The organism is Streptomyces sp. NPDC056231 (assembly GCF_048270745.1).
Taxonomy (GTDB): Bacteria; Actinomycetota; Actinomycetes; order Streptomycetales; family Streptomycetaceae; genus Streptomyces.
Genome location: NZ_JBLVKW010000013.1, coordinates 95,310 through 151,707, shown reverse-complemented (window position 1 = coordinate 151,707; position 56,398 = coordinate 95,310). Strand labels below are relative to the sequence as shown.

51 protein-coding genes (1 of these 51 running past the window's edge) are annotated in these 56,398 nt (G+C 70.6%); 24 read left to right on the top strand and 27 right to left on the bottom strand.

The genetic code is table 11. The features are described from left to right. The 3 genes from tdh to ACNPQM_RS14020 all read left to right on the top strand — a co-directional run. Window positions 1-222: the 3' end of an L-threonine 3-dehydrogenase gene (tdh, locus tag ACNPQM_RS14030; RefSeq protein ID WP_358856442.1), read on the top strand. It extends 807 nt beyond the left edge of the window; the window shows 222 of its 1,029 coding nt (coding positions 808-1,029); its start codon lies off the left edge, out of view; the stop codon is at window positions 220-222. 41 nt (window positions 223-263) lie between these two features. Continuing rightward, window positions 264-1,457 (top strand): glycine C-acetyltransferase, encoded by a 1,194-nt coding sequence (locus ACNPQM_RS14025; protein WP_358856443.1) that lies wholly within the window; start codon window positions 264-266, stop codon window positions 1,455-1,457. A 61-nt stretch (window positions 1,458-1,518) separates the two neighbouring features. Continuing rightward, a complete protein-coding gene (locus tag ACNPQM_RS14020; protein WP_418084238.1) occupies window positions 1,519-2,427 on the top strand; it encodes a LysR family transcriptional regulator in 909 nt (302 codons plus the stop codon). 81 nt (window positions 2,428-2,508) lie between these two features. Here the strand turns inward: ACNPQM_RS14020 and ACNPQM_RS14015 are convergent, their stop codons facing one another. Both ACNPQM_RS14015 and ACNPQM_RS14010 read right to left on the bottom strand, forming a co-directional pair. Beyond that, window positions 2,509-5,097 (bottom strand): FtsX-like permease family protein, encoded by a 2,589-nt coding sequence (locus ACNPQM_RS14015; RefSeq protein ID WP_418084237.1) that lies wholly within the window; start codon window positions 5,095-5,097, stop codon window positions 2,509-2,511. Continuing rightward, the gene (locus tag ACNPQM_RS14010) at window positions 5,094-5,804 is read right to left on the bottom strand and encodes an ABC transporter ATP-binding protein (RefSeq protein WP_418084236.1); all 711 of its coding nucleotides are present in this window, start codon (window positions 5,802-5,804) and stop codon (window positions 5,094-5,096) included. The genes ACNPQM_RS14015 and ACNPQM_RS14010 overlap by 4 nt, the downstream gene beginning before the upstream one ends. A gap of 173 nt (window positions 5,805-5,977) precedes the next feature. Here ACNPQM_RS14010 and ACNPQM_RS14005 point away from each other — a divergent pair, with 173 nt between their 5' ends. After that, entirely contained in the window at window positions 5,978-7,207 is a 1,230-nt protein-coding gene (locus ACNPQM_RS14005) for a sensor histidine kinase (RefSeq protein WP_418084235.1), read from the top strand. Continuing rightward, window positions 7,195-7,854 (top strand): LuxR C-terminal-related transcriptional regulator, encoded by a 660-nt coding sequence (locus ACNPQM_RS14000; RefSeq protein ID WP_418084234.1) that lies wholly within the window; start codon window positions 7,195-7,197, stop codon window positions 7,852-7,854. Before ACNPQM_RS14005 ends, ACNPQM_RS14000 begins: the two co-directional genes overlap by 13 nt. Window positions 7,855-7,894: 40 nt before the next feature. Here ACNPQM_RS14000 and ACNPQM_RS13995 read toward each other — a convergent pair whose 3' ends face one another. The 3 genes from ACNPQM_RS13995 to ACNPQM_RS13985 form a co-directional block, all read right to left on the bottom strand. Continuing rightward, window positions 7,895-8,035: a hypothetical protein gene (locus tag ACNPQM_RS13995; RefSeq protein ID WP_418084233.1), complete on the bottom strand. Its 141-nt coding sequence runs from the start codon at window positions 8,033-8,035 to the stop codon at window positions 7,895-7,897. A gap of 130 nt (window positions 8,036-8,165) precedes the next feature. Next, entirely contained in the window at window positions 8,166-9,275 is a 1,110-nt protein-coding gene (locus ACNPQM_RS13990) for a PP2C family protein-serine/threonine phosphatase (RefSeq protein WP_418084232.1), read from the bottom strand. 481 nt (window positions 9,276-9,756) lie between these two features. Further along, entirely contained in the window at window positions 9,757-10,152 is a 396-nt protein-coding gene (locus tag ACNPQM_RS13985; RefSeq protein ID WP_418084231.1) for a cupin domain-containing protein, read from the bottom strand. Window positions 10,153-10,204: 52 nt separating this feature from the next. On the opposite strand from ACNPQM_RS13985, the gene ACNPQM_RS13980 reads away from it, so the two are divergent. Together ACNPQM_RS13980 and ACNPQM_RS13975 are read left to right on the top strand one after the other, a co-directional pair. Then, window positions 10,205-11,197, top strand: coding sequence for a GlxA family transcriptional regulator (locus ACNPQM_RS13980; protein ID WP_418084230.1), 993 nt, complete (start codon window positions 10,205-10,207; stop codon window positions 11,195-11,197). A gap of 44 nt (window positions 11,198-11,241) precedes the next feature. Then, complete coding sequence (locus ACNPQM_RS13975) at window positions 11,242-11,457, top strand: transposase (RefSeq protein ID WP_418084229.1); 216 nt, start codon at window positions 11,242-11,244, stop codon at window positions 11,455-11,457. On the opposite strand, the gene ACNPQM_RS13970 is transcribed toward ACNPQM_RS13975, so the two are convergent. After that, the gene (locus ACNPQM_RS13970; protein ID WP_418084228.1) at window positions 11,449-12,105 is read right to left on the bottom strand and encodes a TetR/AcrR family transcriptional regulator; all 657 of its coding nucleotides are present in this window, start codon (window positions 12,103-12,105) and stop codon (window positions 11,449-11,451) included. The genes ACNPQM_RS13975 and ACNPQM_RS13970 overlap by 9 nt on opposite strands. Window positions 12,106-12,177: 72 nt before the next feature. Between ACNPQM_RS13970 and ACNPQM_RS13965 the strand changes: the two genes are divergently transcribed. Both ACNPQM_RS13965 and ACNPQM_RS13960 read left to right on the top strand, forming a co-directional pair. Next, the gene (locus ACNPQM_RS13965; protein WP_418084227.1) at window positions 12,178-13,656 is read left to right on the top strand and encodes an MFS transporter; all 1,479 of its coding nucleotides are present in this window, start codon (window positions 12,178-12,180) and stop codon (window positions 13,654-13,656) included. 115 nt (window positions 13,657-13,771) lie between these two features. Then, entirely contained in the window at window positions 13,772-14,353 is a 582-nt protein-coding gene (locus ACNPQM_RS13960) for an NAD(P)H-dependent oxidoreductase (protein ID WP_418084226.1), read from the top strand. A gap of 456 nt (window positions 14,354-14,809) precedes the next feature. Here ACNPQM_RS13960 and ACNPQM_RS13955 read toward each other — a convergent pair whose 3' ends face one another. Beyond that, window positions 14,810-15,199: a VOC family protein gene (locus tag ACNPQM_RS13955; protein WP_358856457.1), complete on the bottom strand. Its 390-nt coding sequence runs from the start codon at window positions 15,197-15,199 to the stop codon at window positions 14,810-14,812. A gap of 91 nt (window positions 15,200-15,290) precedes the next feature. On the opposite strand from ACNPQM_RS13955, the gene ACNPQM_RS13950 reads away from it, so the two are divergent. Next, entirely contained in the window at window positions 15,291-15,926 is a 636-nt protein-coding gene (locus tag ACNPQM_RS13950) for a nucleoside/nucleotide kinase family protein (RefSeq protein WP_418084225.1), read from the top strand. A gap of 72 nt (window positions 15,927-15,998) precedes the next feature. Next, the gene (locus ACNPQM_RS13945; RefSeq protein WP_358856459.1) at window positions 15,999-17,126 is read left to right on the top strand and encodes an aminopeptidase P family protein; all 1,128 of its coding nucleotides are present in this window, start codon (window positions 15,999-16,001) and stop codon (window positions 17,124-17,126) included. A gap of 345 nt (window positions 17,127-17,471) precedes the next feature. Here ACNPQM_RS13945 and ACNPQM_RS13940 read toward each other — a convergent pair whose 3' ends face one another. After that, a complete protein-coding gene (locus tag ACNPQM_RS13940; RefSeq protein ID WP_418084224.1) occupies window positions 17,472-18,068 on the bottom strand; it encodes a TlpA family protein disulfide reductase in 597 nt (198 codons plus the stop codon). Window positions 18,069-18,212: 144 nt separating this feature from the next. Beyond that, entirely contained in the window at window positions 18,213-19,973 is a 1,761-nt protein-coding gene (gene treZ / locus ACNPQM_RS13935; RefSeq protein ID WP_358856461.1) for a malto-oligosyltrehalose trehalohydrolase, read from the bottom strand. Window positions 19,974-20,130: 157 nt separating this feature from the next. On the opposite strand from treZ, the gene ACNPQM_RS13930 reads away from it, so the two are divergent. After that, window positions 20,131-21,501, top strand: a complete 1,371-nt coding sequence (locus tag ACNPQM_RS13930) for a GH1 family beta-glucosidase (RefSeq protein ID WP_358856462.1) — start codon at window positions 20,131-20,133, stop codon at window positions 21,499-21,501. Between the two features lie 5 nt (window positions 21,502-21,506). Here the strand turns inward: ACNPQM_RS13930 and ACNPQM_RS13925 are convergent, their stop codons facing one another. After that, window positions 21,507-22,733, bottom strand: coding sequence for an MFS transporter (locus ACNPQM_RS13925; RefSeq protein WP_418084223.1), 1,227 nt, complete (start codon window positions 22,731-22,733; stop codon window positions 21,507-21,509). A gap of 110 nt (window positions 22,734-22,843) precedes the next feature. Between ACNPQM_RS13925 and ACNPQM_RS13920 the strand changes: the two genes are divergently transcribed. Further along, window positions 22,844-23,974: an alpha-L-fucosidase gene (locus ACNPQM_RS13920; RefSeq protein ID WP_418084222.1), complete on the top strand. Its 1,131-nt coding sequence runs from the start codon at window positions 22,844-22,846 to the stop codon at window positions 23,972-23,974. Here the strand turns inward: ACNPQM_RS13920 and ACNPQM_RS13915 are convergent. Together ACNPQM_RS13915 and ACNPQM_RS13910 are read right to left on the bottom strand one after the other, a co-directional pair. Further along, window positions 23,946-24,857: a GNAT family N-acetyltransferase gene (locus ACNPQM_RS13915; RefSeq protein ID WP_418084244.1), complete on the bottom strand. Its 912-nt coding sequence runs from the start codon at window positions 24,855-24,857 to the stop codon at window positions 23,946-23,948. The genes ACNPQM_RS13920 and ACNPQM_RS13915 overlap by 29 nt on opposite strands. A 214-nt stretch (window positions 24,858-25,071) precedes the next feature. Beyond that, window positions 25,072-26,025, bottom strand: a complete 954-nt coding sequence (locus ACNPQM_RS13910) for a GNAT family N-acetyltransferase (protein ID WP_418084221.1) — start codon at window positions 26,023-26,025, stop codon at window positions 25,072-25,074. A gap of 182 nt (window positions 26,026-26,207) precedes the next feature. On the opposite strand from ACNPQM_RS13910, the gene ACNPQM_RS13905 reads away from it, so the two are divergent. After that, a complete protein-coding gene (locus ACNPQM_RS13905) occupies window positions 26,208-26,801 on the top strand; it encodes a DUF1707 and FHA domain-containing protein (protein ID WP_358856465.1) in 594 nt (197 codons plus the stop codon). Window positions 26,802-27,118: 317 nt separating this feature from the next. Continuing rightward, the gene (locus ACNPQM_RS13900; RefSeq protein ID WP_418084243.1) at window positions 27,119-28,123 is read left to right on the top strand and encodes a cytochrome P450; all 1,005 of its coding nucleotides are present in this window, start codon (window positions 27,119-27,121) and stop codon (window positions 28,121-28,123) included. Between the two features lie 202 nt (window positions 28,124-28,325). Here the strand turns inward: ACNPQM_RS13900 and treY are convergent, their stop codons facing one another. Then, complete coding sequence (gene treY, locus ACNPQM_RS13895; RefSeq protein ID WP_418084220.1) at window positions 28,326-30,701, bottom strand: malto-oligosyltrehalose synthase; 2,376 nt, start codon at window positions 30,699-30,701, stop codon at window positions 28,326-28,328. Between the two features lie 97 nt (window positions 30,702-30,798). Continuing rightward, a complete protein-coding gene (gene glgX / locus ACNPQM_RS13890) occupies window positions 30,799-32,952 on the bottom strand; it encodes a glycogen debranching protein GlgX (protein ID WP_358856468.1) in 2,154 nt (717 codons plus the stop codon). Window positions 32,953-33,458: 506 nt separating this feature from the next. Here glgX and ACNPQM_RS13885 point away from each other — a divergent pair. Further along, the gene (locus tag ACNPQM_RS13885; RefSeq protein WP_366690455.1) at window positions 33,459-34,691 is read left to right on the top strand and encodes an SAV2148 family HEPN domain-containing protein; all 1,233 of its coding nucleotides are present in this window, start codon (window positions 33,459-33,461) and stop codon (window positions 34,689-34,691) included. A gap of 103 nt (window positions 34,692-34,794) precedes the next feature. Then, window positions 34,795-35,523: a 3'-5' exonuclease gene (locus tag ACNPQM_RS13880; protein WP_358856470.1), complete on the top strand. Its 729-nt coding sequence runs from the start codon at window positions 34,795-34,797 to the stop codon at window positions 35,521-35,523. A 352-nt stretch (window positions 35,524-35,875) separates the two neighbouring features. On the opposite strand, the gene ACNPQM_RS13875 is transcribed toward ACNPQM_RS13880, so the two are convergent. Further along, window positions 35,876-36,742, bottom strand: a complete 867-nt coding sequence (locus tag ACNPQM_RS13875) for a phosphotransferase enzyme family protein (RefSeq protein WP_366694333.1) — start codon at window positions 36,740-36,742, stop codon at window positions 35,876-35,878. Between the two features lie 126 nt (window positions 36,743-36,868). Between ACNPQM_RS13875 and ACNPQM_RS13870 the strand changes: the two genes are divergently transcribed. Genes ACNPQM_RS13870 through mgt form a run of 4 tightly spaced genes read left to right on the top strand, consistent with a single transcriptional unit; the run spans window position 36,869 to window position 41,213 of the window. Continuing rightward, window positions 36,869-37,828 carry a carbohydrate ABC transporter permease gene (locus ACNPQM_RS13870; RefSeq protein ID WP_418084219.1) on the top strand — a complete coding sequence of 320 codons (960 nt, stop codon included), beginning with the start codon at window positions 36,869-36,871 and terminating at the stop codon, window positions 37,826-37,828. After that, complete coding sequence (locus ACNPQM_RS13865; RefSeq protein ID WP_418084218.1) at window positions 37,825-38,664, top strand: carbohydrate ABC transporter permease; 840 nt, start codon at window positions 37,825-37,827, stop codon at window positions 38,662-38,664. Before ACNPQM_RS13870 ends, ACNPQM_RS13865 begins: the two co-directional genes overlap by 4 nt. Next, window positions 38,664-39,968, top strand: a complete 1,305-nt coding sequence (locus ACNPQM_RS13860) for an extracellular solute-binding protein (protein ID WP_418084217.1) — start codon at window positions 38,664-38,666, stop codon at window positions 39,966-39,968. Before ACNPQM_RS13865 ends, ACNPQM_RS13860 begins: the two co-directional genes overlap by 1 nt. A gap of 54 nt (window positions 39,969-40,022) precedes the next feature. After that, complete coding sequence (gene mgt, locus ACNPQM_RS13855) at window positions 40,023-41,213, top strand: macrolide-inactivating glycosyltransferase (protein ID WP_418084216.1); 1,191 nt, start codon at window positions 40,023-40,025, stop codon at window positions 41,211-41,213. Between the two features lie 7 nt (window positions 41,214-41,220). Here the strand turns inward: mgt and ACNPQM_RS13850 are convergent, their stop codons facing one another. After that, the gene (locus tag ACNPQM_RS13850) at window positions 41,221-43,599 is read right to left on the bottom strand and encodes an MMPL family transporter (RefSeq protein ID WP_418084215.1); all 2,379 of its coding nucleotides are present in this window, start codon (window positions 43,597-43,599) and stop codon (window positions 41,221-41,223) included. Window positions 43,600-44,067: 468 nt separating this feature from the next. On the opposite strand from ACNPQM_RS13850, the gene ACNPQM_RS13845 reads away from it, so the two are divergent. From ACNPQM_RS13845 to ACNPQM_RS13835, 3 genes are all read left to right on the top strand, one after another. Next, window positions 44,068-45,069: a ketopantoate reductase family protein gene (locus tag ACNPQM_RS13845; protein WP_418084214.1), complete on the top strand. Its 1,002-nt coding sequence runs from the start codon at window positions 44,068-44,070 to the stop codon at window positions 45,067-45,069. Window positions 45,070-45,146: 77 nt separating this feature from the next. Then, entirely contained in the window at window positions 45,147-45,731 is a 585-nt protein-coding gene (locus tag ACNPQM_RS13840) for a TIGR03086 family metal-binding protein (RefSeq protein ID WP_358856481.1), read from the top strand. A gap of 68 nt (window positions 45,732-45,799) precedes the next feature. Then, window positions 45,800-46,432, top strand: coding sequence for a DsbA family protein (locus ACNPQM_RS13835; protein ID WP_418084213.1), 633 nt, complete (start codon window positions 45,800-45,802; stop codon window positions 46,430-46,432). 53 nt (window positions 46,433-46,485) lie between these two features. Here the strand turns inward: ACNPQM_RS13835 and ACNPQM_RS13830 are convergent, their stop codons facing one another. The 11 genes from ACNPQM_RS13830 to ACNPQM_RS13780 all read right to left on the bottom strand — a co-directional run bounded on the left by ACNPQM_RS13830 (window position 46,486) and on the right by ACNPQM_RS13780 (window position 56,005). Further along, window positions 46,486-47,250 (bottom strand): sirohydrochlorin chelatase, encoded by a 765-nt coding sequence (locus ACNPQM_RS13830; protein ID WP_358856483.1) that lies wholly within the window; start codon window positions 47,248-47,250, stop codon window positions 46,486-46,488. A gap of 32 nt (window positions 47,251-47,282) precedes the next feature. Then, on the bottom strand, window positions 47,283-48,203 hold the full coding sequence (locus ACNPQM_RS13825) for an ABC transporter permease (RefSeq protein WP_418084212.1): 921 nt from the start codon (window positions 48,201-48,203) through the stop codon (window positions 47,283-47,285). Continuing rightward, window positions 48,190-48,981 carry an ABC transporter ATP-binding protein gene (locus ACNPQM_RS13820; RefSeq protein WP_418084211.1) on the bottom strand — a complete coding sequence of 264 codons (792 nt, stop codon included), beginning with the start codon at window positions 48,979-48,981 and terminating at the stop codon, window positions 48,190-48,192. The genes ACNPQM_RS13825 and ACNPQM_RS13820 overlap by 14 nt, the downstream gene beginning before the upstream one ends. A gap of 38 nt (window positions 48,982-49,019) precedes the next feature. Continuing rightward, on the bottom strand, window positions 49,020-50,135 hold the full coding sequence (locus tag ACNPQM_RS13815; protein WP_418084210.1) for an aliphatic sulfonate ABC transporter substrate-binding protein: 1,116 nt from the start codon (window positions 50,133-50,135) through the stop codon (window positions 49,020-49,022). A gap of 244 nt (window positions 50,136-50,379) precedes the next feature. Then, entirely contained in the window at window positions 50,380-51,711 is a 1,332-nt protein-coding gene (locus tag ACNPQM_RS13810; protein WP_418084209.1) for a sulfate adenylyltransferase subunit 1, read from the bottom strand. Beyond that, window positions 51,712-52,647, bottom strand: coding sequence for a sulfate adenylyltransferase subunit CysD (gene cysD, locus ACNPQM_RS13805; protein ID WP_418084208.1), 936 nt, complete (start codon window positions 52,645-52,647; stop codon window positions 51,712-51,714). It abuts the gene before it with no gap. After that, complete coding sequence (gene cysC / locus ACNPQM_RS13800) at window positions 52,644-53,213, bottom strand: adenylyl-sulfate kinase (RefSeq protein WP_418084207.1); 570 nt, start codon at window positions 53,211-53,213, stop codon at window positions 52,644-52,646. Before cysC ends, cysD begins: the two co-directional genes overlap by 4 nt. Continuing rightward, the gene (locus ACNPQM_RS13795; RefSeq protein WP_358856490.1) at window positions 53,213-53,929 is read right to left on the bottom strand and encodes a phosphoadenylyl-sulfate reductase; all 717 of its coding nucleotides are present in this window, start codon (window positions 53,927-53,929) and stop codon (window positions 53,213-53,215) included. Before ACNPQM_RS13795 ends, cysC begins: the two co-directional genes overlap by 1 nt. Beyond that, a complete protein-coding gene (locus ACNPQM_RS13790; protein ID WP_418084206.1) occupies window positions 53,926-54,105 on the bottom strand; it encodes a hypothetical protein in 180 nt (59 codons plus the stop codon). Before ACNPQM_RS13790 ends, ACNPQM_RS13795 begins: the two co-directional genes overlap by 4 nt. Beyond that, window positions 54,102-55,799, bottom strand: coding sequence for a nitrite/sulfite reductase (locus ACNPQM_RS13785; protein ID WP_418084205.1), 1,698 nt, complete (start codon window positions 55,797-55,799; stop codon window positions 54,102-54,104). Before ACNPQM_RS13785 ends, ACNPQM_RS13790 begins: the two co-directional genes overlap by 4 nt. Before the next feature lie 122 nt (window positions 55,800-55,921). After that, window positions 55,922-56,005, bottom strand: coding sequence for a putative leader peptide (locus ACNPQM_RS13780; protein ID WP_310739661.1), 84 nt, complete (start codon window positions 56,003-56,005; stop codon window positions 55,922-55,924). Between the last annotated feature and the right edge of the window lie 393 nt (window positions 56,006-56,398).

The following is a 56,398-nucleotide window of genomic DNA, read 5'->3' as shown; positions in this document are numbered from 1 at the left end:
GCCGTCGACTGGTCCCGCGTCGTCACCTCGATGATCACGATCAAGGGCATCTACGGCCGCGAGATGTACGAGACCTGGTACGCCATGTCCGTGCTGCTCGAGGGCGGCCTCGACCTCGCCCCCGTGGTCACCGGACGGTACGGCTACCGCGACTTCGAGGCGGCCTTCGACGACGCGGCGAGCGGGCGCGGCGGCAAGGTCATCCTCGACTGGACCGTCTGACCGACCTCGTACCGGCCCGTACACACCAGGAGACACCCCTCATGTTCGACTCCGTACGCGACGACATGCGCACGACCCTCGACGAGATCAAGGCCGCCGGGCTCCACAAGCCCGAGCGTGTGATCGGCACCCCGCAGTCCGCGTCCGTCGCCGTCACCGCCGGTGGCCGCCCCGGTGAGGTGCTCAACTTCTGCGCCAACAACTACCTGGGGCTCGCCGACCACCCCGAGGTGATCAGCGCCGCCCACGAGGCGCTGGACCGCTGGGGCTACGGGATGGCCTCGGTCCGCTTCATCTGCGGAACGCAGGAGGTCCACAAGGAGCTGGAGCAGCGGCTCTCGTCGTTCCTCGGCCAGGAGGACACGATCCTCTACTCCTCCTGCTTCGACGCCAACGGCGGCGTGTTCGAGACCGTCCTCGGCCCGGAGGACGCGGTCATCTCCGACGCCCTCAACCACGCCTCCATCATCGACGGCATCCGCCTCTCCAAGGCCAAGCGGTTCCGCTACGCCAACCGCGACATGGACGACCTGGAGCAGCAGCTCAAGGAGGCGTCCGGGGCGCGGCGCCGGCTCATCGTCACCGACGGCGTGTTCTCCATGGACGGGTACGTCGCCCCGCTCCGCGAGATCTGCGACCTGGCCGACCGGTACGACGCCATGGTCATGGTCGACGACTCGCACGCCGTCGGCTTCGTGGGCCCCGGCGGCCGCGGCACGCCTGAACTGCACGACGTCATGGACCGCGTCGACATCATCACCGGCACGCTCGGCAAGGCGCTCGGCGGTGCCTCCGGCGGCTACGTAGCGGCCCGCGCCGAGATCGTCGCACTGCTGCGCCAGCGGTCCCGTCCGTACCTCTTCTCCAACTCCCTCGCCCCGGTCATCGCGGCGGCCTCACTCAAGGTCATCGACCTCCTGGAGTCCGCCGGTGACCTGCGCGAGCGGCTGGCTGCCAACACCGCGCTCTTCCGTAACCGGATGACCGAGGAGGGCTTCGACATCCTGCCCGGCGACCACGCCATCGCCCCCGTGATGATCGGGGACGCGGCGAAGGCAGGCCGGATGGCGGAGCTGCTCCTGGAGCGCGGTGTGTATGTGATCGGGTTCTCCTACCCGGTCGTCCCGCAGGGCGCGGCGCGCATCCGCGTCCAGCTGTCGGCCGCGCACTCGACGGACGACGTGAACCGTGCGGTGGACGCGTTCGTCGAGGCGCGGGCCGCGCTCGGCGAGTAGCTCCACGAGCGGGGCGGTCCCAGGTCCCGTACACCCCCCGGGACCTGGGACAATGGATCACATGATCGATGCACGGCGGCTGCGTATTCTCCGTGCGGTGGCCGACCACCGCACCGTGACTGCGGCAGCCGCCGCGCTCTATCTGACGCCGTCCGCCGTCTCCCAGCAGCTCGCCGCCCTGGAACAGGAGACCGGCCACCGGCTGGTCGACCGCAGCGCCCGCGGCGCACGGCTCACGTCGGCCGGCGAGATCCTGCTGACCCACACCAATGTGGTGCTGGCCCAGCTGGAACGGGCCGAGGCGGAGCTCGCCGCGTACGGGGCGGGAGACGCCGGTACGGTCACGGTCGCCGCGTTCGCCACCGGCATCGGGCTCGTGCTCGCCCCCGCCATCGCCGAACTGACGCTGACCGCGCCCGGCATCCGGGTCCGGGTACAGGACGCGGAAGGTGACGCGAGCGTGCCGATGGTGCTCGACCGGCAGGTCGATGTGGCGGTCGCCGTCGAATACCGGGGAGCGCCCGGCGAGGACGACCGGCGGCTGACCCGGGTGCCGCTGTACTCGGAGCCGTTCGACGCCGTGCTGCCGGTGGGGCACCGGCTGGCCGGCCAGGACCAGGTGGCGATCGCGGACCTGGAGAAGGACCCGTGGATCGGCCCGTACCCCGGCAACCCGTGCCACGACGTGGTGGTGCTCTCCTGCGAATTCGCCGGCTTCCAGCCGAGACTGGAGCACTCATCGGACGACTTCCGCGCGGTGGTGGCACTCGCCGGAGCGGGGGCCGGAGTGGCACTGGTGCCGAGGTCGGCGCTGCGGGGGATGGAACTCGCGGGGGTGGTGGTACGCCCGGTGGAGGGCAGCGCACCGACCCGGCGGGTGTTCGCCGCGGTACGGCAGGGGGCGGAGGGGCATCCGCTGATCCGTCCGGTGCTCGACGCGTTGCGGGGGGCGGCGGGGCGGGTGCTGTAGGCATCCTTCGGCCGGTCCGCCGCGAGCCGGGCGCCCATTCTGTCAGCTCCTCTAAGCGGCCCCGGGCCGCCCACCGCACCCTCACCGCCTCCTGACGCGGCCAGCGGACGCCCTCGGGATCACCACGCCCGCCACCGCGGCCATCAGCACCGTTCCCGCCAGCACCCCGTACCGCACCGGCTCCAGATACGGCACCGTCCCCGCCGCCGACACCGCGAACGCCGTCAGAGGGACCGCCGCCACCGCCGTGCCGATCGTCAGGCCCGCCACGGCCACCAGCCCCGTCTCCAGGAACAGCATCCGCGTCACCTGCCTGCGCCCCGCCCCGACCAGCCGCAGCAGGCGGAATTCCCGCCGGCGGCCCACCGTGATCAGGGTCAGCGTGCTCACCACCGCCAGCAGCGCGAACCCGCCGATCACCCCGACCCCGATGACGATCAGCGCGTCGTCCTCCTCCGACGACGACGGCGCGATCCGTACGTCGTCCGCCGTCGCGGCCCGGACCTGCGCACCGGCGTACGGGGCGACCGCGCGGCGTACCGACGCCGCAGCCGGCCCTTCCTCCGAGCGGACCAGGATCCTGGCATCGCGCGCCGCCGACACATGGCCGGTCAGCGCTTCGCGCGGCAGCATGAACTCGCCGAGCCCCAGGGCCCGTTCGTACACCGCAACCACCCGCAGCCGCGTCTGCGTACCGTCACCGAGCCGCAGCCGCACCCGGTCGCCGACGCCGACGCCGAGCTCGTCCGCCCGGTCCCTGCCGACCGCGACCGCGGAGCGTCCCGTCAGGGCGGCCAGGTCACCCGATACGACGCCCGGATCGACCGTGTCGGACAGCTCGGCCGCCGTCACACCCAGCACCGGGTAGCGGTCCAGCTTCGGATCGCCCATCTCGTGGTGCGCGAGCATGACCGACGACCGCAGCACACCTGTCGCAGCCGCCACACCCGGCGCCTTGCGCACCGCGGCCGCCGCGTCCCCGGGCAGCCCCGCCGGAGCCGTCACCACCAGGTCCGCCCGCAGCGCGGACGCCGACTGCCGGTCGGCGGCCCGTTCCAGCGTCGCCGCCGCCGTCAGCTGGACGCAGACGAACGCGACCACCAGCACGATCGGCGTGATCGCCGCGCCCAGCCGCCGGTTGTGCGCGGCCGCCGACTTCGCCGCCAGGAACCCGGAGACACCGCCTGCACGCCGCAGCGGTGCACCCAGCACCCGTGTCGACGCCCGCGCGATCCACGGCCCGAGCAGCGCCACCGCGACGACCAGCGACGTCGCCGCGCCCGACGCGGCCACTGCGGCCGCCTGACCGCCCTGCGTCATGGCCGCGCCCGCCGAACCGACCCCGGCCACGGCCAGCAGCATGCCCGCACCGGTCCGCAGCCGGCCCGGCTCAGCCGGCTCGGGGGCGCGCGCCGCACTCAGCGCGGCGGCCGGCCGCATCCCGGTGATCGACCGGGCGGCGAGCAGCGAGACCGGACGTGCGGCCCCGGCGACGACCACTGCGGCGGCCACGGCAGCCGCGAGCGGCAGCCACAGCGGTGCGGGCAGCGGCAGCGGATCCGTCGTCAGCAGCGACCGCATGAGCAGCCCCAGCGGTACGGCCCCGACCCCGCCCAGCACCACCGCCGCACCGGCCACCCGGCTCACCTCTCGGCCGACCGCCGACCTGAGCTGCCGCGGCGTCGCGCCGACAGCCCGCAGCAGCGCCAGCTCACCGGAGCGCTGGTGGACCGCCTGGGAGACGGTCGTGGAAAGAACGAGAAGCGCCACCATGAGGACCGTGCCCGCGATCGAGCCGAGCAGCGCCAGGAGATCACCGCGCCCGCCCAGCGCGTCCAGGTGCTCGGCCTCTCCGCGTGCGGGGCCGGTGAGGACCCGGATGCCGCGCCCGGTGTCCGTACGGTCGGGCAACGCGTCGCCCAACGAGTCCCGCAACACGTCCGAGGAGACGCCGTCCCGCGCCACGATCCCGACCGCGTCGACCGTGCCGGGGTGCCCGGCCAGCGCGGTCAGCCGCGCTTCGGTGAAGAAGACGGCGGGGGTGCCCTCGCCCCGGCCGCCCGCGTCCGCGACACCGCTGACGGTGTACGCGCGCGCGGCGCCGTCCACCTGGAGTTTCACAGCCGAGCCGACCTCGGCCCCGGCCGTTGCCAGCGCCCGGTCGACAACCACCTCGTCCGCGCTCCGCGGCGCCCGGCCGGAGGTCAGCTCGTACGGAGTGAGCACCGCCGACGGCCAGGAACGGCCGACCGCACCGGCGCCACCACTCAGCGTCAGCGGCACCGAGTCGTCCGCGACCGCCTTCGCCACCCCGTCGGCCGCCGCGGCTTTCGCCACCACGGCCCGGTCCAGCCGGGCCCGTTCCGACAGATATGCCGTCACCGTCATCGGCTCACTGCCCCACGGCTTCGCCGTGTACGACACCTTCTGGTCGGCCGCCACCACCGCGTCCGCGCCCGTGTACCGCGCCACCGGGGGCCGCGCCAGCAGCAGCGAGCCGAGCACCAGCGCGAACGCGCCGATCAGCGCTGCCGTGGCTGCCGTCGTCGCGAACACGGCAGCCCAGGCCCGCCGGTGTGTCGTCAGCGAGCGCCTGGCCAGGAACGCCGACGCGCGCTGCGACCCGGACCGCGCCCGCACGGTCTCCACCTTCCGGATCCTCGTGCTCATCGCAGCCGCCCGCCGTCCATCGTCAGTACGGTGTCCGCCCAGCTCGCCGCCACCGGATCATGGGTGACCATGACGACCGTACGGCCGTCGATCCGGACCGCGTCCCGCAGCAGACCGAGGACCAGCACCGCCGACTCCGGGTCCAGGGACGCCGTCGGCTCGTCCGCGAAGATCACCGCGGGTTCGGTCACCAGTGCGCGGGCCACCGCGACCCGCTGCTGCTGGCCGCCCGAGAGCGTGGTCGGACTCTCCGCCCCGCGCCCCGTAAGACCCACGCGGGCCAGCAGATCCTGCCCCCGGGCCAGCACCCCGGCGTCGCCCGGATCCGCTCCGGCGAGCACCAGCGGCAGAACGACGTTCTCCTCGATGGACAGCGACGGCACCAGGTTCAGTGCGTGCGACTGGAAGACGAAACCCACCCGGTCCCGGCGGAGCCGGGTCAGTGCCGCCTCGCTCAGCGACCCCAGGTCGGTGCCACCGATCCGTACCGTTCCCGAGGTGGGACGGTCCAGCCCCGCCGCGCACTGCAGGAATGTGCTCTTGCCGGACCCGGAAGGGCCGACCACCGCGGTGAAGCTCCCGGCCGGGACCGCGCAGCTCACCGCGTCGAGCGCCACCACCTCCCGAGCGCGACCGCGCCGCCCGTAGCGCCGGCTCACCGACTCCAGGCTCAGCGCGGTCGCCCGCACTGCCGTGACCGTGTCCACCGTTGGTTACCTCCGCTGTTGCTGATATGGCTCCTGACCTGCATAAACGTTAGGGGCGAGCGGTGATGCGGGGGAGAGTGCGCGCTCCCGGAACGGGGGTACAGCCAGCTCCACCATGAGCCGGGGACGGGCCCCACTCCGCAGTCGGGAGGGCCCCCGTAACGTGATCTGACATGAGCACCGATCCCGCCCCGCTGACAGTCGCCATCCGGCGTTCGTGGGATGCCTCGCGCTATCTGTTCATCGGCGTCCCGGTGGCACTGCTCGCCTACATGGGCGCGTTCCTGGTGGTCGCCGTCCTGATGTTCGCCGCCGTGATCATCGGGCTGCCCGCCCTGCCGGAGGCCGCCAAACTGCTGCGGCGCTTCGCGGACTTCGAGCGCCGCCGGTCCGCCGCGCGGCTCGGGGTGCCGTTCCGCCCGGCGCAGTATCTTCCGCTGGACGGCGGGGAACTGTCCGAGCGGGTCCGCCGGGTCCTCACCGACCCCGCGACCTGGCGCGACGCGCTCTGGCTGCCGGCCCAGGCGCTCATCGGCAACGTACTCGCCTATCTCACCATGGTCCTGTGGCCGGTCGGTCTCTTCGTGGACGGAGCCGCACTGACCGTCGTGCACGCCCTGGACCGGCGCACCGCCGACGAGTACGGCACACCGCTTCCCGAGCGGCAGGGCTGGGTACTGCGCTGGCACCCCGTGCTCGCGGACCTCGCGGCGAGCTGGTCCCGTTCGCTGCTGACCTCGTCGCACTCCGCCGAACTCGGCGACCGGATCGCGCAGCTGACGGAGAGTCGGGCCGGCGCCGTCGAGGCGCACGGCGCCGAACTGCGCCGCATCGAAAGGGATCTGCACGACGGAGCCCAGGCCAGGATCGTCGCCCTGTCGATGCGCATCGGGCTCGCCAAACAGCTCCTCGACCGCGACCCCGCCGCCGCCCGGCTCCGCCTCGACGAGGCCCAGGACGGCGCGGAGGCGGCCCTCGCGGAGCTGCGGCACGTGGTCCGCGGCATCCATCCGCCCGTGCTGACGGACCGTGGACTGGCGGGTGCGGTACGGGCACTGGCCGCCGATGTCGCCGTACCCGTCACGGCGGACCTCGACGGTGTCGAGGACGGGCGGCGGCTCCCGGCCGCCATAGAGGCGGCCGCGTACTTCGTGGTCGCCGAGGCGCTCACCAACATCAGCAAGCACAGCGGCGCGACGGCCGCCACGGTCCGGATCGGCCGGGGCCCCGACACCTTGCGTGTGGTCATCGGGGACGATGGACACGGCGGCGCGGACGAACGCGCCGGCAGCGGCCTGGTGGGGATCAGGCGGCGGGTCGCCGCACTGGACGGCACCACCCGCATCAGCAGCCCCACCGGAGGGCCGACGGACATCGAAGTGGAGCTGCCGTGCGGATCGTGATCGCCGAGGACAACGCCCTGCTGCGGGAGGGCCTGATCCTGCTGCTCACCAGTTCGGGCCACGAGGTGGTGGCCGACGCGGCCACCGGGCCGGAGATCCTTCCCGCCCTGCTGAAGCACCGGCCGGACGCCGCCGTCCTCGACGTACGGCTGCCGCCGACCTTCCGGGACGAGGGCCTGCGCGCCGCCGTCGCAGCCCGCGCGGAACTGCCCGAGCTGCCGATCCTCGTCCTGTCCCAGTACGTCGAGGAGACCTATGCCGCCGAGCTGCTTGCCCAGGGCGCCCAGGGCATCGGCTACCTCCTCAAGGACCGGGTGGGCCGGGTCGACCAGTTCCTGGAGGCCCTCGACCGGGTGGCGGCAGGCGGCACAGCCCTCGACCCGGAGGTCGTGACCCAGTTGCTGACCCGCAAGTCGTCCGCCGAACCGCTGCAGAGCCTCACCCCGCGCGAACGCGAGGTGCTGGAACTGATGGCCCAGGGCAAGGCGAACGGCACCATCGCCGCCGAACTCGTCGTCACGGAGCGGGCGGTGAGCAAGCACATCGGCTCGATCTTCGCCAAGCTCGGCCTGGAACCGGACGACGGCACGGTGCACCGGCGGGTGCTCGCCGTACTCGCGTACCTGGAGGGCCGGGCGAAGCGCTGAACACCCTGCCCGGCCGTCCGGTCCTTTCGCACCCGGCCGCTCAATGCGACGCGCCGCGCAGCCGGGCGACCGCCCACTTCGCCTCCTGGACCAGCTCGCCGATCCCGGTGCCGGACTGCCACGTCGCGCGCCTCAGCAAGGCCTTCGCCTCGGCCAGGGAGGTCCGGGCACGGTCAGTCATGTCGCTGAACGTAGCAGCGGCCAGTGACCGTCCTGAGCGAGACATGAACGAAGCCGGCCCTGCTCCGCGCCACCCCCAGACGGCCGCAGATCTGCGCCCGACGTCTCATGCCGGGATCAGACACAGCCGCTCAGGTCGCCGAGTCGGGTGCCTGGCCGCCTCTGCCGACGGGTCGGGGTAGGGGCGCGGTTTCGGTCGCCTCGGTAGGTGTCGGCCGACGGCTGCGTTGGACGGCGATCACGGCGGCGTCGTCGGCCAGGTGTCCGCCGACGTGGGCGAGCAGGTCGGTGCGCAGGTGGTTGACCAGCGCGGAGGGGCTGTGAGGGGCCCAGGAGGGGGCGCGTTCGGACAGCGGGTAGAAGACACCCCGAGTGTCCCGGGCCTCTATCACCCCGTCGGTGTGCAGGAGCAGCATGTCTCCGGGCTCGAACGTGAAGGTGTCGACGTGGTAGTGGTGGTCGGCCATTTCGCCCAGGCCCAGCGGCGGGGCGGGGCAGGTGGCGTGCAGTGTGGAGACCTTCTGGCCGTGCAGCCGCAAGGCGGGCGGATGCCCGCAGGTGACCATGTCCACCTGTGGCAGCGTGTCGGGGATGTCGAGGATGGCGGCGGTGATGAAGCACTCGCCGGCCTTCTCCGCCTCGGTGGGGTCGGCCAGGTTCCAGCACACGCTGTGGTCCAGGTAGGCCGCAAGGTCGGACAGGCCGGCCTGGCGGTGCGCGCCTTCCCGGAAGGCGCCCAGCAGCAGGGCTGCGTCGCTGATCGCGGTCAGGCCCTTGCCCATCACATCCCCGATGATCAGCCGGGTTCCCGTGGGCGTGCGGACGGCCGCGTACAGGTCGCCGCCGATCAGGGACTGCTCCTGTGCCGCCATATACACCGAGCCCACCCGCAGCGGGCCGATCCGGCGCGGCAGCGGCCGTAGGACCACCCGCTGCGTAGCCTCTGCCACCGTCCGTATCAGCTCCAGCTCACGGGCGTGCCGCTCTTGCAGATAGCGGAAGACCGTCACGATCACCGAGACCACCACCAGGGCGATGAGCTGCGAGCCGAAGTCCATCGTGCCGCCGAGCAGGTGGCCGTTCTGGAGGCCGATGACGAGCATGCCCGCTGCTGCCAGGGCAGCGATCGCCCCGGTGATGAGGGTGGAGGCGAAGGACGCGGTGAGCGCGGGCGCCACGATCAGCAGCGACGGGCCCATCGGCAAACCGGGGCTCAGCACGTCGGTCAGCACGATCGCCACGATCAAACCCAGCGGGAGCGCCAGCAGAGCGTCACCGGCCTGCCGTGGGCGAGGGCGAGGTGCAAACCGCTGCTGCAGGCGCATATTTCCTGCTTACACCCTCCCGTGCAGTACCGCAGACGCGGGAACGAGACGGGAGGCGAGCCAGCGAGGCCAGACCCATGTCACCGCGGGCAAGCAGCACCCCGGCGGCACTCACGGACCGGGGTGACCGTTCCTGAGGACACTGTCACGTCGACTGACCGGGTGGGATGATCTTTTGGTTGGTGCTGGGAGGGGTCGTCCGTGGACAGCGCGCCGCCGTCGTACAGGGGGAACCGGTACCCGGTGGAGTGTTTGCCCGGCGGAATGCGCCACCTGCGCGACGCGGATACCGCCGAGGATTGAGTTCCGCGCCGCTCTCGCCGGGCAGTCGGTGAATGTAACCGACCCGGTGACAGGCTGACGCCATGGGCAGTGGCGGGTCCGAAGCCTGTCGGGGTCAGGTGTTGAGGGCGTGTCCGGTTGTTGAGTCGACGTGCTCTGGGATCTCGTCGTGGCGATCGCCCACGGTCGGTGTCCCGGTGGGCTCGAACATGAGGATTGCGGCGCCGGACGGAGCGTACGGCTTGTGCTCTGTGCCTCGGGGGACGGTGAAGACCGCCCCCTGTGGGAGCAGGACCGTGCGCTCCCCGTCGGGCTCGCGCAGGGAGATGTGCAGTTCGCCGTCGAGTACCAGGAAGAACTCATCCGTGTCGTCGTGGACGTGCCAGATGTGTTCGCCCTCGACCTTGGCGATGCGGACGTCATAGTTGTTGACGCGAGTGACGATGCGGGGGCTCCACAGGGCATCGAAGGAGGCCAGAGCCTTGCTGAGGGGGATGGGTTCGCTGCTCATGGGCTCATCCTGAGCCGTTTCGCATGGCCGCCGTGAGTGCTAGAAATTGCACATGGCGAAAGAATCCTCGCACGCAGCTCGCGCGGCGGGCGTACACAGGGTCGTCGTGATCGTGGACGAGAACTCGAACCCCTTCGAGCTGGGCTGCGCGACCGAGGTCTTCGGTCTGCGCAGACCGGAGATCGGCCGTGATCTCTACGACTTCAGGCTCTGTTCCCCCGAGCCCCGCACCCTGATGCGAGACGGATTCTTCACGCTCACGGGAGTCGCCGACCTGGAAGCGGCCGACGCGGCGGACACCCTGATCGTCCCCAACCGGCCGGACATAGAAGTGCCCCGCCGTCCCGCCGTGCTCGATGCCGTCCGCCGGGCACACTCCCGCGGTGCGCGCCTGGTCGGCTTCTGCAGCGGCGCCTTCACACTGGCCGAGGCCGGAGTCCTCGACGGGCGCCGGGCCACCGCGCACTGGCAGTGGGCGGATTCCTTCCGGGCGCGCTTCCCCTCTGTCCGCCTCGAAGCAGACGTGCTGTTCGTGGATGACGGTGACATCCTCACCGCTGCAGGGAGTGCAGCTGCTCTCGATCTTGGGCTGCATGTGGTCCGCCGCGACTACGGCGCGGAGGTCGCCAACTCTGTGAGCCGGCGGCTGGTCTTCGCGGCGCACCGGGACGGTGGGCAGCGGCAGTTCGTGGAGCGTCCCATGCCCGACCTGCCGGACGAGTCTCTGGCGCCTGTCCTGGCCTGGGCTCAGGAACGGTTGGACTCACCGCTTACTGTGTCGGACCTTGCGGCGCGTGCGGCGGTCAGTCCGGCGACTGTGCATCGCCGCTTCCAGGCGCAACTGGGCACGACGCCGTTGACGTGGCTGACGGGGGAACGGCTTGCTCTGGCGTGCCGGTTGATCGAGCGAGGTGAGTCCCGGTTCGAGGTGGTCGCGCGACGCAGCGGGCTTGGCACTGCTGCCAATCTGCGCACGCTGATGCGCCGCGAGACCGGCATCACACCGTCGGCATACAAGCGCCGGTTCGGGCCGGAAGCGAACTGACGGCGGGCGTCCCTGAGCTGATCAACCAGCGCGAGTAGCTGACGGTGTTCCTGCTGCCCGCCTACTCGCCCGACCTCAACGCCGTGGAATGGGTCTGGGCACACGTCAAGCTCAGCCTGGCCAACCTCGCCATGGTCGCCCTCGACAGACTCGAAGCTCTCGTACGCAACCGACTCAAACGCCTTCAGTACCGGCCCGACACCCTCGACGGCTTCATAGCCGACACCGGCCTGACCCTCGACACCCCAACGTCACCCTGACACGCCGCGTGAGGGATCGTGCTCGTCACGCCACCGCCTGGTGGCAATGCCCGCCATGACCACCGATACGACGTCTTCGGCAAGTTCTGGCGTGATGGGCAGGTGCCCGAAGAGCACACGGTAGTACGTGGTCGACGCCAGCATGTCCAGCAGAAGATCGATGTCCGCATCGGGTCGGATGTCACCCCGGTCGATGCCGCGACGCAGCGCTTCGGCAGTGGTGGCGCGGCGCGGATGGAAGAAGGTGTCCTTGAACTCCTTTTCCAGTCGCGGGTCGTTGGCGAGGTCCGCAACGAGCCCCGGCAGCGCTCTTCGGCCCACGGTGCTGGTGAACGCCTCGCTGAGGGTGCCGATACCGGCAATGAGGTCGCAGTGCGTGCAGCCGGTGTCGGGGGTCGGCGTAGTGCCGATGGTCCGGGCCAGAGCCGACACGACCAGGTGCTGGCGGGAGCGCCAGCGGCGACGCAGCGCGGGTTTGCTCGTACCGGCGCGGGCGGCCACCGCCTCCAGGGTGAGGCTGCCGTAACCGACCTCGTTGAGGATCTCCATCACCGCTTCGGGCACGGCCTCGTCGATTCGGGTATCCCGCGGCCTGCCGGAGGCTTTGCGGGCCCCGGCTCTTCCTCCGTCGCTCTTGGTGTTGACCATGCGGCAAGTATAGGTAGCATTCAATTACGTTCCGATATGGAACGGAACGGAATCTTTCGAGGAGTCCACTCCATGTCCCACACCTCCGCCGACGCGACGGACAGCGACCCCGCGCACGCCCCCGAAGAAGCCCCAGCCTCTCCCCCCGCAGAGAACAGAGCCGGTAAGGAGGGCGTCTTCTCGGGCGCATACCGCGCGCTCACCCTCGGCGTCCTGCTGGCGGTCGGCATGGTCGCGTTCGAGTCCCTCGGGGTGGCGACCGTGCTGCCCGGCATCGCGGAGGACCTCGACGGCCTGGGCGCTTACGGGTGGGGCCTGTCGGCACTGATGCTCGCCAACATCATCGGCACCGTGCTCGCCGGGCGCGCCGCCGACCGCCGGGGCCCCTGGCGCCCGATGGCCCTGGGCATGCTCGTCTTCGCGGCGGGCTGCGCGGTGGCCGGTGCCGCACCCTCCTGGCTGCTGTTCCTAGTGGGCCGCTTCGGACAGGGCCTGGGCGTAGGAGCGGTCATGTCCATGGCCTACACCATGATCGGACTTGCCTACCCCGAGCGCCTGCGGGCCCGGATGTACGCCCTGCTCTCCTCGGCCTGGACGATCCCTTCTCTCGTCGGCCCCGCTATCACTGGCATCCTCGCCGACCACATCACGTGGCGCTCGGTCTTCCTGCTCATGCTGCCGATCGCCGCGGTGGCCGCGCTGCTCACCCTGCCCGGCCTGCGCCGCCTGCATCGCGCAGAAGCAGCCGCCACCGCCCCGGCCCTGGCCGCTCCGTGGTGGAAGCGTCCGCTGGCCAGCGCGATCCTGCTCACCGTGGGCACCGGCGTACTGCTCCAGGCGCTGCTGCTGAAGAACCTCGTCCTGCTGATCGTGCTGGCCGTGGCCGGAGTCGCCGTTGCTGTGCCCGCGCTGCGCTGGGTCACCCCGGAAGGTACTCTCAGCGCCCGGGCCGGCCTCGGTGCGGGTGTCGTCGTCCGTGGCCTGCTGTGCGGTGTCTATTTCGGCAGCGAAGCCTTCCTGCCCCTCGGGCTGCAGCAGCTGCGGGGCATGGGCACCACACTGGCCGGTCTGGGCCTGTCCGCCGGAGCCATCACCTGGGTTATCGGCTCAGGCCTGCAGGCCAAGCGGGACAACGGGAAGAACGGCACGCGCACGGCTTCCACCGTGCTGGGCTTCGCCGTCCTGCTGGCGGGCGTCGCGCTGATCGCGCTGACGATCCTGACCAGCGCACTCCCCTCCTGGACCGCCCTGGTCGGATGGGCCATCGGCGGTCTCGGCATGGGTATCGGCTTCAACGCCGCCACCACCGACACCCTGGAGCAGGCCCCGCCGGAGCAGCAGGGTGAAGCCAGCGGCGCGCTGCAGCTCGCCCAGACCCTGGCGACCGGCGTGATCGCCGGGCTCGGCGGCGCGGCCATCGCGTTCGCCCAGAACTACGGCGGCTCCACCCGCACCGCACTGCTGGGCGTCTTCGTCCTCACCGGCCTGCTCGCCATCGCGGGCATGCTGATCGCCCGCAGGCTGCGCCCCAAGGCAGCACAGCAGGGCTAACCCCCGTAGCGCCCCGTCGGACCGCGTCACCGCGCGCCTGACGGGGCGCTGCCGTACATGCGCCAGAGCCCCAGCTAGGCCCTGTCGTCAAACTCCCGCTGAAAGAGAGACGACCGTGGACGAAGTACGTATGCTCGGCCTGTTCGCCGGCGCAACCACCGACCCCTTCGGGGAGCTTCTGCTACGCGCACTCGCTGGGCCCGGGCCCAGCGGTGTACGCGTCGACCTGTGCCAGGTGCCCGATGATCTGCCCGCGCACGCCGACCCCGGCACCTCTTCCCTCCCGCCACAGGTGCAGAAGCTGCGGGCGCTGGTGGCGGACACGCACGCGCTGCTGATCGCTCTGCCCGAAGCTGACGGGCCACTGCCATGGCCTTGGTCCACAGCCCTGAACTGGCTCGGCTGGCCGTCCACGGGCTCTCCGCTGCTGGCCCTGCCGACCGCCGTACTGACCACGGAGGCCGCCACGCCCCTGCCCTGTTCGTTCACCTCCGCAGAGGAACTGCTCACCAGCGCGCGCTGTAACCTCGTCGGCCCGCGCACCGTCGTTCCCTGCGCAGCCAGGACACTGCGCCCGCAGCCCGACGGGCGCGTATTGGTCACCGACCCCGGAGTCATGCTGCGGCTGCTGATGCACATCCACCGAACCGCAGCGGTAGCCCGCTCCGCCGCCAGGAACTCCGGGCCACAGCAGTGAACATAACTGTGTCCCGCCACTTTCGGGCTCTGACCCAACGCCGGGTAGTTAGCGTTTTCGCTGGTCACGCAAGGGGAGTTGCGGTCCATGCTGTGGCGGCAAAGAGGCCGGGGCCGAGTTTGTGGATGAGGCTGGTTTCGGCCCATCTGGAGAGCTGTCGATACATACGACGGTGGGCACCACTTCCCCCTTGCCGCTGATAACAGGGCCGCTTCACGTAGCTGCCGGAGAACGTCACCGCAGGTGACGGATCAAGCTACCGCAGTTATTGGGGTGTTATCCGTGGAACAACTTCAGACCAGCCCCGCGACCGACATCCTGTCAGCCGCCCACCAGGGCCGGAGAACGCCTAGCGCACGATCTGGCACGGATGTTCCTCAGGCCCCGAGATCATCGCGCACTGCGTTGTCGTCCGGGAGGGCTCGTGTGCCTGCTGCGAGGTGGGAAGTCCGCGGTTCACGCGGGCTGGAGCAGGTCCCAGCGATTGCCGTACAGGTCCTCGAAGACCGCGACCGAGCCGTACGGTTCGTGGCGCGGCTCCTCCAGGAAGCGCACTCCGGCCGCCAGCATCCGTGCGTGGTCGGCCGCGAAGTCCTCGGTGTGCAGGAAGAAGCCGACCCGGCCGCCGGTCTGCGCGCCGACGGAGGCCTGCTGGCCCTCGTCCTTGGCGCGGGCCAGCAGCAGCCCCGTACCCGCCGCGGCGCCGCGCGGGCGGACGACGACCCAGCGGGATCCGTCCCCGCGGTCGGTGTCCTCGACGAGTTCGAAGCCGAGGGCGTCCGTGTAGAAGGAGAGGGCCTCGTCGTAGTCGCGGACGACCAGAGTGACCAGGGCGATGTGGGACATGGCGGTTCCTCGGGGGTGCGGAGCTGAGGCATACGGAAGGGTTATACGTAACACTATCGAGTGTGCCTCCCCTGCCGGGACAATGCCCCGCATGCACCTGAGTGACGTCGGTGAACTGTCGGCCCGCGCCCGCCGGCTCGCCACCCCCGGCCATCGCCGCATACTCGGCATCGCGGGGCCGCCCGGAGCCGGGAAGTCCACCCTCGCCGCCCAGCTCGTCGGCGCGCTGGCCGGGCTCGCCGTCCTTGTCCCGATGGACGGCTTCCATCTGGCCGGGGCCGAGCTGGACCGGCTGGGCCGGGCCGGCCGCAAGGGCGCCCCCGACACGTTCGACGCCGCCGGGTACGCCGCCCTGCTGCGCCGCCTGCGCACGCCGGGGGAAGAGGGGCCGGTCTACGCTCCGGCCTTCGACCGCACCCTGGAGGAGCCGATCGCCGGGGCCGTTCCCGTACCACCGCACATCCCGCTCGTCGTCACCGAAGGCAATTACCTGCTCCATGACGACGGCCCCTGGGCGCCGGTGCGCGGGCTGCTCGACGAGGTCTGGTTCCTGGACCTCGACCCGGACGTGCGGATGCGCAGGCTCGTCGACCGCCATGTGCGGTTCGGCAAGCCCCGGCCGTACGCGGAGCGCTGGGTGGCCGGATCCGACGAAACCAATGCCCGGCTCGTCGACCGTGGCCGGGACCGCGCCGACCTCGTCGTACGGCTGCGCCCGGCATCCTGACCCCCCACTCGCGCCGACTGTTGCCGCCGGGCAGGATGTCGTTTGCCGTGTCGCATCGCCAGGAGGTTCCGCATGTCCAGCCCCGACCAGCCCGTGCCGTTCACCGCCGATGACTACCGGGCGAGGATGGAGCGGGCCGCCGAGTCCGCCGCCGAGGCGGGGCTCGCGGGTGTCCTCGTCGCACCGGGCCCGGACCTCGTCCACCTCACCGGCTACCACCCCGTGAACACCGAACGCCTCACCCTCCTCGTCCTCAGGGCGGGCCAGGACCCGGTCCTCGTCGTCCCCACCCTGGAGGCACCGGACGCCGAGAAGGCCGTCGGCTCCCCGGCTCTGACCCTGCGCGACTGGACCGACGGCAAGGACCCGTACGCCGTGACCGCCCCGCTGCTCGACGCGGCCGGCCGGTTCGGAGTCAGCGACAACGCCTGGGCGATGCACCTGCTCGGGCTGCAGAATTTCCTCCCGGGCACGTCGTACGTCTCCCTCACCGAGGCCCTGCCGATGCTGCGGGCGGTCAAGGACGCCGCCGAGCTGGAGCGGCTCGCGGCAGCGGGGGCCGCAGCCGACGCCACGTACGAGGAGATCCTGAAGGTCCGCTTCGCCGGCCGCAAGGAGACCGACGTCGCCGCCGATCTCGCCGCGCTGCTCAAGCAGTTCGGGCACTCGCAGGTCGACTTCACCGTCGTCGGCTCCGGGCCCAACGGCGCCAACCCGCACCACGAGGCGGGCGACCGCACCATCGAGCGCGGCGACATGGTGGTGCTGGACTTCGGCGGCCTCAAGCACGGCTACGGCTCCGACACCTCGCGCACGGTCCATGTCGGCGAACCCAGCGCCGAGGAGCAGCGGGTGCACGACATCGTGCGGGAGGCGCAGGAGGCCGGCTGCCGCGCGGTCCGGCCCGGGGTCGCCTGCCAGGAGATCGACCGGGCGGCCCGCGCCGTCATCACCGAGTTCGGCTACGGCGAGCGCTTCATCCACCGGACCGGCCACGGCATCGGCGTCACCACCCATGAGCCCCCGTACATGATCGAGGGTGAGGAGCAGCCGCTGGTGCCCGGGATGTGCTTCTCCGTGGAGCCCGGCATCTATCTGCCGGGCCGGTTCGGCGTCCGCATCGAGGACATCGTGACCGTCACGGAGGACGGCGGGCGCCGGCTCAACACGACCGCGCGCGAGCTGGCGATCGTCGAATAGCCGGACCGGGAGGAGCGTTCAGCCCCGTCATGTTTTTTCGCGGTCCTGCAACGGAAACGCCGGCCTCCGGGTCCGGCATGACTGTTGCACCCTGTGGAAGGCATGACTTGGGGCTGTCACCGGACCCGGAACCGCCAACTCCCTTTGGGAAGAGCGCGATGTTCGACACCGATGACGTGAACGCCTTCCTCGCCCGGACGTTGGCGAGACCGCCCATCACGGCCTCACCTGAGCCGGACTCGGCCGTGTATGCCTGAAAGTGGTTCGCGAGGCGGTTCAGGGGCGCGACGCCGGCATGGGGCCGATCGATCCGAGTGGGGGATTGCGATCGAGGGGTCGGTTGATTTAGTTCTCCTTGATCAGGGGGTCAATCATCTTATGCAGTTTGTTGTCGTCGATTGAACTGAGTGCCCTGGCTGCTATCTTTCCATTTCGGTCGAGAACGACAGTGAATGGAAGGGACTGAGGGTTCAGTGTGCCCTTGGGGAATCCTGACAGGAGAAGTTTTCCAACCGGGTCGTACAGGCTCGGGTATGCCATATCGAAGTCGTCTTCAAAGGCCTTGGACAGACTCTTGTTGCCGTCGCGGGCGTTGATGCCGACGAATTCGACACCCTTGGTCTTCATTTCCTTGGCGACCTTGTTGAAGTACGGGGCTTCGGCCCGGCAGGGTGGGCACCACGAACCCCAGGCATTGATCACGACGACCTTGCCTTGGAAGTCGGCGACGTCGAGGTGCCTGCCTTGAAGGGTCTCGCCCTTGATCAGGCCGACAGGCTTCCTCTCTCCCTTGGCAACCGTTGAGATGCCGTCCGTGCTCGTTACGTAATTCGTCTGACCACCGCCTCCGGACTTGCCGCTGCCACAGGCGGACAGAGCCAGCGAGCCAAGAGTGACGATTGCGGTCAGTGTGACGGCACGTGAGACGGGCCTGAGAATCATGTGAAGAGCTTCCCATGAGCCGTAAAGAGGAAGTCCTCCCAGGTCGAGGTTCCCGGCTCCCGTCTCCCGGCCGGTACGTCGTACGGCAGCGGTCGGGCACCCTCCGACGGTGCAGATGAGGGTGCCACCCGCTTCCGCGGCCCCTCAGTCGTCGGCGAGCACCACGCACGACTCGGGCGGCAGATGCAGCAGCCCGTCCGCGCCCGGCGTCTCCACCGGCTCCCAGGCGGCCAGCACCCTGCCTCCGCTGTTCCGGTTCCGCCCGACGCCGAGCGGGATCGTGGCCGGCTTCTCGTCGAGGTTGACCGCGATCCGCAGATCGCCCCTGCGACAGGCCAGCCAGCGCGCCTGCTCGTCGAAGGCCGTCTTCACCGATGCCAGATCCGGGTCGGACAGGTCGGGCATGGAGCGGCGCAATGCGATCAGTTCGCGGTACCAGGCCTGGATGCGGGCGTGCGGCTCGCGTTCCGGTTCGGTCCAGTCCAGACAGGAGCGGTCGCGGGTGGCCGGGTCCTGCGGGTCCGGGATGTCGTCCGCCGCCCAGCCGTGCGCCGCGAACTCCCGGCGCCTGCCGCTGCGTACCGCCTCCGCGAGCGCCGGGTCGGTGTGGTCGGTGAAGAACTGCCAGGGGGTACGGGCTCCCCACTCCTCGCCCATGAACAGCATCGGGGTGAACGGGCCGGTCAGCACCAGCGCCGCCGCGCAGGCCAGCAGCCCGGGGGAGAGGGAGGCGGAGAGCCGGTCGCCGAGTGCCCGGTTGCCGATCTGGTCATGGGTCTGCGCATAGCCGACGAAGCGGGTGGCCGCGGTGCGGGCGATGTCGACGGGGCGGCCGTGGGTGCGGCCGCGGAAGCCGGAGTACGTGCCGTTGTGGAAGAAGGCGCTGGTCACGGTCTTGGCGAGGGCGGTCAGTGGGGCGGCGGCGAAATCGGCGTAGTAGCCCTGGGACTCGCCGGTCAGCGCCGTGTGCAGAGCGTGGTGGAAGTCGTCGTTCCACTGCGCGTGCAGCCCGATGCCGCCCGCCGCGCGCGGCGTGGTCGTACGCGGGTCGCAGAGGTCCGACTCGGCGATCAGCGGCAGCGGACGGCCGAGCTCCGCGGCGAGCGCGTCGACCGCTGCGGACAGCTCCTCCAGGAAGGTCAGTGCCCGGGTGTCGGCGAGGGCGTGGACCGCGTCGAGCCGCAGTCCGTCGAGCCGGTAGTCGCGCAGCCAGTCGAGCGCGCTGCCCAGCAGATACGCGCGGACCTCGTCCGATCCCGCGGCGTCGAGGTTGACCGCGGCGCCCCACGGCGTGTGGTGGGTCTCGGTGAAGTACGGGCCGAAGGCGGGCAGGTGGTTGCCGGACGGTCCCAGGTGGTTGTGGACCACGTCGAGGACCACCGCAAGACCGAGCCCGTGCGCCGTGTCGACAAAGCGCTTCAGCCCGTCGGGGCCGCCGTACGGTTCGTGCACGGCCCACAGCGACACCCCTTCGTAGCCCCACCCGTGCCTGCCGGGGAATGGGCAGACGGGCATCAGCGACACATGGGTGACGCCGAGCTCGGCGAGGTGCGGCAGCCGCGCCGCGGCGGCGTCGAAGGTGCCCTCCTCGGTGTATGTGCCGACGTGCAGCTCGTACAGGACGGCGCCCGACAGTCCCCTGCCCGCCCACTCGGTGCGCCAGGCGTACGCCTCCTGGTCGACGACGGCGCTCTCGCCGTCCGGGCCGTCCGGCTGGCGGCGCGAGCGCGGATCGGGCAGCACGGGGCCGTTGTCGAGGACGAAGCCGTACCGGTCCCCGTCCGCGGCCTCCGCATCGGCTGTCCACCAGCCCGTCCGTGCCGGGTCGCGCTCCATCGGCCGCAGCTCGCCCGTCAGCCGCAGACCGACCGAATCCGCCTCCGGTGCCCATACCTCGAACAGCATGCGTCGCTCCTCGTCTCCTCGTTCCGGCCCCATGGTCGGCAGAAGTCGGGATCATCGGCCCACGACACTGGATCGAGCCCGTTACTGGCGATTAAGGTCTGGTTCTGATCATTGCCCTGCCAGGTTCTGCTCATTCGTACGGCTGCTGGAGGCCGAGATGACCGTGCCGACGTTCCCGCCGGGATTCCTCTGGGGAGCCTCCGCCTCCGCCTTCCAGACCGAAGGAGCAGCCGACACCGACGGCAAGGGCCCCTCCGGCTGGGACGCCTTCGCCGCCCAGCCGGGACGGATCAAGGACGGCACCGACACCACCCGCGGCACCGGCTTCCACGAGCACTACCGCGAGGACGTCGCCCTGCTGGCCGGCCTCGGCGCCGACGCCTTCCGGTTCTCCGTCAGCTGGCCGCGCGTGGTGCCGGACGGCAGCGGACCCGTCAACCCGGCCGGGCTCGACTTCTACGACCGGCTCGTCGACGAGCTCTGCGCCCACGGCATCACCCCCGCCCCCACCCTCTACCACTGGGACACCCCGCTGCCGCTCGACGAGGCGGGCGGCTGGCTCAACCGGGACACCGCCTACCGCTTCGCCGAGTACGCGGGCATCGTCGCCGAACGGCTCGCCGACCGCGTACCCATGTGGATCACCATCAACGAACCCGCCGAAGTCACCATGCTCGGCTACGCACTCGGCGAGCACGCCCCCGGCCGCACCCTCCTCTTCGACGCCCTGCCCGCCGCCCACCACCAGCTCCTCGCCCACGGGCTCGGCGTCCGCGCGCTCCGGGGCGCGGGCGCCACCAACATCGGCATCGCCGTCTCGCACACCCCCGTCTGGACCGCGGGCGACTCCGAAGAGGACCGTCTCGGGGCCGAGTTGTACGACACGATCACCAACTGGATGTTCGCCGATCCGATCCTCGCCGGGCGCTACCCCGACGCGAACATCGCCGCGCTGATGCCGGGACCCGTCGAGGACGACCTCCGGACGATCTCCACCCCACTCGACTGGTACGGGGTCAACTACTACAGCCCCACCCTCGTCGGGGCCCCCAGGGCGGAGGCCCTCGACACCTTCTCCGGCTTCGAGATGCCCGCCGAACTCCCCTTCGGCATCCGCGGGATCGAGGGGTACGAGACGACCGACTTCGGCTGGCCCGTCGTCCCCGACGGACTGCGCGAGACCCTCGTCCAGCTGCGTGACCGCTACGGCGACCGGCTTCCGCCGCTCTACATCACCGAGAACGGCTGCGCCGTCGACGAGGCCGTCACCGACACCCGCCGGATCGCCTTCCTCGAGGGCCACTTGGGCGCGCTGCGCACGGCGATCGACCAAGGCGTCGACGTCCGTGGGTACTTCACCTGGTCGTTGACCGACAACGTCGAGTGGATCGAGGGCGCCAGCAAGCGCTTCGGGCTCGTCCACATCGACTACGAGACGCTGCGCCGGACGCCCAAGGAGTCCTACGCCTGGTACCGCGACGTCATCCGCAGCCAGAAGGCGGCCGGCACCGCGGAGTCAGCCGGCTGACCGGATCAGCCGACCGACCGGATCCGCCACACCAGCACCCCACCCACCACCGTCACCGCGGTGGACGCCAGATACAGCCCCGCATAGCCCCCCGCGTACGCCACGATCGGCGCGGCCAGCGCCGGACCGAGCACCTGGGGCGCGGAGTTGGCGATGTTGATGACCCCCAGGTCCTTCGCCCGGTCCTCGGCCGCCGGCAGGACCTGGGTGATCAGCGCCTGGTCGACCGCCACATAGATCCCGTAGCCCAGCCCGAGCAGCACGGCCGCACCCATCGCCGCCGACCAGGTGTGCCAGAACGTCAGCAGTAGCGACCCGGCCGCCATCACCATCGAACACGCGCTGACCATCATCTTCCGCTTGCCCAGCCGGTCCGAGACGATCCCGCCCGCCACCGCCGTCACCACCACACCACCGGTGTACAGCAGCGTCAGGTACAGCACACCCAGGTCCGGATCCGGGTAGTGCACCGCGTCCTTCAGGAAATACAGCAGATAGAGCGTGCCGATCGCATTGCCCAGCTGGACCAGGAACCGGGTCAGCCACGCCCAGCCGAAGTCCGGATGCAGCCGCGGACTCACCCAGAAGTCCTTCAGCCGTACCGCGGCCATCGGCGCTCCCGTCGGATCCGGATCGCGGGTCAGCAGGACGAACGGAAGCGCGCACAGCACCACCAGCCCCGCCAGCAGCAGATATCCGCCACCGATCCCGGTCACCACCACCGACACCAGGAGCGCCCCGAGAACCAGCCCCAGCGTCTGCGGTATCCCGATGTACCCCGAAACCGCCGCCCGCTGCCGCACCGGCACCTGGTCCGGCACCACCGCGTTCGTGCCCGCCAGCATCGCGTTCAGCCCCAGCTGCGCGAGACACCAGCCGAGTGCCACCCCGACGACCGTCGCCTGTGCCGCCGTCACCACCAGACCGGCCGCGCCGACCAGCGCACCACCCACGATCCACGGGCGGCGGCGGCCGAACCTGCCGCCCGTCCGGTCCGACAGCGCACCCGCGAGCGGGTTGGCGACCACGGCGACCAGCGCCCCGACGCCGGTAGCCCAGCCGAGCGCGACCTCCTTGCCGGACGAGGTCAGATCGTCGATCTGCTCGGCGAGCAGCACCTGGATCGGGGTGAGGAAGGCCATGTACAGACCCAGGTTGGCCAGCACCAGACCACTGATCCAGCCGCCGCCCACCCGGGACTGCGGTTCCGTGCGGGTGTCCTCCACGGTCATCGGCCGCTCGCCATCAGCTCGGTGGTACCCGCAGGGCCTCTCCTTCGGATCAGGCCGGGGGGGTGCCCGGATCTTACGAACGGCCCCCTCAATGATCAATACTTCGCGCCATGGTTGCTTCATGGTGGTCCCAGGCCCAGCTGGGGATCTTTGTGCACTGGACACCCGCGTCCGTACCGGGCTGGGCCCCGCCGTACGTTCCCGCCGACGAGCTGCCCCTCGCCGGCCGCCGGACGCCACTCGGCTGGACCTCGTACGCCGAGTGGTACGAGAACGCGCTCCGCTTTCCCGGCAGCCCCGTCTCCGCCTACCACCGGGCGACCTACGGCACCCGGCCCTACACCGACTTCGGCAACGACTTCAACGACGGCCTGGACGGCTGGGACCCGGCGGCCTGGGCCCGCAGTTTCCGCGCTGCCGGCGCCCGCTACGCCGTCCTCGTCACCAAGCACCACGACGGGTTCTGCCTCTGGCCCTCCGAGGTCCGCAACCCGCACCGCACCGGCTGGCACACCCCCCGCGACGTGGTCGGCGAGTTCGCCGAAGCGGTCCGCGCCGAAGGGCTGCGGTTCGGCGTCTACTACTCCGGCGGGCTCGACTGGACCTTCGACGACCGGCCCATCGGCACCGGCGCGGACACCGTCTCCGCCGTGCCGCGCGGCGACTACCCCGCGTACGCCGACGCCCAGATGCGCGAACTGATACGCCGCTACCGGCCCGACATCCTGTGGAACGACATCGCCTGGCCCGGCTCGCGCACCGACGTCCAGCGGCTCATCGAGTACTTCCGCTTCACCGTCCCGCACGGCGTCGTCAACGACCGGCTGTTCCCCTACGCGCCGATGTGGCGCGCCCTCCACCTGCCGGGCGCCAAGGCCCTGTACGACCGGTGGGAGCGCCGCACGATCGCGCAGGGAGAGGGGTTCGTGCCGCGCAAGCCCCCGTACTACGACTTCCGCACGCCCGAGTTCGCCCGCTACACCGGCCCGGACCCGTACGAGATCACCCGGGGCATCGACCACAGCTTCGGCTACAACCGGAACTCCCCACCGGACGCCTTCCTCAGCCGCCCCAAGCTGACCTCACTGGTCACGGAGACCGCGGCCGCGGGCGGCAATCTGCTGCTCAATGTGGGGCCGCGCGGCGAGGATGCGACCATCCCCGCCGAGCAGCAGCTCCGCCTGGACTGGCTGGCGGAGCTCACCCCGAACCTCACACCAGATGGATGCGTTCCTGACTGACCGGATGGCCCGCCCGGGCGAACGCGGCCGCCATCGGCGCATTGCCCTGATCGGTGGCGCCCGCGATGAACTCGGCGCCCTCGGCGGCCAGGAAGTGCGTGCACTCGACGAGCAGGTCGTACCCGTAGCCGTGGCCCCGCTGCTCGGGTACGACCCCGATGAAGCCGATGCACGGCCCGCCCGGGTTACGGGCGGGCACATGGAGTCCGGCCACCTCGCCCTCGGGCGTGTACGCCAGCTGCCACCAGGAGCGCGGCGAGGGGCACCAGTGGAAGAAGTCGAGCTCCTCCTGCGCCGCCTGCTCCAGTCCGCCGGGTCCCTCGATGGCCCGGCGGGCGTGCGCGTCCAGCGTGATGGAGTGGACCCGGCGCAGCACGTCGAGGATCACCGCGTCGTCCGGCTCCGGCCGGAAGGTGAGCCGGCCGGGCCGCTCGGGCAGCCCGCACTCCGGCGTCCACTCGTACCGGTACCGCTCGACCAGCAGCTCCATCCCGGCCGCGCGGGCGGCGGCGATCCTGGCCTTGGCGGCGGCCGCGACATCGGGCCGATCCCGCCAGCCGGCGGGCAGGATCAGCTCGTACTCGGCGTACAGCGGTGACTGCCGCAGCAGTTCGGTGCCCGCCTGGTCCTCGCCGTCGGCGAAGTCGAACCAGTTGAGCGTCACGGGTGCGGTGTCCTCGGGCCCCGACCACCAGGCGGCCCTGGCCACCACGACACCGTCGCGTTCGGCGATCCAGGTCCACTCGGGGCGGTACTCACCGCCCTCGCGCACGGTGGCATAGCTGTGCCCGAAGGCGGCGCGGCCGACGAGGCCGCGGTCGGGCAGGGTGCGGAAAAGCTGTGCGTCGCTCTCGGTGAGCGCGCGGATGACCAGATCGGTCATGGAAGAGTCCTCCGGAAGAAGCGATGCGCTCCCGGTCAGACCGAAACCGAAACCGCCCGGCGAACGGGACGGGAGCGCGGGAATGAAGTGGTACTCGTACGCACTGTTCTCGCCTCCTTCCTCGATCTTCGGGCGGGTGGCCACCGTAACCGGTCCTGCGGTGGCCAGTCCACCCAATTACGACCTGGTGCACGACAGAAAGTGGATCAGGTCGTCAGTCCCAGGTCATGTTGAACGCGCGCTCGAAATTGACGTACCCCAGGCGCGCGAACGACTTCGCCATCGGCACATTGCCGAGGTCCGTCGCCGCCCGGATCCGTTCCACCCCGTCCTGCGCGGCGAGCACCCGGGTGCCCTCGGCGAGCAGGTCGTCGATGTAGCCGTGACCACGCTGCGCGGGCAGCACGCCGATGTACGCGATGATCGGGTTGTAGCTGTTGCGGGCCGGGATCACGAACCCGACCGGCTCGCCGCCCGGGAGTTCGGCGATGCGCCACCACTCGCGCGGGGTCTTGTACGCGCCGAGCTCCTCGTCGTAATGCTTCTCCGCCGCCTCACGGGCGGACAGCCCGGACGCCAGGTCCTCCTGGCCGTGCGCGTCGAGCGTGCCCTCCATCACCGGCGTCATCAGCGCGAGGAGATCCTCGCGCCCGGTCACCGGGCGGAACCGCAGCCGGCCGCTGTCGGCGGGCACCGGTGTACCGGCCCGCCACTCCAGGCGCAGCCGCTCGACGAGCATCCGCGCACCGGTGCGCTCCATCACCCGGATCCGTGCCTCGACGAGATCGCGGACCACCGGGTCCTCGCGCCAGGCCGGGGGTACGAAACGACCGTACTCGGGACGCGGAACACCGGTGGGCAGGACGGCAGCCGCTGCCGCCCGCAGCAGCCGCAGACCCGTCTCGGTGCGCTCGGGCTCGGGCAGTGTGTCGTCGAGGTCGAAGAAGTCGAGCGCGAGGGGTATGTCCCCGCCCTGGCTCCACCAGGCGACGCGGGCGACCACGCGGTCTCCGCGCAGCGCCACCCACATCCACTCGGGGCGGCGGCGGCCCGTCGCGAGGTCGTCGGCCAGTTCGTGGTCGAGGACGTACGACAGACGGCAGAAGAGGTCCAGTTCGTCCGGCCCGGTGAGCGGACGGACGGTCAGGGCCGCGGGTACAGCGGTCACAGAGTCTCCTTGGGACGCGTCCAGCCGTGCGGTGAGCACCGCACGGCACGCGGCGGCAGACAGTAGCAACGTTCCCCGGACACCACCGCGAATATCGGGCCGGTCCGTTCCGCGCTGATCAGACGGGCGGCCAGCGGGATTGTTCTGGACACTCCTGGGCGGTCGCCCCGACAATTGAACCTGTGACGTCGTCCTTCGAGTTCCACACGTATCCCGCGCGGGTGTCCGACGCTCAGCGCGACCGTGTTCTCGGTGTGCTCAGAGAAGGCGCCGCGCAGGGTCGGCTCTCCCACGACACGTTCGTACGGCGCATGGAACTGGCCCTGGCCGCCCGCCGCCCGGAGGAGCTGGCGGCACTCACCGCCGACCTGCGGAGCGAAGGCCGCTGGACGCAGGGGCTGTTCCGAGTGGTCGGCGAGGTGTCCGGGTTCCCGGCCCGGGTACGCAGGGCCTGGCAGGCCGAGCGGCTGCCGAAGCTGCTGCTGCCCGCCCCGAGCCCGTACCCCGTTTTCATCGGCCGCGACCCGGCGAACGGACTGCGGCTCACCCATGAGACCGTCTCGCGCAAGCATGCCGAACTCACTGTGCAGGGCGGCCGCTGGATCCTGCGCGACCTCGGCTCGACCAACGGCACGTGTGTGAACGGGCAGCGGGTGACCGGTGCGGTGTCGGTGCGCGACGGGGACCAGGTGAGCTTCGGCCGGATCACCTTCCGGCTTTCCGCGCCCGCACCCAAACCGCCCGGGGCGCCGGGGCTTCCCGGGCGTCCGGCCTGAGCCGGGACGTGGATCACGCCCGTTGGTGGAGGCCGCGTCCGACCAGGGTGAGCGAGTCCTCGCCGACCGCTTCGAAGAGTGCCGGGTGGGCGTGGACGCGGGGCGGGCCACGTCGGACGTTCCGCGTCCACGCCCACCCGACGATCAGCTGACTCTCCCGGGTGCAGCTGACGCGGGCCACGGCGGCGGTCGCGGAGCTGCTGCGCGCGACGGCCCCCTCACCCGAACGGCCGTACCTCCACGGCGCTGAGCGCTCCGCCGTGGTCCCCTTGGTTCATCCGCGCCGCGCAGCGGTGCACCGACCCCGGGGGGCGAGGATGCAGGCCGACACGCCCGACGGCATACCCCCGCCCGCCTCGGACCCGGGTCGTCGTGCCGCCCGGCCCGGCACCGGCCCCAGCCTGCTCGCGCCCGGCGCCGCGCACGATCCGTACCGGCTCTACCGCGTGCTGCGCGAGGAGTACCCGCTCAGCTACGACGCCCCCCTCGGCGCCTGGCTGCTCAGCCGGCACGCCGATGTGTCGACCGCCCTCACCGACCCGCGGTTCACCGGCTTCCCGCACGACGGCGAGCCCCGCGGCGGCCCCGCGCCGCGCGGGCTCTGCCACGGCAGCAGGCTCTGCCTGCCCCGGCCGCAGGACATCGCCAGGCCGACAGCGACCGTGCCCCGCCACCTCTCCGAACGCGTCGAACGGACCGCCTACGTCCTCGCACACCGCATCGCGGGGCGACAACAGGCCGATCTTGTCGATGAGTTCTGCCGCTGGCTGCCCGTGGGCGCTGCCCCCGGAATCTCCCAGGAGCCGGCGCAGCCGCCCGGTCACCCCATCACCCCCTGCATCAGCCGGACCGGCCTCCGTGAGACGGCGCTCGCCTCCCTCCTCGCCAATCTGCTGGACGCCCCCGACTTCCTGGCCGCCCTGCGTATCGAACCCGCCCTCGCCCACCGCGCCTGGACCGAGTCGCTGCGCCGCGACCCGCCCGTGCAGGTCGTGCTGCGCCGCACCGTTGCCGAGGTACGGGTCAGCGGCGGCACGCTCCCCGCCGGGGCGCCCGTCGCCTGTCTGATCGGTGCGGCGGGCCGCGACCCTGAGCGGTACGCCGCCCCCGATCTCTTCGACCCCTTCCGGACCGATCAGAGCCGGTCCAGCGCAGGACCGGAGTCCTGTCCGGCTGTCCCGCTCGGGCGGCTGGAGGCCGAACAGGGGGTACGGGCCCTGCTCGACGCCATGCCCCGGCTCCGCTGGGCGGACGGATTCCGTCCGTCCAGTTCCGGACTGCTCACCCGCGGCCCGCGGACCCTCCTCGTACGATCCGGCTGAGTGCCGGTCCTAAAGGCTGTCCCGTAATCCTTGGTGGATCAGCGCGCGGCGTCAGATGCGGTGCATCGCAAGGCGGAGGGACGTCCTCATACCGGGCGTATTCGAGCGTTCCGACAACGCAGCGAGGTGCCGTAGCTGTCGCCGTGCGCCCGCCAGGGATTACGGGACAGCCTTCAGGCCCCGGGACCGGTCCGCCCGGGATTCAACGACAGGCACGGAGCAGCGCCACCGGTCGTTCGGCGAACAGCGTGTCCACCGCGACCGGACCGCCCGGGAATTCCCGTCCCGGCGTGAGCAGATCGGTCCACGGTCCGTCGCCCGGAAGCGCCAGCGTCGTCCCGCGCCAGCCGCCCGCCCCGGCCAGCCGCAGCGACAGCCTGGTCACCGCCGTGACGACCTCCCCGGAGCGGCAGAAGGCCAGACAGTGCGCGGCCGCCGGGCCCTGCGCGGTCAGCGGGGTGTATGTCCCCGACTCGCCGAAGAGTTCCGGCCGATTCCGCCGCAGTCGCAGAGCCGCCACCGTGAGCGCTGTCTTCTCGCTGACGGGACCGTCCTCGGGCGGCCGGCGGAACGGCTGCCGGTTGTCCGGGTCGACCAGTGCCACGTACTCCTGCTCCGTCCCCTGGTACAGGTCCGGCACCCCTGGCATCGTCAGCTGCACCAGGGCCGCTCCGAGCGTGTTGGCCCGGGTGAAGGGTTCGAGGGAGGCCGCAAACCGCTGCAACGCCTCCCGTGCCGGCCCGGTGCCGGCGGCGGGACCGGCCGCGACGAAGTCCGACACCGCTCGTTCGTAGACCTGATCGGGCTCCGTCCAGCTGGTGAACAGGCCCGCTTCCCGTACGGCTTTCAACAGCGCGGGTTCGAGACGGCCCGCCATCTCGTCGGCGGGCAGCCCCGCGCAGCCGAACGCCGTCTGCCAGGCCTGCCAGGCCAGCTGCGGATCGGGCGCGACCGCGTTCGGGGCTGCCCGCGCCAGCTCCGTCAGCAGCTGGGACCACTGCTGCGGACACTCCGACAGGACCGCGATCCGGGCCCGCACATCCGCGCTTCGCTTGGTGTCGTGCGTGGTCAGCACGGTGCCGGTGGCGGGCCAGTCGCGCGCCAGCCGGGTGCAGAAGGCATGGAACTCCTCCGGAGCCACCGCGGGGCGCCCGGGATCACCGCCCACCTCGGTCGCCGAGATCAGCGGCACGTACCGGTAGAAGGCCGTGTCCTCGACCGACTTGGCCCGCAGCGCCGACGCGGTCTGCGCGAACCGGGCGCAGAATGCCGCCCGGTCCGGCCCGTCACCGAGCCGCCCCAGCGCCAGGTCCCGCACCACATCGACGGCCGCCGCCTCCTCGGCCACGGAGAACAACGCCCTGGCGTCCCGTACGGCAGTGTCCGGCAGCGCCGCCTCCGCCGCCGCGGTGCAGGGCCCGCCAGCCGTGACGTACGGGCGGTAGACCGGGACGCGGACGAGCAGTTCTTCGACGGCGGTGCGCAGCGCCCACGGGGCGTGGTCGCGCAGCGCGGGGTCCTCGGCGCAGATGCGTACGGCGAGGCGGGTCAGCAGGGCGGTCTCCGCGGCCAGTTCATGCGTCACCACCCGGTACGCGGCCCGGCGGACCGTCGTCGACCAGTAGCCGCCGCGGTCCCCGGCCGGGCCGGCGAACTCCCGGTACCGGCCGAGCAGCTCGGTGGCGCCCATCGGATCGGTGAACAGCCCGTCGATCCGGTGCAGCGCGTCGTACCCCGTCGTCCCCGCGACGGCCCAGCCCGCGGGCAGCGGCTCGGTACCGGTGAGGATCTTCTCCACGACCGTCCACCGCCCGCCGGTTGCCTCGTCGAGCCGCTCCAGATAGCCGGCTGGGTCGGCGAGCCCGTCGGGATGGTCGATGCGCAGTCCGTCGACGACACCGTCCCGGACCAGTTCGAGGATCTTGCCGTGGGTGACCGCGAACACCTCGGGGTCCTCCACCCGGACCCCGATGAGGTCCGAGATGGTGAAGAACCGCCGGTAGTTCTGCTCGGTACGGGCCAGCCGCCACCAGCCGAGCCGGTAGTGCTGGGCGTCCAGCAGCTTCGGCAGCGGAAGACCAGCGGTACCGGCCCGGAGCGGGAACTCCTGCTCGCCGTGGCGCAGCACCTCCCCGTCCACCTGGAACCGTTCCATCTCGTCGCCGATCCGTCGGGCGAGCACCGGCAGCAGCACTCGCCCGTCGCCCGCCGCCCAGTCGATGTCGAACCAGCGGGCGTACGGCGAGTCCGGGCCCTCGCGGAGGACCTCCCACAGGGCCCGGTTGTGGCGCGGGGCGGCGGCCATGTGGTTCGGCACGATGTCCAGCACCAGCCCGAGTCCGTGCTCCTGCGCCGTGGCCGCCAGCTGCCGCAGCCCCGCCTCACCTCCGAGCTCGGCCCGGACACGGCTGTGGTCGACCACGTCGTAGCCGTGTCTGGAGCCGGGCACGGCTTCGAGCACCGGCGACAGGTGCAGATGGGAGACGCCGAGGGCGGCGAGATACGGCACCGCGTGCCCGGCGGCCGAGAACGGGAAGTCCGGCTGGAGCTGGAGCCGGTACGTGGCGGTGGGCGTCATGCGAACGTACGTACCCAGCCTGAAGCCGACTGTGACACGGCATCCGGCCGATCCATCCGGACGAGGGGTCGGCTCCGTGGGCGTGCTGCTCCGACGGCTACGCCGGCCGCTGCAGCACCGCCATGCTCCGCCCCACCAGCGTCACCCGGTCGCCCGCAGACACCTTCGGGCCCCCTCCCGGCTGAACCCCCTCCGGGCGGGCCGTGTCGACCACCATCGACCACTGTCGGCCGTGGTTCACCGGAACGGCGAACTCCAGCGTGTCGGCGCTCGCATTGAACATCAGCAGGAACGAATCGTCGGAGATCCGCTCGCCCCGCGGGCCCGGCTCCGAGATGGCGTGCCCGTTCAGGAAGACCGTCAGCGCCTTGGCGTGCGCCGCCTGCCAGTCCCGCTGTGTCATCTCACTGCCCTCGGGCGTGAACCAGGCGATGTCCGTCAGCTCGTCGTGCGTGCCCTCCACCGGCCGCCCGTGGAAGAACCGGCGGCGCCGGAAGACCGGGTGGTCGCGGCGGAGCCAGACCATCGCCCGGGTGAATTCCAGCAGGCTGCTGCGGGGCTCCGGGCCGTCCCCCTCCTCGTCCTCCGCAGCGGCTTTGCGAGGCTCCGGCCAGTGCACCCACGACAGCTCGCTGTCCTGGCAGTACGCGTTGTTGTTGCCGTGCTGTGTCCGCGCGAACTCGTCGCCGTGACTCAGCATCGGCACCCCCTGGGACAGCATCAGCGTGGCGACGAAGTTCCGCATCTGCCGCTCGCGCAGCTCCAGCACCTCCGGCTGGTCCGTCTGGCCCTCCACGCCGCAGTTCCACGACCGGTTATGGCTCTCGCCGTCCTGGTTGTCCTCGCCGTTCGCGTCGTTGTGCTTGTCGTTGTACGAGACCAGGTCATGCAGCGTGAAGCCGTCGTGGCAGGTGGCGAAGTTGATCGAGGCGAGGGGGCGCCGGCCGTCGTCCTGGTACAGGTCCGAGGACCCCGTCAGGCGCCCCGCGAACTCGGCGAGGGTCCGCGGCTCACCCCGCCACAGGTCTCGGACCGTGTCCCGGTACTTGCCGTTCCACTCGGTCCACAGCGGCGGGAAGTTGCCCACCTGGTAGCCGCCCTCGCCCACGTCCCACGGCTCGGCGATCAGCTTCACCTGGCTGACCACCGGGTCCTGCTGCACCAGGTCGAAGAACGACGACAGCCGGTCCACCTCGTGGAACTGCCGGGCCAGCGTGGCCGCGAGATCGAAGCGGAAGCCGTCCACATGCATCTCGGTCACCCAGTACCGCAGCGAGTCCATGATCAGCTGCAGCACGTGCGGGGACCTCATCAGCAGCGAGTTCCCGGTCCCCGTGGTGTCCATGTAGTACTGCTGATCGTCCGCGAGGCGGTAGTACGAGGCGTTGTCGAGGCCTCGGAAGGACAGTGTCGGTCCCAGGTGGTTGCCCTCCGCGGTGTGGTTGTACACCACGTCGAGGATGACCTCGACGCCCGCCTGGTGCAGCGCCCGTACGGCCTGCTTGAACTCGCTCACCTGTTCTCCGCGGTCGCCGCGGGAGGCATACGCGTTGTGCGGGGCGAAAAAACCGATGGTGTTGTAGCCCCAGTAGTTGGCGAGCCCCGCGTCCACCAGCCGGTGGTCCTGGACGAACTGGTGCACCGGCATCAGCTCGATCGCCGTGACCCCGAGCTCCGTCAGATGCGCGATGACCTCCGGATGCGCCAGCGCCGCGTACGTACCCCGCAGTTCCTTCGGCAGCCCCGGATGGAGCATTGTCAGACCCTTCACATGGGCCTCGTAGATTACCGTGCGGTGGTAGTCCGTACGGGGGCGCCGGTCGTCACCCCAGTCGAAGTACGGATTGACCACCACCGAGCTCATGGTGTGCGGCGCCGAGTCCAGATCGTTGCGCGCGTCGGGCCGGCCGAACGGATAGCCGTACACCGCCTCGCCCCACCGGATCTGCCCGGAGACCGCCCGCGCGTACGGGTCGAGGAGCAGTTTCGCGGAGTTGCAGCGGGCTCCGCGCTGCGGTTCGTACGGCCCGTGCACCCGGAATCCGTACCGCTGACCGGGCATCACCCCGGGCAGATAGGCATGGCGGACGAAGGCATCGGTCTCCCTCAGCTCCACCGCCGTCTCGGATCCGTCGTCGTGCAGCAGGCACAACTCGATTCGGTCGGCGGCCTCGGAGAAGACCGCGAAGTTGGTGCCGACGCCGTCGTACGTGGCACCGAGGGGATACGCCTGTCCCGGCCAGACCTGCATAGATATGACTCTTCCACTTCTGCTCCGGGTGCTGGGGGCACTGGGGACCGACCCGGCCAGATCTTCCCCGAAAGAGTGCCCCGGACCCGGCCCCGCAACGCCGCCTCCCATGTGCCGGTCGGTCTTAACGAAGGAGCCACCAGGGCTTGTGGCCGACGCGGCGGGCGGGCGTGCCGTGCGGTGCGACGGGGCAGGGCGTGCCGGGAGGGGCATCGGGATGTTGACCGGTCCGGTCGGCCACGTCCGCCGGACCGGTCAACATCGGGCCTCTCCGTGTCGCCCGGAACCGGAGTCCGAGAACCTGACCGGGGCGCACGTCCGGAATGCGGCCCTTGACAGGGTGCTCAATCACTATGAATCAGCTCACTACGGCAGAACTTGCCGCAGGGAACGCGCCCGGCAACTGGGGGAGTTGAGAAAGGAGCCTGTCCATCCGGCTGCACCGGCTCCCGCTCCCGGAGTACCCTTCCTTGATCGTTGGTGGGGGAGCGGAAGGCGGTGCGCGGTTGAGCTCGGGAGGGTTCGAGCTTCCCCCGGGTGACCCAGGTCACGAGGGGGAATCCGTCGACGCCCCGCCGGGGGCGGTATCGCTTGCGCAGCCCATGGAGATCGGTGCCGAACTGGGCTGGGGCGCGGAAGCCTGGAGCGAGGTCCGGACCAGGGCCCAGCGAGCCGGGCGTGCCTATATCTGGCTGAATCTCGTGGAACAGCGGCTGCGCTCCGTGGTCGCCGCGGTGCTGCGGCCGATCTACGAGCCGGTGCACGGCGAGGACTGGGTGGTGGCCGCCGCGGGGCCCGCCGGACAGGAATGGGTGCAACGCGCCGTCGCCGTGCGCGAGGTCTCCCGCCGCAAGGGCTATCTGCTCGACCCGGCCGACGACAACGTGCTCAGCTTCCTCACACTTCCGCAGCTGCGGGAGCTGATGGTCCAGCACTGGCCCTGCTTCGAGCCGTACTTCGACGACCGGCGCGATGTCGAGCTGGCACTCGACGAACTGGAGGTCGCCCGCAATGTCGTCTCCCGCAACCGTGCGCTGAACGAGGCGGTCCTCGCCCAGGCCGAGCGTGCCTCGGCGCGCCTCCTGGAGATCCTGGGCAGCGGCGCCGCGATGCCGTCCGCCGACCGGCTGCCGGTCGACGCCGTCGAGGAACTGGTCGGTGACCGGTACGCGGATGTGGTCTCCGTCCACTCCGACCGGGTCCGGCTGCAGCGCCAGCTGCCCGCCGAGGACCTTTTCGGCGGTTCGCGCCGCCTCGACGCGATCGGCATAGGCCTCAATCTGCTGGTGCAGAACTTCTCCGGCCGCCGGCTGGTCCGGCTCGCCGAATCGGGCTGCCGGATCCGGCTGCTGTTCATCAACCCGGCCAGCAGCGCGGTCAAGCGGCGTGAGCGGGAACTCGGTCTGAAGAAGGGCGAGCTGAGCCGGTCGGTCGAGATGAACATCCTCCACATGCGCCGGGTCCGCTCCAAACTCCGTGATCCGGGCGCGTTCGAGATCCACGTCTTCGACGAGACGCCGCGCTTCACGGCCTATCTGGTGGACGGCGACGGGGCTGACGCGGTGGGTGTCGTCCAGCCCTATCTGCGGCGCGCACGCGGCATGGAGGCGCCGGTGCTGGTGCTGAGAGGCGGGGGCCGGGCGGTGGTCCGGGCGGGTCAGGACAACGAGAACGGGCTCTTCGAGACGTACCGCGAGGAGTTCGAGTCCGTGTGGACGGACTCCCGGCCGGTCTCCTGAGCCCTCGCCCCGCCCGCCTGCACGTCACCTGTCGCACGTGTTGTCAGTGGTGCATGGCAGGGTGGTCATCACCTGGGGGAGAGCACCACGAAGGAGGTACGGGATGAGCTGGCACCGGGAGGCGCTGGTCGGCTTCGACCTGGAGACGACGGGCACGGAGCCGCTGGAGGCCCGGATCGTGACGGCCGCGGTCGTCGGCGTCGCAGGCAGGGACGGGGAGCCGGTGCGGCAGCGTACCTGGCTGGCGGATCCGGGGATCCGGATTCCCGCGCAGGCCTCGGCGATCCATGGCATCAGCAGCGAGCGGGCAGCGGCGGAGGGCCGGCCGGTGCGCGAGGTGGCGGACGAGATCGCCGAGACGCTCACGGGCTACTGGCGCCAGGGGGTGCCGGTCGTCGCGTACAACGCCGCCTTCGACCTGACGCTGCTGACGGCGGAGTTGCGCCGGCACGGGCTGCCGTCCCTGAGCGACCGGCTCGGCGGTCGCGGGATCGGTCCGGTCGTCGACCCGTACACGATCGACCGGGCGGTCGACCGCTACCGTAAGGGCAAGCGGACCCTGGAGGCGGTCTGCGTCGAGTACGGAGTGGTGCACGGCGGTGCGCATGACGCGAGCGCGGACGCGCTGGCGGCGGTACGGGTGGCGTACGCGATAGCCGCACGCCACGGCTCGGTCGCCGCACTGACGGCGAGCGAACTCCACGAGCGCCAGGTCACGTGGTACGCGGACTGGGCAGCGGACTTCCAGTCCTTCCTGCGCCGCAAGGGCACCGCGGACGCGGTGATCGATCCCCATTGGCCCGTACGCGAACCGGCCCAGGTCACCACCTGAACGCGCGCCCCGGTGCCCGGGGCAGGGCGAGCACGCCCGCACACATCAAGCCCGCCTCCCCACTCACGCCCGTCCGGCGTGCGAGGACGGAACCGCGGCCCCGGTGTCCGGCGTGAGCGCGCCCGCACCAGCCCGTCCGGCGCTTGAGCGGCCGCCGGACGCTCCCGGCACACTCTTAGGGCGTGTTTCGAAAGTCCCGCCTGCCGGGCGACGCCTGGCACGCACGCTCGCCGCGTTGTCGGGCTCGCCCCGATACGACCGGTATCGGGGCGACCCTCCGCCTTGCGATCGCACGCACCAGACGCCGCCCGGCCCGCCCTACGGGCGCACGACGCTACCTTCGAAACACGCCCTAGAACGGATACCACCGCACCTCGGGGGCCTCGTCGCGCAAGGACGCGACCCTGCGTCGGAACTCCGCCAGCGCCGCCGGATTTCCCGGCGCATGCTGCGCGACCCACGCGCAACTTGCCGTCTCCCGGGCCCCCCGCAACACCGCACACCCGTCCCACTCACGCACGTCCCACCCGTAGGCGTCCGTGAATCCGTCGTACGCCTCCGCCGCCAGCCCGTACCGGTCCCGGGACAGCGCCAGCACCACCAGATCGTGCTCGCGCAGATCCGTGGAGAACGTCTCCAGGTCCACCAGCACCGGTCCGTCCGGACCGACATGGACATTGCGCGGCAGCGCGTCTCCGTGGATCGGCCCCGGCACCAGATGCGGTACCAACGCCGCAGCCGCCGCCGCGAATCCGTCCCGCCGTTCCCGCAGATACTGTGCGTCGGCCGGATCGATCGCGTCGCCTGCGAGCCGCAGCCACCGCTCCACCCCGCCGAGCAGCTCACGCCGGGGCAGCGTGAAGCCCTCCGGCGCGGGCAGTGCGTGGACCAGGGTGAGCAGCTGCGCCAGATCCCGCGGCTGGGCGGCACGTACCGCGTCGGGGAGCCGGTGCCAGACCGTCACCGGATGCCCCTCGACCAGCCGCGCCTTCGGTTCAGCCGCCCGCACCGCGGGGACCGACGATCCGGCGAGCCACTCTGCGACAGCCACCTCGCGCTCGGCCCGGGCCAGCAGTTCCGGATTCTGCACGGCGTTCCGGCCGACCTTGACCACCAGGCCGCCGACGGCGAACACCGCGTTCTCACCCAGCGCGAGCAGCTCAGCGCCGTCGGACAGTCCGGCAGCGGTCAGTACCTCGCGCGCACGCATCTCGTTCATGGATCCGATTTTCGCATCTGTGCAGGCGACCTTGACGAACCGACGACCCGTCAGCACCATGGCGGGGGCAACCTGAGCGGCCAGATCCGGGTGAAACCGATCCAATGACGCAAGGGGGTCGAATTCGTGACGTTAGCGAATGCAACAGTGCAGACCGGGCGGCACGGCCCGCCCGGGAGTCCGGAGTCCACGCACGGTGGAGCAGCCCCGCGGGTCAACCGGAACGCCGGTACGTGGTTCCTTGTACTGCCTGCCCTGATCCCGATCCTGATCCTGAGCGTCGGCCCGCTGCTCTACGGCATTGCACTGGCGTTCACCGACGCCCAGTCCGGCCGCACCCGTTCCACCCAGTGGGTCGGCGGGCTCAACTTCCAGGACCTGCTCCACGACGCACTCTTCTGGGACTCGTTCCGGATCGGCCTCGTCTGGGCGGCCGGCGTCACCGTCCCGCAGTTCGTCCTGGCCCTGGGCCTCGCCCTCCTGCTCAACCAGAACCTGCGGATGCGCTGGCTGGCGCGGGCCCTCGCGATCATCCCGTGGGCCATGCCGGAAGTGGTCGTCGGCATCATGTGGCGACTGGTCTACAACCCGGACGCGGGTGTCCTCAACGAGACCATCCGCGATCTCGGGCTCGGCGACGGCCGGGACTGGCTGACCGGACTCGCCACCGCGCTGCCCGCCGTGATCGTCGTCGGCGTCTGGGCGGGCATGCCGCAGACCACCGTCGCGCTTCTGGCCGGGCTCCAGAACACCCCGCACGAACTCCACGAGGCGGCCGCCCTGGACGGCGCGGGTGCCTGGCGCCGGTTCCGTACCGTCACCTGGCCGGCCCTCAGACCGGTCGCCCTCTCCATCACCGCGCTCAGTTTCATCTGGAACTTCAATTCCTTCGCCCTGGTCTACGTCCTGACCAACGGCGGTCCCGGCGGCCGGACCCGGCTGCCGATGCTCTTCGCGTACGAGGAAGCCTTCCTCTACGGCCAGTTCGGCTACGCCGCGGCGATGGGCTGTGTGATGGTCGCGGTGATCTCCGTGATCCTTGCCGTCCACCTCGTCGGCCGGCTCAGGGGAGGCGAGGACCAGTGAGCCTCCGGACCAGCAGATCGGCCCGCGCGGGACAGTACGTCGCGCTCCTGGGCTACCTCGTCTTCCTGGCGTTCCCGTTTCTCTGGCTGATCTCCACAGCCTTCAAGCCGGCGCGCGAACTGGGTTCCCTGCACCCCACCTGGATCCCGGAGCATCCGACCCTGGACAACTTCCGGCAGGCCTTCGACGAGCAGCCCCTGCTGCAGGCCGCCGCCAACTCGCTGGTCGCCGCGGCCTCCGCCGCTCTGATCGCCGTCGTCATCGCCACGCCCATGGCCTATGTGATGGCCCGACAGCGCACCGGGCTCACAGCGGCCGCCACCGGCTGGGTCGTCGTCAGCCAGGCGTTCCCCTTCGTCCTGCTGATTATTCCGCTCTTCCTGATCCTCAAGAATCTGCACCTGATCAACACCCTCTGGGGGCTGATCACGGTGTACGCCGTCTGGGCGCTGCCGTTCGCGCTGTGGATGCTGGTCGGGTACGTCCGCGCCGTACCACCCGAACTCGAGGAAGCCGCCTCGGTCGACGGCGCCGGAAGACTGCGGACACTCGTCTCGGTCACCGTCCCGCTGCTGGCCCCCGGCATCGTCGCCACCGCACTCTTCGCGTTCATCACCGCATGGAACGAGTTCTTCTTCGCGCTCGTCCTGCTCAAGACACCGGAGAAGCAGACCTTGCCGGTCGTACTCACCCACTTCCTCGGCGCGGAGGGCGCGGCCGAGCTCGGGCCGCTCGCCGCCGCCGCGTTCCTCGCCACCCTGCCCTCCCTGGTCCTCTTCGCGATCATCCAGCGCCGGATCACCGGGGGCATGCTGGCCGGGGCGGTGAAGAGCTGATGCGGGCACTCGTACGTACCGCAGCCGCCGCGGCCACCGCACTGGCTCTGCTCCTCACCGGCTGCAGCGAAGGTGGCGGAACGGAAAACAGCGGGATGATCAAGCTCCGCTTCCAGTCGCTGGCGTGGCAGAAGGAGTCCGTCGACGCCAACAAGGAGCTGGTCGAGGAGTGGAACAGGGGCCATCCCGACATTCAGGTCGAGTACGTCCAGGGCAGCTGGGACAGCGTGCACGACCAGCTGCTCACCTCCTTCGAGGGCGACGAGGCACCGGATGTCATCCATGACGCCGCCGACGACCTCGTCGACTTCGCGTACGGCGGCTATCTCGCCGACCTGCGCACACTGCTTCCTGGGCGGCTGGCCGCGGACATCCCGCAGCAGAGCTGGCGGACCGCGACGTTCGGCGACGGTGTCTACGGGGTGCCGTTCCTCCAGGAACCCCGGGTCCTGATCGCCAACACCAAGATCCTCAAGTCCTCCGGGGTCCGGATCCCGAGCCCCGCGAAGCCCTGGAGCTGGGACGAATTCCGGCAGGTCACCAAGGAACTGACGGGCAAGGGGGAAGGGAAGGCGGCGTACGGAGTGGCCTGGCCGCTCCGGGAACCGGTCTCCGTCACCCTCAACCTCGGAGTCTCCAGCGGTGGCCGGCTCTTCCACCGCGGCGCCGACGGCAAGGTGGCCATCCGTCTCGACGAGGGCGACGAGGTCATGCCCGGCACCATTCGCGACCAGGTCAACACCGATCACAGCGCCGCCCGCACCACGCTCGGTATGGGGGGCTCCGACACCCTTCCGGGGCTGTTCGGCGGCAGGTACGCGATGGTTCCGCTGGGCTTCTCGTACCGTCAGCAGGTCGTCGAGCAGGCCCCGAAGGGTTTCGAGTGGACCGTGCTGCCCGCCCCTGCGGGCAGTGACGGACTCGCCCAGGGTGTGAGCCCGCAGACCCTTTCCGTCGCCGAGGCCAGCCCGCACAAGAAGGCGGCCGTGGAGTTCATCGACTTCCTGCTGCGCCCGGAGAACATGGTGCGCCTGGCGCGGGGGGACTGGATGCTCCCGACCGGCACGGCGGCGCTCGCGGACCCGGCTCTGCATACGGCCGAGAACGGCTGGGCGACCGGAGTCGCCCTCGCGAAGGGGCTGCGCCCGGCGCCCGCTCAGTCGGTGCGCGGCTACCCCGAGTGGAAGGACAAGGTCGCCACGCCCGCACTCCAGGAGTACTACAGCGGGGCGATCGGACTGGACCAACTGAAGAAACGCCTGGTCGACGACGGGAACCGGGTCCTGGCGCGCTATCAGCGCTGACCGGATCCCGAATTACGGCTGCACGAGACGTCTCGTCTCGTCTATGGTGTGGGCATGACGGATACCCGACGTGCCCACATCGCCATGTTCTCCATCGCCGCCCACGGACACGTGAACCCGAGCCTCGAAGTCATCCGGGAACTCGTCGGCCGTGGGCACCGCGTCAGTTATGCCATCCCGCCGTCCTTCGCCGAGAAGATCGCCGCCACCGGAGCCGAACCGGTGCTCTACACCTCGGTCCTGCCCACCGCACCGGAGGACTGGGGCACCGAAACGATCGACCACCTGGAGCCGTTCCTCGAGGACGCCATCCAGGCGCTGCCCCAGCTCATCAAGGCCTTCGACGGGGACGAGCCGGACCTCGTCCTGCACGACATCACCTCCTACCCGGCCCGCGTCCTCGCCCACCGCTGGGGCGTGCCCGCGGTCTCCCTCTCGCCCAACCTGGTCGCCTGGGACGGGTACGAGGAGGAGGTCGGCGAGCCGATGACCGCCGAACTGATGCGCAGTGAACGCGGGCGGGCCTACCGCAAGCGGTTCGCGGACTGGCTCACGGAGAACGGCATCGACCAGCATCCCGACCCGTTCGTCGGCCGACCGCGCCGCTCGGTCGTCCTGATCCCCGAGGTGCTCCAGCCGAACGCGGACCGGGTGGACCGCGAGGTCCACACCTTCGTCGGTGCCTGCCTGGGCGACCGCGCCGACCAGGGGAAGTGGCAGCGGCCCGCGGATGCCGAGAAGGTGCTGCTGGTGTCGCTCGGCTCGGCCTTCACCCAGCAGCCCGGCTTCTACCGCGACTGCATCGAGGCTTTCGGTGACCTGCCCGGCTGGCATGTCGTGCTCCAGATCGGTGCGTTCGTCGACGTCGCCGAACTCGGGCACGTACCCGCGAATGTGGAGGTGTGCTCCTGGGTGCCGCAACTCTCCGTGCTCGAGCAGGCGGACGCGTTCATCACCCACGCGGGTGCGGGCGGCAGCCAGGAGGGGCTCGCCACCGGCACCCCGATGGTCGCCGTCCCGCAGGCCGTCGACCAGTTCGGCAACGCCGACATGCTGCAGGCGCTGGGCGTCGCCCGTCATCTGCCGATGGACGAGGTGACGCCGGAGGCGCTGCGCAGCGCAGTGCTCGCTCTGGCCGGGGACCCGGTGGTGGCGGCGAAGGCGGCGGCGGTACGGGAGCACATGGCGGGGGAGGGCGGCACAAAGCGGGCAGTCGGCCTCATCGAAGCCGAACTGCCCGCCTGAGCAGGGATTACCGGGACTGTCCGGTGAGCGTGCTGTCCCCCGTGGCCCCCACGGCAGGGGAGGGAATCGCGCCGGGGGCCCGGTCGTCGCCCACCCCGTCCGCGACGCCCGACTCGTCGTGTGTCAGGTCCGGCAGCCACCTCAGCCACTTCGGCAGGTACCAGTTGCGTTCGTCGAGCAGCGCCATGACGGCCGGCAGCAACACCCCGCGAATGATCGTCGCGTCGATCAGCACCGCAGCGGCCAGGCCTACGCCCATCTGCTTCATGGACTGCATCGACAGCGTGCCGAAGATCGCGAACACCGCGACCATGATGACCGCCGCGCTGGTCACCACGCCGGCCGTTGTCACCACGCCGTGGGCGATCGCGTCCCTGGTCGAACGGCCCTGCAGCCGGGCTTCCCGGATCCGGGACACCACGAACACGTGGTAGTCCATCGAGAGTCCGAAGAGGATCACGAACAGGAAGAGCGGCAGCCAGGAGATGATTGCCCCCACCCCTTCCGCACCGACCAGAGAGGCGCCCCAGCCGTGCTGGAAGACGGCGGTCAGGATGCCGTACGCGGCGCCCACCGACAGCAGGTTGAGCACGATGGACGTCACCGCGATCGTCAGTGAACGGAAGCAGAGCAGCATCAACAGGAAGGCGAAGACGACGACGAAGGCGAATACCGGCACCACCGCGCCGACGATCTGGTCGTTGAAGTCCTTCGACCCCGCGACCTGACCGGTGATCGGCGCCTCGACGCCGTCGACCTTGCCGAGCGTGTCCGGGCGCACCTGGTCACGGAGCAGATCCAGGCTCTTGACTGCCTTGCTCTGATCGGATCCACCGACCAGCGGTACGTCGATGACCGCGATGTTCTCCGCGTCGTGCGTCACCATGTCGACCGGGCCCTTGGAGGCACCCGACGCGACGGCCTGCTCACGGAAGTCGGCGAGCGCCTGACGTACCGGAGCGGCGTTGATGTCATCGGCCTTCACCACGACCCGGGCCGGGTCGGCTCCGCCGGGGAATGCCGCGTTCAGCCGATCGTACGTCCGCACGATCGGGAGCGAGCGGCCGAACTCCTGGTCCAGGGTGAGGTTCTGGGTGTGCATGCCGACGGCGGGCAGCGCAATCGCGGTGAGTGCGCCCGCCGCGATCACCAGCGCCGTCCAGGGGCGGCGCAGCACCGAGTTGAGTACCGCACGCCACACCCGGCTCTCGCTGCTCGCAGCGCCCGGTTGCACAGCCGACAGGTGCGGGCGGTCGTGGTGAGCGGTCGACTTCCGCTGGCTGCCGGCGGACCGCTTGAGGCGGTTGAGGAACGGCACCCGCCCCTTCTCGACCCGCTCGCCGAGCAGCGAGAGCAGGGCGGGAAGGACCGTCACCGAGCCGACCATCGCGACCGCGACGACCATGAGCGAGGCGAGCCCCATCGCCTCGAACTCGGCGAGACCGGTGAAGAGCATGCCCGCCATCGCGACACAGACCGTCACACCGGAGACGATGATCGCGCGTCCGCTGGTTGCCGCGGCGATCATCAGGGCGGTCCGGGCGTCGCGCCCCTTGGCCCTTTCCTCGCGCTCGCGCCGCAGATAGAAGAGGCAGTAGTCGACACCGACGGCCAGACCGACCAGCAGCATCACCGAGTTCGCCGTCTCGCTCATCGGCTGGAGATGGCTGACCACACCCATCAGCCCCATCGTCGCGATGATCGCCGTGATGGCCAGAGCCACCGGCAGCAGTGCGGCGACGAGGGCCCCGAAGGCCACCAGCAGAATGCCCAGCGCGACCGGTACGGCGGAGAGTTCGGCCCGCTGGAAGTCGTCGCCGAAGGCGTCTTCGAAGGTCTTGCCCATGCTGGCGCTGCCGATCTCCTCGATCACGAGACCGTCGTGCTCGCCCTGGACCTTGTCGACGGCCTTCAGCACCGGTTCGACGCGCGCACTCGCCGTTTCGGGATCCCCCCGCATCTCGAACTGCACGAGCGCGCTGCGACCGTCCGCCGAGATGCTCTTCGTCGAGTACGGAGAGGTCACGGCAGTCACTTCGCCGGTGGACTGGACCGCCTGCATCACGGCGTCGACGGCCGAGCGGAACTCCGGTGAAGTGGCCTTCATCGAGGGGCTGTCGGCCTGGATGAGCACGGTCTCGCCCGCCGGATCCTTCAGCCCGGCGTCCTCGGTGATCTGCACGGCCCGGCCCACCTCGCCGGACAACTGGTCGCTCTCCTTCACGTCGACGCGGCCGGCCGCTGAGCCGAGTCCCATCGCGAGAACGACGAACAGCACCCACACGGTCACCGCCGCCCATCGGTGCCGTGCGCTCCAGCCGCCGGCCCGGGCGGCGATGCCGCGTACGCGTGGCGCCCCCGTGCGCGCCGAATCCACTGTTCTCATGACGGACCTGTCCCCTCGTGGCCGACGTCGGCTCCCTGCCGTCGTCGCTGCTCCGAAGGTAGGGGCGGAATCGAGTCGTCTCCTCATGCTCCCCGGTGAACCGGCGGGGCCCGTTCTCCACCTCGCGGGCCAGTGGATCCCTGAGAGGGGCGGTTCATGACCCTTACAAGTAAAAGGCTGTCGGGCGTCACCCAGCGCTTCAGCATCTCGCTCAGACCTCCCCAGGTTGCTGAGGCGGAGCCCGATGGTGGAACGGCCCCGGTCCTCACATCCTGCGTCATCATGGTGGACGGCCCCGGCGCGGGCAGGGATCGCGGTCCGCGTCCGGGATGAGAAACATCTGCGGTGCCGTGTGCGGGCACATGGCATGAGCCGTTTCGGTGCCGGGTGCCCTGAACGAGTTCCCGGGTCCCGCATAGGATCTGACCGCCACCATGTGACGTACGGCCGCACCGAACGGGAGCAGGAATGCGCTACAGCATCGTGGGAGCGGGTGCCGTCGGGGGAGCCATCGGGGGACGTCTGGCCGAGGCCGGCCACGACGTCGTCCTCGTGGCGCGCGGCGCGCAGTACGAGGCATTGCGCGAGGGCGGCCTCCGGCTCACCACGCCGGACGGCCTTCGCACCCACCGCCTCCCCGTCGTCGACCGGCCCGAAGCTCTCGACCTGACCCTCGACGACGTCCTCGTACTCGCCGTGAAGACGCAGGACAGCACCGCCGCGCTCGACGCCTGGAGCTCCCGGCCGGTGGCGGGCGGCGGTACCGCCGGTGAGCAATTGCCCCTGGTCTGCGCACAGAACGGCGTGGAGAGCGAACGCCTCGCCCTGCGACGTTTCCAGCACGTGTATGGGATGTGCGTCTGGCTGCCCACCACCTTCGTCCGGCCCGGTGAGGTGTCCGCGGCCGGAACCCCGCTGACCGGCATTCTGCACCTCGGGCGCTACCCCGCCGGAACGGACGGGACGGCCGAGCGGATCGCCGCCGACCTGGAGAAGTCGAGGCTGCTCGCCCCCGTCGTGCCGGACGTCATGCGCTGGAAGTACGGCAAGCTCCTGTCCAATCTCGCCAACGCGATCGAGGCGGTCACCGGACTGCTCACCGGGGACGACGCCGTCGCTCTGTTCAAGCGGGCGCTCGCCGAGGGGGAGGCGGTCCTGGCGGCCGCCGGTATCGACGCGGTCGGCCAGGAGGAACAGGCGAAGGCGCGGAACGGCCGGATCCGCTTCGAGCCGTTCGACGGCTCGCCGCGCGGAGGCGGTTCGTCCTGGCAGAGCCTCAGCCGCGGTACGGGCACGATCGAGGCGGACTACCTCAACGGCGAGATCGTGATGCTCGGGCGGCTGTACGGGGTGCCCACACCGGTCAACGACGTGCTGCAGCGCACCGCGAACGCGTTCGCGCGTGAGCGTCGGGAGCCCGGGTCGATGCCCGTGGCCGAACTCACCGCACTGGTCGACGCCGCGTCCTGAGCGAGCCGGACATGGGCACAGGACGCTGTCGCATTTCTTCAATACGGGAGCCGGCGGCCGGCGGTACCGTTCGGTGCATGAAGACCGAGCACGCCCATATGACCGAATGCGCCGCCGAGGCAGCCCGTATCGCCCGTGGCATCAGCGCCGAACAGCTGACGGCGCCCACCACTCCCTGCGGTGACTGGGATCTGCGGGAACTGATCAACCACTGGGTGCTTTACACCTCGCACGGCCTGGAGCACCGCGCCCGGCGCACGCCCCTCCCCGACGAGCTCACCGCCCGTGACTTCACGGCCGACGCCGACTGGGCCGAGCAGTACGCGGCGCAGCTCGACCGGGCCGTCGCCGCCTGGTCGGACCCGGCTGTCTGGGAGGGCGAGATCGACCTGGGCCATGCGTCCTCCCCCGCGGCCGAGATCGCCGCGATGCTCATCGAGGAGACGGCTCTGCACAGTTGGGACGTGGCCCGCGCAACCGGTCAGGAGCTCAGGCTCTCCGACGAGGCGGCCGCGTACGTCCTCGGCGTCATCGAGGGGTCCGCCGAGCTCTACCGGCAGTACGGCGGCTTCGCCGACGAGGTCGACGTGCCCGGATCGGCACCCGTCCTGGTGCGCGCACTGGCCCGCAGCGGACGCGATCCGCAGTGGACCGCCGCCTGAAAGTGGCCCACTGGAAGTCGCGCTGATTGGCCCGTAGCCATATGCCAATGGCTGGCTACGCTCGGCCCATGACTACTCATCGGAATCACGGTACTGACCGCGCTGTCGTCGACTTCTACTTCGACCCCGCCTGCCCGTTCGCCTGGATCACCTCCCGCTGGATGCTGGAGGTGGAGCAGCAGCGTGACATCGATCTCCGCTTCCACGTCATGAGCCTCTATCTGCACAACACCGGCAATGAACTGCCCGACTGGTACCGGGAACTGGTCGACAAGTCGATCGGCCCGGTACGGGTCGCGGTCGCCGCGGCGGCCGAGCACGGCGAAGGCGTGCTCCGGGACCTCTACACCGCCTTCGGCACCCGCATCCACCAGCAGAAGAACGAGGACTTCGACGAGGTGATCGCCGAATCCCTCGCGGAGCTCGGCCTGCCCGCCGCGCTCGCCGGTGCCGCGCACGCGGACACCTACGACGAAGCGCTGCGGCGCAGCCATGATGCGGGCAAGGACCCGGAGGCGGACGGCTATGTCGGCACGCCGACGATCCATGTCGACGGCACGGTGTGGTTCGGCCCGGTGCTGCGCGCCGCCCCGCGGGGCGAGGAGGCGGGCAGGCTCTTCGACAGCTTCCGGGTGCTGGCCGGTTACCCGGACTTCTTCGAGCTCAAGCGCACCCGCACCGGCAGCCTCGACGTCGGCTGACCGCCGCGCCCCCCGGCGCGGCGGGGTGCAGCGCCGCGCATCCCGCGCCGGGGTCAGGCGGTGAGCGCCGCCACGCGCGGCACACACGCCTCGTCATAGCGGCGCAGCAGCAGCCGCGCCAACTCCCGCGAAGGGCCGAGCACGTCGGCCAGTACATCCGCCCCCGCCTCCCGGGCGCCCGCGGCGATACGGTCGGGGAGGCGGCCGGGCGCGATGACGTACGGGGCCACGGCGACACGACGGACACCGGACGCCCGCAGGGCCCGCACCGCGTCCTCGGCGGGGGGATGGCCCCCGGGAGATGCAGCGGAGGCGAACGCAGGCCGCACGGCGCACCAACCGGTGTGCCGCAGCTCCCGCGCGATTTCAGCGATCACTGCGATCGCCTCCGGGTCTGTGGAGCCCGCCGACGCCAGGACGAGCCCGGTCGAGCTTCGGTCGCCGGGGGAGACCCCGGCTTCGTGCAGCCGCCGCTCCAGGGCGGAGTTCAGCAGCGGCGACGGGCCGAGCACCTCCGCCTGCCGGATCCGCAGCTGCGGCAGCCGGGTCTGTGCCTCGTGCAGCACGGCGGGGATGTCGGTCTTGGCGTGGAAGGCCCGGGTCAGCAACAGCGGCAGGGCCACCACCTCGCCGGAGCCTTGCCCGGCCAGCCGCTCCAGCACCCGCGGCACGGACGGGGCGTTGAAATCCAGGAAGCCGGTCTCCACGCGCAGTCCGGGGCGCAGAGCCCGGACCCGCGCGGTGAGCGCGTGCACGGTCGCCGCGTGCCGCGGATCGCGGCTGCCGTGGGCGATGACGAGAAGAACGGGGGAAGCCATGACGTACTCGGTTCCTGAGTCGGTTTCGTGGGTCAGCGACTGACGAGGAGGCCGCGGCTGCGCAGCACCCACCGCTCCAGCGGGCTGAAGATCAGCAGATCGATGGCGATGCCGACGATCAGGATCAGGAAGATGGCGAGGAACACCATCGACATGCTGCTGGTCTCGCGGCCCTGCTCCAGCAACTGCCCCAGGCCCACGCCCAGATCGGGCGATGAGGCGATGATCTCCGCAGCCATCAGCGAGCGCCAGGAGAACGCCCAGCCCTGCTTCAGCCCCGCCAGATAGCCGGGCAGCGAGGCGGGCAGCACGATGTGCCAGGTGCCGCGCAGCCCGGTGGCGCCCAGCGTCTGCCCGGCCCGCAGGTGCAGCGGCGGGATCTGGTCGACACCGGCGACGAGACCGTTGGCGATCGACGGGACGGCGCCCAGCAGGATCACCGCGTACATCATCGTGTCGTCGAGCCCCAGCCAGATCACCGCGGGCGGCACCCACGCCACCGACGGCAGCGACTGGAGGCCGGAGAGCACCGGGCCGATTGCCGCGCGCACCACCTTCACGCGTGCCACCAGCAGCCCGAGCGGGGTACCGATGACGAGCGCCAGCAGGAAGCCGAGCAGGCCGCGCGAGACGCTCGTCCAGATGTAGCCGAGCAGGGTGCCCTGCGCCCAGGCGTTGGTCACCTCGTCCCAGACCTGGGACGGAGACGGCAGCTTGTAGTCGTCGGTGACCTTCGCCCAGATGAGGATCTGCCAGACGATGAGCACCAGCGCGACGGCCACGACCGGCGGCAGGACCTTCCGCACCAGCACCTGGCGTACCGGCGTCCGGCTCACCCGCACCGCGTCGAGCGCGTCGAGCCCCGCCTCCAGCCCGGCCAGGTCCTCGGCGGCGTCCTTGGCGGTGCCGGAAGCGGCGGCGCTGTCCTCGGTGGTGGTGTCAGTGCTGGCCATGTCGGCGGATCTCCCCACGCAGTTGTTCGGTGATCTCGACGGACAGCTCCGCCACCGCGGTGTCCTCGATACGGCGCGGCTGGTCGATGTCCACGGTCCACTCGCGGGCGATCCGGCCCGGCCGCGACGTCAGCAGGACGACCCGCTCGGCGAGCCGGACCGCCTCCCGCACGTTGTGCGTGACGAAGAGGACCGAGACGTTCGTCTCGCGCCAGATCCGGGTCAGCTCGTCATGCAGAACATCCCGGGTGATGGCGTCGAGAGCGGCAAACGGCTCGTCCATCAAAAGCAGTTGGCTGTCCTGGGCGAGCGCGCGGGCCATCGCCACCCGCTGGCGCATGCCGCCCGAGAGTTCGTGCACCCGCTTCCCGTACGCCTCGCCGAGCCGTACGAGTTCGAGCAGCCGCTCCGCCTCCGTGCGGCGGTCGGACTTGGGTACACCACGCAGTCGCAGCGCGAGCTCGACGTTCTTGCCCGCGGTCAGCCACGGGAAGAGGGCGTGCTCCTGGAACATCAGGGCCGGCCGCCCGCCGGGGGTCTCGATGGACCCCGCGGTCGGGCGGTCGAGTCCGGCCACCAGGTTGAGCAGCGTCGATTTGCCGCACCCGGAAGCTCCCAGGAGGGTGACGAACTCGCCGGGGGCGACATCGAGCGTGATGTCGTCCAGGACGAGCTGCGGCCCCTCCGGCCCGCCGAAGGACTTCGAGACGTGGTCGATACGGGCGGCGTGCCCGACCGCCGTACGGCCCTCGGCCTCGGTGAGCGTGGTCATCGCCATGGTCGTCACCTCCTGGGAGATCCTGGAACGGTCGGGGGTTACTTGACGCCGAGTCCGGCGTCGGCGACCTCGGGCTTGCCCGCGGCCTTGAGGACCTTGTTCAGCGGCTTCAGGTCGTAGATGCCCGTCAGATCCGTCTGCTCCAGCAGACCCGCCTTCACCGCGTGCTTGGCCTCCGTGTCGAGCGTGGCGGCCAGCGGGTCATCGGTGAACCGGATCGACTTCCACGCCGGGTCGAGGATCTCGGCCGGCAGCTCCTTGCCGGACAGCTCCTTGAGCGCGGTGTTGGCGGACGCCTTCGCCTTGTCCGGGTTGGCGTTGATCCACGCGTTGGTGTTGACCGAACCGCGCAGCACCGCCTCGACGACGTCCGGGTGCTCCGTGAGGAACTTCTGCGACACGATGATGTTCGTGATCACGAATTTGTTGTCCGGCCAGAGCGTCGACTCGTCGAGGAGCACCTTCGCGCCCTGCGCGACCAGCTTGGAGGCGGTCGGCTCGGGGACCCAGGCGCCGTCGACGGAACCGGCCTTGTAGGCGTCCGGAGTCACCTTGTTGTCCGTGCGGACCACGGAGACGTCGCCCTTGCCGCTCTGGGCGTCGACCTTCCACCCCTTCTCGGAGATCCAGTTGAGGAAGGCCACGTCCTGGGTGTTGCCGAGCTGCGGGGTGGCGATCTTCTTGCCCTTGAGGTCGTCCAGGGTCTTGATCTTCTTCGGGTTGACGACCAGCTTCACGCCGCCGGACGCCGCACCGCCGATGATCCGCAGGCTCTTGCCCCCGGACTTGGTGAAGCCGTTGATGGAAGGGGAGGGGCCGATGAAGCCGATGTCGATCGAACCGGCGTTGAGCGCCTCGATCTCGGACGGGCCCGCGTTGAACGTCGAGGGCTTGACCGTCGTGCCCCCGAGCTCCTTGGCGATGATGCCTTCCTGGATGCCGACCAGGGCGGTTGCGTGCGTGAGGTTCGGGAAGTAACCGATCTTCACGGTGTCCGCGGAGAGTTTCTTGCCGTCGGCGGAGACGTTCGCCTTCTTGGCGTCGTCGTCCTTCGCCGCGGAGCCGTAGCCGCAGGCGGTGAGCGCCACGGCGAGCAGCGGCAGAGCGGCGGCTGCGGCGAGGCCGCGGCGCAGGGGGAAACGGGTGGCAGGCACGGGAGGCGTTCCTCTCGTTGGCCCGGTGCTCACGTCCCTCGACGTTTATGGGGACGCGGCCGGGCGGTCGGCATGTCTTCGTCTGAACTGACGGTTTCGGCGGTGCGGTTGGTGCAAGCGGGCGCGCAGGCAGTGCGCGTACGTCATCGCGCACATCGAGCAACCCCGCCCTGGCCGCTGCCGAGGGCGCCGCTGCCGATGCGGCCGCCCTCCTTCGCGAACGTCGCGTAGATGTCGACAACCATCAGAAGTCCCATTCGGCGTCGTCGGCGGTCACGGTCTCGGCGGCGAACGAGGCCCCCGCCATGCCGGCCGTCAGCGTGGTGCCGTCCGCCGGGTCGATCAGCAGGAACGAGCCGGTGCGCCGGGAGTCCGCGTACGCGTCCAGTGCGAGCGGCTCCGCGGTACGGACGACGACCCGGCCGATGTCGTTGGCGACGAGCTGTCCGGGCGCCGGGTGCTGCGAGAGGTCGTCGAGCGTGAGCCGCGACGGGATGTCCTTGACGATCGCCTTGACCGTACGGGTGGTGTGCTTGAGGAGCACCCGCTGGCCTACCACGAGCGGCTGGTCCGCGACGTGGCAGACGGTCGCCTCGACGTCCTGGGTGACCGCCGGCGCGTCGTCGGCCGGCGCGATGAGGTCACCGCGCGAGACGTCGATGTCGTCGGCGAGCCGGACGGTCACCGACTGGGGCGCCCAGGCGATGTCCACGCTCTCGCCGAGCGCGTCGATCCCGGCGATCGTCGACGTGCGGCCCGAGGGCAGGACCGTGACGGCCTCGCCCACCCGGAACGCGCCGGCGGCGATCTGGCCCGCGTAGCCCCGGTAGTCGGGGTACTCGGCGGTCTGCGGCCGGATCACGTACTGGACGGGGAAGCGTGCGTGGCAGCCGGTGAGGTCGTGGCTGACCGGCACCGTCTCCAGGTGTTCGAGGACCGTCGGGCCGCCGTACCAGTCCATGTGCGCGGACGGCTCCACGACGTTGTCTCCCGCGAGCGCGGAGATCGGGATCGCGGTGATCTCCGGGACGCCGAGCGAGGCGGCATATGCGGTGAACTCTTCGGCGATGGCGGCGAATACGGGCTCCGCGTAGTCCACCAGGTCCATCTTGTTGACGGCCAGGACCACGTGCGGCACCCGCAGCAGGGCGGCGACGGCGGCGTGCCGGCGGGTCTGCTCGACGACACCGTTGCGGGCGTCCACCAGGACGACGGCCAGCTCGGCCGTCGAGGCCCCCGTCACCATGTTCCGGGTGTACTGCACATGCCCCGGGGTGTCGGCCAGGATGAACCGGCGGCGCGGCGTGGCGAAATAGCGGTAGGCGACATCGATGGTGATGCCCTGCTCGCGCTCGGCCCGCAGCCCGTCGGTGAGCAGCGCCAGGTCCGGCGTCTTCTGGCCCCGGCTGCGCGACGCATGCTCGACGGCCTCCAGCTGGTCGGTCAGGACCGACTTGGAGTCGTGCAGAAGGCGTCCGACGAGGGTGGACTTCCCGTCGTCGACGGACCCCGCGGTGGCGAACCGCAGAAGGGTCGTGGTCGACAACTGCTCTGCGTGCTGGGTGAGTGTGCTCATTTAGAAGTACCCCTCGCGCTTACGGTCTTCCATCGCGGCCTCGGACATCTTGTCGTCGGCGCGCGTCGCACCCCGCTCGGTGAGCCGGGAGGCGGCGATCTCGGTGATCACGGCGGCGAGCGTCGTGGCGTCCGAGTCGACCGCGCCGGTGCAGGACATGTCGCCGACGGTGCGGTAGCGCACCTGCCGGGTCTCGACCCGCTCGCCCTCCTTGGGGCCGCCCCATTCACCGGCGGTCAGCCACATCCCGGAGCGGTTGAAGACCTCCCGCTCGTGGGCGAAGTAGATCTCCGGAAGCTCGATGCCCTCGCGCTCGATGTACTGCCAGACGTCGAGCTCGGTCCAGTTGGAGATCGGGAAGACCCGGACGTGCTCGCCGGGGGCATGGCGGCCGTTGTACAGCTGCCACAGCTCGGGGCGCTGGCGGCGAGGGTCCCACTGGGAGAACTCGTCGCGCAGCGAGAAGACCCGTTCCTTGGCGCGCGCCTTCTCCTCGTCGCGGCGGCCGCCGCCGAACACGGCGTCGAAGCGGTGCTCCTGGATCGCCTCGGTCAGCGGCACGGTCTGCAGCGGGTTGCGGGTGCCGTCGGGGCGCTCGCGGAGCTTCCCGGCGTCGATGTACTCCTGCACGGAGGCGACATGCAGCCGCAGCCCGTGCTCGGCGACCGTGCGGTCGCGGTAGTCGAGGACCTCGGGGAAGTTGTGCCCGGTGTCGACGTGCAGCAGCGTGAACGGCACCGGCGCCGGCGCGAACGCCTTCAGCGCCAGGTGCAGCATCACGATCGAGTCCTTGCCGCCGGAGAACAGGATCACCGGCCGCTCGAACTCTCCCGCCACCTCACGGAAGATGTGCACTGCCTCGGACTCCAGGGAGTCCAGGTGGCTGAGTGCGTACGGATTGTCGGTGTCTTCCGAAACAGCCGCGACGGTCGTCACGCTGCACCCCTCTCGCTCAGCAGCGTGTACAGCTCCGCCGCGGACTCCTGCACGGTCTGCTGGTGCGAATCGATCCGCAGGTCCGGCGACTCGGGCGCCTCGTACGGGTCGTCGACCCCGGTGAGCCCGCTGATCTCGCCTGCCGCCTGCTTGGCGTAGAGCCCCTTCACATCGCGTACGGAGCACACCTCGACCGGAGTCGCGACATGCACCTCCAGATACGCGGTGCCCTCGGCCCGGTGACGCTTGCGTACCGCGTCCCGGCTGTCCGCGTACGGGGCGATGACCGGGACCAGCACCTTCACGCCGTTGGCCGCCAGCAGTTCGGCGACGAAGCCGATCCGCTGGACGTTGGTGTGCCGGTCCTCACGGGAGAAGCCCAGACCCGCGGAGAGGAACTCCCGGATCTCGTCGCCGTCGAGCACCTCCACCCGGTGGCCCTCGCTGCGCAGCCGCCCGGCCAGTTCGTACGCGATGGTGGTCTTGCCCGCGCTCGGCAGACCGGTCAGCCAGATGGTGGCTCCCGTCTCCGTCACGCTCATCGAACTCTCCTGATCAGTCGTCATCAGTCGTGCAGCCCGCATTCGGTCTTGCCCCGCCCGGCCCACCGGCCGGCGCGCGCGTCCTCGCCCTCCAGTACCCGGCGGGTGCAGGGCGCGCAGCCCACGGAGGCGTAACCGTCCATCAGCAGCGGATTGGTGAGGACTCCGTGTTCCGCCACGTAGGCGTCGACGTCGTCCTGCGTCCAGCGGGCGATCGGCGAGATCTTGACCTTCTGCCGCTTCTCGTCCCAGCCGACGACCGGGGTGTTCGCGCGGGTCGGGGACTCGTCGCGACGCAGCCCGGTCGCCCAGGCCGCGTACGACGTCAGACCCTCCTCGAGGGGCTTGACCTTGCGCAGCTTGCAGCACAGGTCGGGGTCCCGGTCGTGCAGCTTCGGCCCGTACGCGGCGTCCTGCTCGGCCACCGTCTGCCGCGGGGTCAGCGTGATGACGTTGACGTCCATCACGGCCTCGACGGCGTCACGCGTGCCGATCGTCTCCTCGAAGTGGTAACCGGTGTCGAGGAAGACCACGTCGACGCCCGGGAAGGCGCGGGAAGCGAGGTGCGCCACGACCGCGTCCTCCATCGAGGAGGTGACGCAGAACCGCTTGCCGAAGGTGTCGGCGGCCCACTGCAGGATCTCCGGCGCGGAGGCGTCCTCGAGCTCCCGCCCCGCTCGCTCGGCCAGCTCCCTGAGCTCATCGGACCCGAGCTGTCCGATCTGCTGAGTCTCCGTCATATCCCCTCCGACTCAACGTCGTTGCGCTGCAGTCCTCGGGTCAGCAGGCCCAGGAACTTGAGCTGGAACGCGCGGTTGCAGGAAGCACATTCCCAGGCGCCGTGCCCGGTCTCGTGCGGACGCAGGTCCTCGTCGCCGCAGTACGGGCAGTAGAACGGTGCGGCGCGCTCGCTCATGACAGCGACTCCGCACTGGCCCGCGCCGCCCAGGTCGCGAACCGCTCGCCGTCCTCGCGCTCCGCCTGGAACCGGCCCAGCACCCGCTCGACGTAGTCGGGCAGCTCGGCGGAAGTGACCTTCAGGCCACGGACCTTGCGGCCGAAGCCGGCCTCCAGGCCCAGCGCGCCACCGAGGTGCACCTGGTAACCCTCGACCTGATTGCCGTCGGCGTCCAGGACGAGCTGACCCTTGAGGCCGATGTCCGCGGTCTGGATGCGGGCGCAGGCATTGGGGCAGCCGTTGATGTTGATGGTGAGCGGCTCGTCGAACTCCGGCATACGGCGCTCCAGTTCGTCGATCAGCGACGCACCGCGTGCCTTGGTCTCGACGATCGCCAGCTTGCAGAACTCGATGCCGGTGCAGGCCATCGTGCCGCGGCGGAAGGGCGAGGGTCTCACCTGGAAGTCGAGCGCCTCGAGTCCCGCGACCAGGGAGTCCACCTGGTCCTGCTCGACGTCGAGGATGAGCATCTTCTGCTCGACGGTGGTGCGCAGCCGGTCCGAACCGTGCGCGGCCGCCAGGTCGGCGATCTTGGCCAGCGTGGAGCCGTCCACCCGGCCGACCCGGGGCGCGAACCCGACGTAGAAACGGCCGTCCTGCTGCTGGTGGACACCCACGTGGTCGCGCCAGCGGCTGCTCGGCTGCTCGGGTGCGGGCCCGTCGGTCAGCGGGCGCTTCAGGTACTCGTCCTCCAGTACCCGGCGGAACTTCGCCGGGCCCCAGTCGGCCATCAGGAACTTCAGCCGGGCGCGGGTGCGCAGCCGCCGGTAGCCGTAATCACGGAAGATCCCCACCACACCGGCCCAGACGTCCGGGACCTCGTCCAGCGGTACCCAGGCGCCCAGCCGTTCGGCGAGCCGCGGGTTGGTGGAGAGCCCGCCACCGACCCAGACGTCGAAACCCGGACCGCGCTCGGGGTGGACCACGCCGACGAACGCGATGTCGTTGATCTCGTGGACCACGTCCTGGACCGGGGAGCCGGAGATCGCGGTCTTGAACTTGCGCGGCAGGTTGGAGAATTCCTTGTTGCCGATGTAGCGGTCGTGGATCTCGTCGACCGCGGGCGTGCCGTCGATGATCTCGTCGGCGGCGATCCCCGCCACCGGCGAGCCGATGATCACACGCGGGCAGTCGCCGCACGCCTCGGTGGTGGAGAGCCCGACGGCCTCCAGCTTCTCCCAGATCGCCGGGACGTCCTCGATGCGGATCCAGTGCAGCTGGATGTTCTGCCGGTCGGTGATGTCCGCGGTGCCGCGCGCGTACTCCTGCGAGACCTCGCCGATGACGCGCAGCTGCGCGGTGGTCAGCCGGCCGCCGTCGATCCGGACCCGCAGCATGAAGTACCTGTCGTCCAGCTCCTCGGGCTCCAGGATCGCGGTCTTGCCCCCGTCGATCCCGGGCTTGCGCTGGGTGTAGAGACCCCACCAGCGCATGCGTCCACGAAGATCATTGGGGTCGATCGAGTCGAATCCGCGCTTGGAGTAGATCGTCTCAATGCGTGTCCGCACATTGAGACCGTCGTCGTCCTTCTTGAACTGCTCATTGCCGTTGAGCGGAGTGTGGTGGCCCACGGCCCACTGGCCCTCGCCGCGGTGGCGTCCGGCCTTGCGGCGGGGCGTGGTGGTCGCAGGCTGTTCCGGGGTGGCGGCCATGACAGTACGTCCTTCGGGACTGCGGGAGGGCGGCTCTGAACTGCACACTCGCGCTGAGGCGCGGCGGTGCGCAGGAGTTGCAGAGAAAAGAAAGAGGGGGGTGGCGGCGGGTGCTGGGACTCTCAGCTCGCCGGACAGATGGCGCTGGACATGCGGCCGAGGTCGACGTGGCGTCGACTCACCAAGGCAATCCCAGTTCCAGGCATGACGGAAGCCTGGCACGCGCGTCTCGGGACAGTCCACCACTATCCATGATGTGGACGAGACTGTCCCGAAAGATGAGACGATGCGGTCCCGGTCACGCCGAGATGGTGATGTTCGGATCTGTATGAGCCGCTAGCTCCCGGTATGTCCGTGCGGGGTCCGGCAGGATCGCCGCCTCCCGGCAACCGCACATACCCGGCGGACGCGCGGCGATCCGGCGCTGCGCCTCGCGCGGCGGGGCGCCACAGGTGGTCCCGGCTCCGGGACGGCCCCGCGGCGCGCAAGGCACCGGCCCGACTTCTAGGGCGTGTTTCGAAAGTCCCGCCTGCCGGGCGACGTCTGGCACGCACGCTCGCGGCGTTGTCGGGTCGCCCCGATACGACCGGTATCGGGGC

Bases quoted from the DNA above. Each gene is read 5' to 3' on its own strand.
- ACNPQM_RS14025 (WP_358856443.1), top strand. From the start codon at position 264: ATGTTCGACTCCGTACGCGACGACATGCGCACGACCCTCGACGAGATC.
- ACNPQM_RS14020 (WP_418084238.1), top strand. From the start codon at position 1,519: ATGATCGATGCACGGCGGCTGCGTATTCTCCGTGCGGTGGCCGACCAC.
- ACNPQM_RS14015 (WP_418084237.1), bottom strand. From the start codon at position 5,097: ATGAGCACGAGGATCCGGAAGGTGGAGACCGTGCGGGCGCGGTCCGGG.
- ACNPQM_RS14005 (WP_418084235.1), top strand. From the start codon at position 5,978: ATGAGCACCGATCCCGCCCCGCTGACAGTCGCCATCCGGCGTTCGTGG.
- ACNPQM_RS13995 (WP_418084233.1), bottom strand. From the start codon at position 8,035: ATGACTGACCGTGCCCGGACCTCCCTGGCCGAGGCGAAGGCCTTGCTG.
- ACNPQM_RS13985 (WP_418084231.1), bottom strand. From the start codon at position 10,152: ATGAGCAGCGAACCCATCCCCCTCAGCAAGGCTCTGGCCTCCTTCGAT.
- ACNPQM_RS13980 (WP_418084230.1), top strand. From the start codon at position 10,205: ATGGCGAAAGAATCCTCGCACGCAGCTCGCGCGGCGGGCGTACACAGG.
- ACNPQM_RS13970 (WP_418084228.1), bottom strand. From the start codon at position 12,105: ATGGTCAACACCAAGAGCGACGGAGGAAGAGCCGGGGCCCGCAAAGCC.
- ACNPQM_RS13965 (WP_418084227.1), top strand. From the start codon at position 12,178: ATGTCCCACACCTCCGCCGACGCGACGGACAGCGACCCCGCGCACGCC.
- ACNPQM_RS13955 (WP_358856457.1), bottom strand. From the start codon at position 15,199: ATGTCCCACATCGCCCTGGTCACTCTGGTCGTCCGCGACTACGACGAG.
- ACNPQM_RS13950 (WP_418084225.1), top strand. From the start codon at position 15,291: ATGCACCTGAGTGACGTCGGTGAACTGTCGGCCCGCGCCCGCCGGCTC.
- ACNPQM_RS13945 (WP_358856459.1), top strand. From the start codon at position 15,999: ATGTCCAGCCCCGACCAGCCCGTGCCGTTCACCGCCGATGACTACCGG.
- ACNPQM_RS13940 (WP_418084224.1), bottom strand. From the start codon at position 18,068: ATGATTCTCAGGCCCGTCTCACGTGCCGTCACACTGACCGCAATCGTC.
- treZ (WP_358856461.1), bottom strand. From the start codon at position 19,973: ATGCTGTTCGAGGTATGGGCACCGGAGGCGGATTCGGTCGGTCTGCGG.
- ACNPQM_RS13930 (WP_358856462.1), top strand. From the start codon at position 20,131: ATGACCGTGCCGACGTTCCCGCCGGGATTCCTCTGGGGAGCCTCCGCC.
- ACNPQM_RS13925 (WP_418084223.1), bottom strand. From the start codon at position 22,733: ATGACCGTGGAGGACACCCGCACGGAACCGCAGTCCCGGGTGGGCGGC.
- ACNPQM_RS13920 (WP_418084222.1), top strand. From the start codon at position 22,844: ATGGTTGCTTCATGGTGGTCCCAGGCCCAGCTGGGGATCTTTGTGCAC.
- ACNPQM_RS13915 (WP_418084244.1), bottom strand. From the start codon at position 24,857: ATGACCGATCTGGTCATCCGCGCGCTCACCGAGAGCGACGCACAGCTT.
- ACNPQM_RS13900 (WP_418084243.1), top strand. From the start codon at position 27,119: ATGCAGGCCGACACGCCCGACGGCATACCCCCGCCCGCCTCGGACCCG.
- treY (WP_418084220.1), bottom strand. From the start codon at position 30,701: ATGACGCCCACCGCCACGTACCGGCTCCAGCTCCAGCCGGACTTCCCG.
- glgX (WP_358856468.1), bottom strand. From the start codon at position 32,952: ATGCAGGTCTGGCCGGGACAGGCGTATCCCCTCGGTGCCACGTACGAC.
- ACNPQM_RS13880 (WP_358856470.1), top strand. From the start codon at position 34,795: ATGAGCTGGCACCGGGAGGCGCTGGTCGGCTTCGACCTGGAGACGACG.
- ACNPQM_RS13875 (WP_366694333.1), bottom strand. From the start codon at position 36,742: ATGAACGAGATGCGTGCGCGCGAGGTACTGACCGCTGCCGGACTGTCC.
- ACNPQM_RS13860 (WP_418084217.1), top strand. From the start codon at position 38,664: ATGCGGGCACTCGTACGTACCGCAGCCGCCGCGGCCACCGCACTGGCT.
- mgt (WP_418084216.1), top strand. From the start codon at position 40,023: ATGACGGATACCCGACGTGCCCACATCGCCATGTTCTCCATCGCCGCC.
- ACNPQM_RS13850 (WP_418084215.1), bottom strand. From the start codon at position 43,599: ATGAGAACAGTGGATTCGGCGCGCACGGGGGCGCCACGCGTACGCGGC.
- ACNPQM_RS13845 (WP_418084214.1), top strand. From the start codon at position 44,068: ATGCGCTACAGCATCGTGGGAGCGGGTGCCGTCGGGGGAGCCATCGGG.
- ACNPQM_RS13840 (WP_358856481.1), top strand. From the start codon at position 45,147: ATGAAGACCGAGCACGCCCATATGACCGAATGCGCCGCCGAGGCAGCC.
- ACNPQM_RS13835 (WP_418084213.1), top strand. From the start codon at position 45,800: ATGACTACTCATCGGAATCACGGTACTGACCGCGCTGTCGTCGACTTC.
- ACNPQM_RS13830 (WP_358856483.1), bottom strand. From the start codon at position 47,250: ATGGCTTCCCCCGTTCTTCTCGTCATCGCCCACGGCAGCCGCGATCCG.
- ACNPQM_RS13825 (WP_418084212.1), bottom strand. From the start codon at position 48,203: ATGGCCAGCACTGACACCACCACCGAGGACAGCGCCGCCGCTTCCGGC.
- ACNPQM_RS13820 (WP_418084211.1), bottom strand. From the start codon at position 48,981: ATGGCGATGACCACGCTCACCGAGGCCGAGGGCCGTACGGCGGTCGGG.
- ACNPQM_RS13810 (WP_418084209.1), bottom strand. From the start codon at position 51,711: ATGAGCACACTCACCCAGCACGCAGAGCAGTTGTCGACCACGACCCTT.
- cysC (WP_418084207.1), bottom strand. From the start codon at position 53,213: ATGACGACTGATCAGGAGAGTTCGATGAGCGTGACGGAGACGGGAGCC.
- ACNPQM_RS13795 (WP_358856490.1), bottom strand. From the start codon at position 53,929: ATGACGGAGACTCAGCAGATCGGACAGCTCGGGTCCGATGAGCTCAGG.
- ACNPQM_RS13790 (WP_418084206.1), bottom strand. From the start codon at position 54,105: ATGAGCGAGCGCGCCGCACCGTTCTACTGCCCGTACTGCGGCGACGAG.
- ACNPQM_RS13785 (WP_418084205.1), bottom strand. From the start codon at position 55,799: ATGGCCGCCACCCCGGAACAGCCTGCGACCACCACGCCCCGCCGCAAG.
- ACNPQM_RS13780 (WP_310739661.1), bottom strand. From the start codon at position 56,005: ATGCCTGGAACTGGGATTGCCTTGGTGAGTCGACGCCACGTCGACCTC.